The following is a 56,003-nucleotide window of genomic DNA, read 5'->3' on the forward strand; positions in this document are numbered from 1 at the left end:
GCTCGGCGAGGGGCTTGCCCGGCAGCGGCTTGCCGAGCACTGCCAGGGGCACCAAGAAGGTGACCTGGCCGATCGCCATCGTCAGCGTGGCCAGCGCCTTGTCGTCGTAGTGCGTCGCCACCCGGGCGTAGAGCTCGTCGGAGACTCGCTCTCCGTGCGTCGAGGGCTGCAGCACGGCCTCCACCAGCGCGAGCGCCGCGCGCTCGGGCTCGGTGAAGTACGGCGCGTCCGGCCAGGTCGCGACGGCGGTGATCCGCTCCTCGGGCTCCCCGGTCCTGCGCAGGGTGCCGGTGTGCAGCACGGTCAGGTGGGTGTTGCCGACGATCTGACCCGCGCGCAGCTGCATCAGCGCGATTGTGGCCCGCGGCACCGAGCCGTTGCCGGTGACCTTGAACAACGCCGCCGTCAGCTCCCGCAGTTCGGGGATCAGGTCCAGCGGGTTGGGCAGCCGTGATTGCATGTTCTCCTCCATCACTTCGTGTTTCCCGGTGTCCGGAGCGATGACGGACCGCGGCACGGCGATGTGACCGCGACAATCGGCGCGCTGGTGGGACGCCGCGAACAGGCGAGCTTCAGCTGCTCCTGCTTCGTGCGAGCCGGAAAGCCGACCACGCCCGGGAACTTGCCGCCGGCACGGGCATCGAGCGACGCGAGCGCGCGCGACCAGTCGCGGTCGTGGTCGTCCTCAGTGGACTGAACCGCGGCCGGCCCGGTCGCGCACCGTGTCGCTCACCGCGACCGCCAGTACCACCAGCATGATCACGAACGACAGCACGAGCTGGGTCGCCACCAGGGAAGCCGGCACCAGTACAGCCAGCCCGCACAGGCCGGCGAGCCGCGAGACCACCCAGCGTCCCGAGACCGTCCGCTGGAAGAACAGGTGACCGGCGAGGAACAATCCCGGGCCCAGCAGGGAAACGGCCGCCGTGACGGGCGTGAGGTGGCGGTGCGGCTCGGCGATCGTCAGCTCGTCCGCGACCGCCGTGACGATGATGCCCGCGACCATCGGGATGTGCAGGTACGTGTACGCCGTGCGCCCGATTCACGCGGGGTCCGCGGACGCGGCGATCGCCTCCGCGCCGAAGTGGGCTGAGCGGTCGAAGTACGTCCACCACAGCGCCACGCACGTCAGGAAAGCGACGATCAGCGCCGCCACCGCGGACGCCGAGAAGCGCTGAGAGGCGAATGCCGTCCCGGTGACCACCACGGACTCGCCAGCGCAATGATCACGAACAGGTGGCAGCGTTCGGCCATGTGCGAACCGGTGATCACGCGGTCGGCCGTGCCGGACTTGCCGAGCCCCGGCACGTGGAATCCCGTGAGCGGCCCGACGTTGTCCACGATCACCGCGGCGAGCCACCGGAGGTCGCGCGCCGGACCGTCCACAGTGGCGCCCGCGAGCCACAGGGCACCGGAGGCGCAGAGCCACACGGTGATGCGCTGGAACGTCCGCCGCAGCGTCGCGTCGCGCCGGCTGCGCCACAGCGCGGCGAGCGTGCGGCCGATCTGCATCAGCACGTAGCCGCCCGCGAACCAGAACCCGCGATCGCCGAACGCGCCGGGCACGCCCGCGGCTGCGACGAGGCTGACGAGCATCGTGGCGATCAGCACGGCGCGCACCGGCAGGACTTCGGGGTCCAACCAGTTCGTCAGCCACGTCGAGTACATCCACGCCTGCCACACCGCGAGCAGCACGAGCGCCGCGTGGAACGCGCCGCGCCCGCTCAGGTCGCCCAGCAGCAGGTGGGAGATCTGCGTGACGGCGTAGACGTAGACGAGGTCGAAGAACAGCTCGACGAACGTGACCTCGGTGGCGTCCTCGGCCCGTGCCCGCAGGTAGCGAGAGGTGATCACGAGCGCGGCGCCGTGATGCGGCGGACGGCTTCCAGCAGCGCGGCCCGGTGCCGGCCCAGCCCGTCGCGGCCGAACGCGGTGATCAGCGCGGGTGGTGCGTCGAGCCAGCTCTCGGTGATCCGCAGGACCATCGCGAACAGGTCGGCCGCCGGCAGCCGGTCGTCCAGCCGTCCTTCGCGTTGCGCGCCCGCGACGGCCTCGATCGCTTCGCGGTAGCTGGTGATCTCGGCGCCGCTGTGGTGGATCCGCTCGAAGCGGCGCCACGCGGCCAGCCGCGCCGTCTCGGGATGGCTGCGCATGAAGTCGAACCGGGCAGCCTCGTACGCCTCGAGATCGCCGTCGACCAGCGGCGTCTCCTCGTGCAGCAGCCCGATCTGCCGCTGCAGCACGGCTTCGAACAGCTGGTCCTTGTCGCCGAAGTAGACGTACAGCAGCCGCTTGTTCGCGCCGGCCCGCTCGGCGATCCGGTCGATGCGTGCGCCGGCCAGGCCGTGGTCGGCGAACTCCGCCGTCGCCGCGGCCAGGAGCAGCTCTTTCGTGGCGCGGGAGTCGCGCGGTCGCTGGGGCACGCAGACCACGGCAGCCGAAGTAACCAACTTTTGATTTACATCTCCCGCTGCCCGAACGGGTAGTCATCCGCCACCCGCGCGGCCGCGAACTTCTGCCGACGCGGCGAGCGCCCTGGCTGTTTGACTGCAGCCACCTCGATGACGAGACGGGAGACAGTGGTGGCACCTGAACGAATGTCGCACACGCTGCCCGGGCTGACGGCGCCGGCCGAGATCGTGGTCGACCGCTGGGGCGTGCCCCACATCTACGCGGCGAGCACGTACGACGCCTTCCGCGTGCAGGGCTTCAACGCCGCTCGCGACCGGTTGTGGCAGATCGATTTCTGGCGCCGGCGCGGGCTGGGCCGGCTGGCCGAGGTCTTCGGCGCCGAACACGCCGAGCGCGACCGCGCGGCGCGGTTGTTCCTCTACCGCGGCGACATGCACCGCGAGTGGCTGGCGTACGGTTCGGACACGAAACGCGCGACGACGGCGTTCGTCGAAGGCGTCAACGCGTTCGTGGAGCTCACGCGCGGCAACCCCGAGCTGCTGCCCGCGGAGTTCCGGGAGCTGGGCTACGCGCCGGCGTTGTGGGACCCCGAAGACGTGGCGCGCATCCGCAGCCACGGCCTGTTCTACAACCTCCGCGAGGAGGTCGCCCGCGCCCGGACGCTGCGCGACCTGCCCGGGGACGTCGAAGAGCTGCGGCGCCGGCGTGAGCCGTGGCGGCCGGTCGAGGTCCCGGACGGCCTCGACCTCGCCGCGATCCCCGACGACGTGCTGCGCGTGTACGACCTGGCCACGACCGCGCCGGTGTTCGCGCCGGCGGCGCCGGACGATCCGCAGGGCGAGGTGCTGCCCGAAGGCAGCAACAACTGGGTCCTCGCCGGTTCGCGCACCCGCTCGGGCCGGCCGCTGCTGGCCAACGACCCGCACCGCGCGGCCGCCGCGTTGCCCGGCCTGCGCTACATCGCGCACCTCAACGCGCCGGGCCTCGACGTGATCGGCGGCGGTGAGCCGGCGTTGCCGGGCATCTCCATCGGCCACAACGGGCAGATCGCGTTCGGGCTCACGATCTTCGCGATCGACCAGGAAGACCTCTACGTCTACGAAACCGCTCCCGGCGATCCCACGAGCTACCGCTACGACGGCCGCTGGGAGCCGATGCGGCGCGTCACGGAGACGATCGCGGTGCGCGAGGGCGACCCGGTCGAGGTCGAGCTGCTCTTCACCCGCCACGGCCCGGTCGTGTACCAGGATCCGGACAAGCACACGGCGTACGCGGTGCGCGCGGCCTGGCTCGAGGCCGGCATGGCGCCCTACCTCGGCAGCATGGACTACATGCGCGCCCGCAACTGGGACGAGTTCTCGGCCGCGATGAACCGCTGGGGCGCGCCGCCGGAGAACCAGGTCTACGCCGACCCCTCGGGCCGCATCGCCTGGCAGACCGGTGGCCTCACCCCGATCCGGCCCAACTGGGACGGCACCCTGCCCGTCCCCGGCGACGGCCGCTACGAATGGGCCGGCTTCTACGACACCGACCAGCTGCCCGGCGCCCTCGACCCGGAAGCGGGATTCCTGGCCACGGCCAACGAGATGAACCTGCCGCCGGACTACCCGCCCGACCGGCACATCACCTACGACTGGTACGCGCCCTACCGCAAGCACCGCATCGACGAGATCCTCGCGCAAACCACCGACGCCACCCCGGCGAGCATGCTCGCCCTGCAGAGCGACTTCCTGTCCCTGCCCGCGCGCCGGATCGTCGCGCGGCTGCGCGAGCTGAGCGTGACCGTGGACGGGCTCGACCTGCTGACCGGCTGGGACGCCGTGCTCGCCCCCGACAGCGCGGCCGCCGCGCTGTTCGAGGTCTGGTACCGCCGGCACCTGCGGCCCGAGCTGCTGGCCCGGGCGCTGGAACCGCTGGTCGGCGGGGAGGCCGCCGCGACGGCCGCCCGTATCTCACCGGCCGAGGACCTCCTGGCCGACGCGCGCATCGACGTCGAACTGGTGGAGAACTCCGACGCCTTGGCCGAGATCGTCGCCAAGACCCTGCCCGCCGCCGTCGCCGAGCTGGAAGAGCTGCTGGGCGCCGACCGGCGCGCGTGGGAGTGGGGCCGGCTGCACGTGGCCCGCGCGCAGCACCCGCTCAAGGCGCTGCTGGGCAATCTCCCCGCGGACCGGCTCGCGACGGAACCGCTTCCGCGCGGCGGCAGCGGCGACACCGTCGGGAACACCGCCTACGGCCCGAACTTCGTGCAGACGGCCGGCGCGACGTTCCGGATCGTCGTCGACGTCGGCGAGTGGGACTCATCACTCGCCATGAACGCACCAGGCCAGTCCGGCCGGCTCGACGACCCGCACCTGACCGACCTGTTCGCCCCCTGGACCCGCGGCGAAGCCTTCCCCCTGCTCTACAGCCGCGAGCGGATCGACGCCGAGGCCGAAACCGTCATCGAGCTCAACCCGCCCGCCTGAACACCTGCTTTTCCCAGAACAGAGCCAAATAACACGAGGAGGACCCATGGGTCACCTGCAACTCCCACCCGGCAAGAAGATCGCCGTGAACCTCGGCACCGACTTCGACGCCCAGTCGCTGTGGCTGGGCGGTTTCAACCGGCCCAGCCCGTCGTTCATGTCGCGCGGTCAGTTCGGCGCCGAGGTCGGCGTGCCGCGGCTGCTGGAGCTCTACAAGCGCTTCGACATCACCACGACCTGGTTCACCCCGGGGCACTCCGTGGACACGTTCCCCGAGCAGTGCAAGGCGGTGCTGGAGGCGGGCCACGAGTTCGGCCACCACGGCTACTACCACGAGATCCCGCCGGGCATCGAACGCGACACCGAACGGCGGCTCGTGGACCTCGCGTTCGCCACATACAAGAACGTGCTCGGCATCCGCCCCACCGGCTACCGCTCGCCGTACTGGGACTACAGCGAGCACACCCTCGACATCATCGAGGAGTCCGGCTTCCGCTACGACACGAGCCTGATGGCGCGCGATCTCGTGCCCTACCACCCGCAGCGCTGGCAGATCAACTGGGAGAAGGGCAACGTCGCGGGCCCGGCCAGCTCCGTGCTGGAGATCCCGGTGAACTGGTACCTCGACGACTTCCCACCGCTCGCCTACACCGGGACGTCCACCGGCATGCAGGACACGGAGACGATCTTCCGCCGCTGGCGCGACATCTTCGACTACGCCTACGAACGCGTGCCGAACCCGGTGTTCGCCTCGTGCGTCCACCCGCAGATCATCGGCCAGGCGCACAACATGCTCTGGTACGAGAAGCTCATCGAGCACATCGTCTCCCGCGACGGCGTCTGGTTCGCCACCTGCGACGAGATCGCCCGCGCGTGGGTCGACGACGAGGAGGACGAACGCCTCATGGCCCTGCCCGAGGTCCGCGGCGTGGAGCCGGCTCCCGCCGACTCGAGCTGGGCGCGGCAGGCCTGACCCCTGCCTCCCGAAGCGTCGGCCCGGACCGGTCAAACCGCCGGTCCGGGCCGTCTCGCCGCCGCCGGAGCCGTGACGGTTCGCGGTTCGTGTGGGACGCTGGCGGGCGCGCAGAGAGGACGAACGCTCGTGGACTACCTCGTCGACGGTGGTGGTTTGCAGGCGATCGACGACGCCCTGCGCCCGATCCTCGACGAGATCCGGGAGCTGCTCGCGGCCGACGTCGGCCTCGTCGTGTACGAACCGCGCCGCAGCGGGCCGCCGCACGTCGTGCTGTCAGGCACCACCGGCTGGAGCGAGCGGTTCCTGCCGCACGAACCCGTGGTCGCCAACCAGCCGCTGCCGCGGCGTGAGCCGGGTTCGCTGGTGGAGCTGGAGATCCGGTCGAAGCTGCGCAACCACGCTGTACGGCTCGCGGCGTGCGTCGTGGTGCCGTGGCGCGACGCCCACGGCACGGGCGCGGTGGTCGTCGGCACGCTCGGCGCGCCCGTGTGCGATCCGGCGCAGCTGGCCGACGACGCGCTGCGCAACCACTACCGCACGACGATCGCGCGCGCTCTGCGCCAGGCGCGCCGTTCGGGCGCGCTGCAGCTGGGCCGTCAGCTGCGGGGTGCGGCGCGGCTGGTGGCCGAGGCCGCGGTGGACGGCCCGGACGTGCCGACCGTGCTGTCGGCGGTGCTGACGTCCGCGCGCGACCTGATGCGGTCGGAGGTCGCGTACCTGGCCGTGCCGGACGGCGGGCCGGGGACGTTCGTGTTCGACCAGGTACTGGGGATCCGGACGCCGGCGTTCCGGAGCCTGCGCGTGCAGCTGGGACAAGGCCTCGGCGGGCTCGCGCGCGAGCTGGGCCGGCCGATCCGGTCGGCCGACTATGCGGCCGACGCGCGGCTGCAGGCCGCGCCCGTGAGCGAGACGCGGGGCGAGGGCATCATCTCGGCGATGGCCGTGCCGGTGCTGGTGGGCCGGGAGATCGCCGCCGTGCTCTACGTCGGCGACCGGCGGATGCGCGCGTTCACGCCCGTCGACGAGGACCTGCTGGAGGAGTTCGCCGGACACGCCTCGCTGGGTCTGCGGCGGCGGCTGAGCGAAAGCCGCCGGCTGGCGACGGTGGAGCGGTCCGTGCGGGAACAGGTCGCGTACGACTTGCACGACTCCGTGGTCCGGGGGCTCGTCACGATCGGTTTCGAGGCCGAGCAGGCGGGGTTTTCCGCCACGGATCCCGAAACCGCGTCGCGGCTGGCGACGATCGCGCGGGCCGCCGAGGCGTGCATGGCGCGGCTGCGCGGGGAGCTGGGCACGCTCGTCGTCGGGTCGCACCCGGGCGTGGTGCGGGCTTCGGAGGTGCTGGAACGCATCGACGGTCTGCCGGACCGCGGTGTGCCGCGGGTGGTGGAGCTCGAGGGGGAAGACGTGCCGCTGGTGCGGGAAGTGGCCGACGCGCTGGTGCGCGTGGGCCGGGAAGCTGTGGCGAATGCCGAGCAGCACTCGGGTGGCTCCCGGCTGGCGGTGCGCGTGGCGACGACCACCGCGCGGGTGGTGAGCCTGCAGGTCACGGACAACGGCACGTTCGACGCCGCCGCGCTCACGCCGTCTTCGGGCCACTTCGGGATGCGCGCGATGCGTTCGGCCGTCGAGGAACTGGGCGGGCAGCTGACCGTGGCGGCCGCGCCGGGCCACGGCACCGTGGTCCACACGACGATCCCCGTGTGGCCCGCGCCCAGGACGGTGCCGTCGTGATCCGCTTCTGCGTCATCGACGACCACGAGGTCGTCCACGACGGCCTGCGCGCCATGGCCGACCGCGAACCGGATCTCGAGTTCCTCGGCGGCGCCACGACCGTCCCGGACGGCGAGCACCTCGTCGAGCGGGTCCACCCCGCCGTCGCCATCCTCGACCTCCGCATCGGCGAGCGCGACGGCGGCAACGGGATCGACCTGTGCCGCACGTTGCACTCGCGCTACCCGTCGATGTCAGTGGTGCTGTTCAGCGCGTACGGCAACGGGGAACTGCTCGCACAGGCCATCGCCGCGGGCGCTGCGGGCTACATGCTCAAGGAGACGTCCGTCGGCCGCGTGCCGGGCATCCTGCGGGAGATCACGACGAGCGGGAGCTGGTTCGAACCGCGCATTGCCAGCGAACTCCTGCAACGGCGCGCGGGCGGCTCCGCGCCGGGCGCCTTCAGCGCTCAGGAACTGGAGATCGTGCGCGGTATCAGCCGGGGTGAGAACAACCACGAGATCGGTGAACAGCTGCACATCAGCCCGCACACGGTGAAGTACCACATCGCGTCGATGCTGCGCCGCCACGAGGTGCACCGCCGGGCGGAACTGGTGCGGCTGGCTTCGGACCTGCATTTGCTGGAGTGAAACCGGATCGCTCGTGACGCAGCGGAGTTTGCCGGTGGTTTGCCTTGCCCGGCCGGGTTTCCCACGGCTGCAGATGGGTCGCGGCAGCGGATTCGTTCGCAGGCCAACCTTGCCGGCACGGAAACCGGCCCGGCGGGCTCCGGCGCTCACGCCGCCGCGCAGTTCATCTCCGCTGAGTCAAGCTCCGCGGAACGGCACCGCTTCGGACCAGGTAGCGGTGTTCTTCGCGAACTGGCAGGCAAGTGCCTGCGTCGGGCACCAACCCGTGATCCGGAACCGGTTCAGCCCAGCTCAGTGCCCTTGGACTGGACCTTCCCCTCAAGCCCGACCGGAAACCCTGTGTGGGCGAACCCCATCGAGGGTTTTCCGTACTCAGGAAGCCGCGGCCAAGCGCACCCGGCGGGTGCGCGCGTACGACACCAGCTCACGCACTTCGTCGGTCGTGATGATGCGCACGGCGTCGTCCAGGAGTTCGGCGGTGGCGACCTGCAGGGGCCAGCCCACCAGCCCCGGGGCGGGTTCGTGCCAGAACCACTGGCCCTGCGTCAGGTCCTCGGCAAAGACGGTGTCCTCGGCGAAGACGGTGATTTCGTCGGAAGTCATGCGCGAAGCCTATCGGCGCCCAGCGACAAAAAACGGTCCACCGTGGACCACCGCCGTGACCGGCGTTTTTTGCGAGCGGGCGCCCGCTGGCCTAGGCTGCGCCGAATCACCGGGAGTACCGCGGACCACCGCCGGCCCGGAAGGAGAACCGGAAGAACAGGAACAGGCGCCATGCCCCTGCTTGACTCCGGGTCGTACCGTGACGTCGACCTGCCGACGATCGTCCGCATGGAGCGGAGGCTGCCCTGGTTCGGGTGGCCGCACCTGCCGCTCGGCCTGCTGGTCTGCGTCGCCGCGATCCTGGCCGCCTACCGCGTGCCCGTGTCGTACCACACCACCACCGCGCTGGTCGCCGGCGGCGGCGTGCTCGGGGGCTTCTGCGGCTACGGCTGCGGCCTCGTGATGGTGAGCACACCCGACCTCGTCAAGACGGGCCGCCTGCGCTGGCGCCGCACGCGCGTGCTGCGCGGCCTGCTGCTCGCATTCGCCGCGTTGTCGGCGGCGTCGCTGGTCCTCGTCGCGGTGTGCCACCTCGTGCTGCTGGCCGGGGCGTCGGGCCTGCACCCGTTCACGCTTTCGCTGCAGGCCGCGATCTACCTCGTGCTGGCCGCGGTGAACACCGCGCTCGCGGTGCTCGAAACGCTGCAGCTGACGAAGGTCCTCAATGGAGTGTCCGTTGTGGACGACAAAGTCACCGGCGCCGCAGCAGGACTTCCTGCGTGACGGAAGCCACGAGCCGCCCGTCGGTGGTGTAGAACTCGCCGTGGGTGAGGCCGCGTTCGCTCGAGAAGCTGCGGCTCTCCATGTCGAACAGCAGCCACTCGTCGGCGCGGAACGGGCGGTGGAACCACACCGCGTGGTCGAGGGAAGTCAGGTGCGGCTTGCCCGGCTCGCCGCGGTGCGGCAGCGCGGCCGTGCCGGCCAAGCGGATGTCGGAGATGTAGGTGAGCGCGCACACGTGCGCCAGCGGGTTGTCGGGCAGCCGGCCCTTCGCGCGCACCCAGATGCGCTGGCGCGGCCCCGCGCCGAGGTCCGGCAGCCCGGCGGCCGGGTCGCTGATGAACCGCGCTTCGATCACCGACAGCATGATCGGCAGCTCGTCCTCGTCGCGCACCTCGACGTCGTCGGGCTGCGGCACCTCCGGCATGCGTGCCTGGTGCTCGCTGCTCTCGGCGGGCCGCTGGAACGAAGCCGACAGGCTGAAGATCGTCTCGCCGTTCTGGATCGCCGCCACGCGCCGCGTGGTGAAGGAGCCGCCGTCGCGCGTGCGCTCGACCTCGTAGACGATCGGCAGGTCCGTGCGGCCGCCGCGGATGAAGTAGCCGTGCAGCGAATGCACGCCGCGGTCCTCGGGCACGGTCGCGCCCGCCGCAGTGAGGGCCTGCGCCGCGACCTGGCCGCCGAACGCCCGCTGCGGTGAGCCCTCGTGGCTCGAACCGCGGAAGAGGTTGCGTTCGAGCGGTTCCAGCTTGAGGAGCTGGTCGATGCCGGGGTGCACGGGGTCGCTGATCACGCCGTCATCGTAAGTGACCGCTCAGCCGTCACGCTCGGTGAGCTTCGTCAACAACGGCAGCAGCGCGGCAGGGTCCTCGACGTGTGCGTTGTGCCCGAGTGCGGGCAACGTCACGGCGCCGGCCGCCAGTGCTCGCAGCTGTTCGGGCCGCGACATCGGGTCGTTCTCCCCGGCTGCCAGCACGACGGGACATCGGGCTTGCGCGAGCAGGCTCCGCACGTCCGGCGCACCCACGCCGAACGCCGCCGCGTCGAGCGAAAGCCGCCAGCCGTCCGGAGTTTCGACGACGCCGGCCGGATCCGCGGGCGCGATCCCCGTGAGGCCGGACACCTTCAGGTACGCGACTTCCGCGTCCTCGCGCGCCGGGAACAGCCGCGGCGCCCGGGCGGCCATCGCCGCGGCCCGGTCCAGCTCGGCTTCGCTCCACACCACCTTCACGCCGAGTGCCAGCACACCCGCGACGGCGAGCCCGTGCCGCCCGCTCGCCAGCTCCAGCGCGAGCACCCCACCCAGCGAATGCCCGACGACGACCACCGGCCCGGACTCGGCCAACCCGGCGGCCACCGCGGCCGCCATCGCCGGGAACGAGTACGCCGGCAGCGGCGCGGAACCACCGTGCCCGGGCAGGTCGGGGACCAGCAGCCGGTGGTCCAGCAGCTCGGCCAGGCCGTGCCACACCGCACCGGTCGCGCCGAGGCCGTGCAGCAGCAGCACGGCCGGTTCACCACGGCCGCCGGTGCGCAGCTTCAGGGTTTCCACCGGACGGATCCTCCCGCAGCCGGGGCTCGCGGGGCTAGGGTCGGGACCGTGTCGAGTGCCGTGATCGCCGATCCGGAGACCTACGTCGAGGGCGTGCCGTACGACCTGCTCGCGCGGCTGCGCCGCGAGACGCCGGTGACGCGCGTCGGCGACTTCTGGGCCGTGCTGCGCCACGCCGACGTGCGCCACGTGCTGCGCAACCCGGCCACGTTCTCGTCGCAGCTCGGCGGCACGCAGATCCGCGACCCGGCGACCCCCGAAGACCTGCGTTACGTGCGGCGGATGATGCTCAACATGGACCCGCCGGAGCACGGGCGCCTGCGCGGTCTGCTCACGAAGGCGTTCACCCCGCGCGCGGTCGGCCGGCTCACCGAGCGCATCGAGAACTGGGCCCACGACCTGGTCGCGGCCGTCGCCGGCCGCGGCGAATGCGACTTCGCCAAGGACGTGGCCGCCGACCTGCCGCTGCTCACGCTCGCCGAGGTGTTCGGCGTGCCGGAGCAGGACCGGCGGCTGATGTTCGACTGGAGCAACCGCGTGATCGGCTACCAGGACCCCGAATACGCGGTGAGCGCGACCGTCCGGCCCGAGGACGTCACGGACCTCGCCCGTGAAGCGCTGGCCGTCCGGCCGGAACCGGCCCCCGGCGGCGCGATGCCGGACCCGCGCACGCGCGCGGGCATGCCGGACCTCTACGCGTACGCGAACGCGCTCGGCGAGTACAAGCGCAGCCACCCCGGCGACGACGTGATGAGCAACCTCATGCGGCACGTCGACGACGACGGCGGCCGGGTGTCGATCGAGGAGTTCGAGAACCTCTTCTGGCTGTTTTCCGTGGCGGGCAACGAAACCCTGCGCAACGGCCTGCCCGGGGGGCTCGCGGCGCTCATCGCGCACCCGGACCAGTACCGCAAGCTCCTCGACGACCGGACCCTGCTGCCCGGCGCCGTGGAGGAGATGCTGCGCTGGTGGACGCCGGTCATGCACTTCCGCCGCACCGCCACCGAGGACACCCGGCTGTCCGATGTGGACATCAAAGCCGGTGACAAGGTCGTGGTCTGGTTCTCCTCCGCCAACCGCGACGAGACCGTGTTCGCCGACCCCGACGCCTTCGACGTCACGCGGGCGCCGAGCGAGCACCTGACGTTCGGCCACGGCCCGCACTTCTGCCTCGGCTCGCACCTCGCGCGCGTGCAGCTGCGGGCGCTCTTCGGGGCCGTCCTGGACCAGCTCGGCGAAGTCCGCCTCGCGGGCGAACCGCGGCGGCTGCGGTCGAACTTCCAGAACGGCCTCAAGAGCCTCCCCATCCGGTGGGGCTAGGGCGTGTCTGACAAAGGTTGTTGCTGGTGGCTGGGATGCTGCTGGTGTGTAGCGGTTTCAGTTGCTTTCGGATGAGCAGTGGGTGTTGATCGAGGACTTGCTTCCGGTGCGGACAGGTAAGCAGGGGCGGCCGTTTTCTGATGCGCGGGCGATGGTCGAGGGGATCATCTATCGGTATCGGCGATCCGTGAGTTTCTGCGCGCCCGCCGGATCACCGCCGTGATCCCCGAACCTGCCGACCAGATCGGGCACCGCAAGCGCCGTGGTTCCCGCGGTGGACAGCCACCGGCATTCGACTCGGCCGGCTACCGCGGCCGCAACGTCGTCGAACGCCACTTCAACCTGCTCAAACACTGGCGCGGCCTGGCCACCTGACCGCCACCGGTCCTGTTCTGGGTGTTCGCACCGCAAGTCCCTTCATCCGTGGTCGGCTCGCCACCCGAGTCTCGGGCCCAGCCGCTGGGTGGTCATTGTGTCGATCGTGCTGTGCCCGGCGGTCTTGCGCCTCCTGCGCGGGTCCGAAGTGCCTCGGCCGTGAGGCTGACCTCGGCTGTGGGCGAACTGCCGCCCAGCCCGCCGGCCGTACCGAGCCCGGGTGCCGCGAGCACGCCGCCCCGGCCGCGCCGGAGCTCCGGCCGACCCGTGTGATCGCGCGGCCTCAACTTCAGCCGAAGCTGACGAGCGACAGCCACCGGTCGAGGAAGTCCGTGTCGCCGGTGCGCTTCGCGGTGCCGGCAGGAGCGCGGCCGTAGACGATCAGCAGCAGGTCGGTCAGCGGGGCTACGACGGTGACCGCCGGGTGGTCGACGGGCCCGGGCCGCCAGGCGGGCAGCTCGCCGGTGAGGTCGACCGTCCACGAAGCCGCGTGGTCGGTCGGGGCGAGGTGGATCGTGTGGCCCGGACTCTGGAGTGAGCGGCGCTCGGGGAAGTATTCCAACATCACCGCCAGCGAGCCGAGTTCGAGCCACTCGTCCATCGTGTCGCGGGCGGTTTCGGCGTCGAGCTCGAACGGCTGCCCGAGGGCGAGCGCGACGTCGGCCCGGTGCATCGCCGTCTCGTGCAGGAAGCGCCGCGCGAAGAACGCGGCCCTCGGCGGCCCCGCGGGCACCGGGGTCCACACCACGGCGTCGGGGCCGGCGGTCCGCAGCGTCGCCGCCAGGTGCGCGGCGCCCGCGGTCAGCCACTCACCCGGCCGCACCTCGTGGCCGGGGTTGCGCAAGTAGTCGTCCGACGGCGGTTCGGGCTCGCCGCCGCGCACGATCTGCTCCGCGTAGCGGTGTCCCGCGCCGACGTGGTTGAGCAGCTGCCCGAGACTCCAGTCGGGGCACGCCGCGATCCGCGTGGCCAGGTCCGCGCCCTGTGCGGTGGACCGCAGCAGCTCGGTCTGCTCCACGATCCCGGCGACGCGACGTTCGAAATCCATGACGTGTCCTACCTTCTTTGTTGGGTCTGAACTGGTCATTCGTAGGATCGGTGGGCCCTGGGGCTCCGGGTATGGCTTGCATGGCGTCGCCGTTGGCAAGGCTGAAAGGACTTGGCCGCCCGGTCCCTCGCGACGACTCGACCGCTAATTGGGATACGCGTTGATCGCTGTGTAGGACATCGTCGGCGTGGTCGTCTGTGGGTGAACTGTTCTGGTGAGTGATGGAGGTGGTCGTGCCCCGAATCTGGGCCGGCGTGGACATCGGCAAGGAACACCACCACTGCGTGGTGATCAACGACGACGGAGAACGGCTGTTGTCCCGGCGAGTCCAGAACGACGAAACTGAACTGCTGAACCTGATCGCCGACGTCGCGGCCGTCGACACCGACGTGCTGTGGGCAATCGACCTGAACACCGGCGGTGCCGCGCTGCTGATCGGCCTGCTGGTCAACCACGGTCAAGAACTGGTCTACATCACCGGGTTGAAGGTCCACCGCGCCGCCGGAACCTACCGAGGCGAGGGCAAGACCGACGAGAAAGACGCGTTCGTCATCGCCGATCAGGCCCGCGTCCGCCGCGACCTCGGCCCGCTGCGGGCCGGGGACGAACTCGCGGTTGACCTGCGGACCCTGACCAACCGGCGCACCGACCTGGTCTGCGACCGCACCCGGGCGATCAACCGTATCCGCCACCAGCTGCTGGAGTACTTCCCCGCGCTGGAACGCAGCCTCGAGTTGTCCCGCAAAGGACACCTGGTGCTGCTGACCGGCTACCAAACCCCGGACGCGATCCGGCGTCTGGGCGAGCAACGCCTGATCCACTGGCTGCACAACCGCAAGGTCCGCAAAGCCGACACGGTCGCCCACGCGGCGATCGAAGCCGCCGCCGCGCAACAAACCACGCTGCCCGGGCAGAAACTCGCTGCCGCGATGGTCGAACGGCTGGCCAAGGGGGTGATCGCCCTCAACACGGAAATCGCCGAGCTCGACGCGATGATCGAGGAGCGATGTCGCCGGCACCGCTACGCCGACGTGATCCTCACCCTGCCCGGGTTCGGCCCGACCCTCGCCGCGGAATTCCTCGCCGCTACCGGCGGGGACATCGCCGCGTTCGGCTCGGTCGACCGTCTCGCCGGCTACGCCGGGCTGGCTCCGGTTCCCCGCGACTCCGGCCGGATCCGCGGCAACCTCAGGCGGCCTCGCCGCTACCACCGCGGTTTGCTGCGGGCCTGTTACCTCGCCGCCTCGGCCAGCCTGCCCGGCTGCCCGATTTCCAAGGCCTACTACCGGCGCAAACGCGCCGAAGGCAAACGACATGAACAAGCGCTGCTCTGCCTCGCCCGCCGACGCCTGAACGTCCTGTGGGCCATGCTCCGCGACAACGCCAACTACCACGCCTCACCCCCGATCCCAGCAGCAGCGTGACTTGACAATCCCCATTGGGAAGTCCTTTCCCGTTCGGTTCACGAGGGAGTCGGAACCGCACCGGCGGACCGGACACGGGACGTCAAGAACGTTCCGGAACCGGGTCGAACGCGATCGACCGGGGCCAGGCCCACGAGGGCTCGACCCCCGCGGGCCGTTCGCGAAGCGCCGTCGAACGCGTCCGCACCCAGGGACAGCCGCCGCGGCGGGTCAGCGGACGACGTTGTACGTCAGGTGCGTCATCGTCGGTGTGGCCACCACGTCGGTGCGCTCCAGCGCGATGTGGCGTTCGGCCAGGTCGCCGAACAGCCGCACGCCCGCGCCGAACACCAGGGGCACCAGGTGGATGCGCAGTTCGTCGACGACGCCGAGCTGCAGGCACTGGTCGATCGGCGAACCGCTCATCAGCACGACGTCGAGGTCGCCCGCGGCCGCTTTCGCTTGCGCCAGCGCACTTTCCGGGCCGTCGGTGACGAACGTGAACGTGGTCTTGCCCTGCACCCGCGGTTCGGCCGCGCGGTGGGTGAGCACGAACGACGGCCGCTCGAACGCTCCGTCCGGGCCCCATATGTCGATGCCCATGTCGAACGTCGTGCGCCCGAGCACGAACGCCCCGGTACCGGTGAAAAACCCGGCCATCACCTGGTGGTCGACTTCGTTGCCGTGGGCCATCCACGTGTGGAGCAGATCGCCGTCGCGCCCGAGCCGGTGCTCGGTGTTGGTGCCGGGCCCGGCGACGACGCCGTCGAGCGACATGCTGATCTCCGCGATGACCTTCCCCATCGGCCTGCTCCTTCGTGGTTCAGCTGCCGGCCTGCTCTGTCGTGGTCCAAGGGTCGCCCCACGAAGCGTCGCGGGCCGCGCGGTAGCGGGGACCGTGGCGTTTGGACACCGTGACCCCCGGCGCGAGGCCCTCCACGGTACACAAATCCAGCTGTACGAAGCCCTTGTGTTTGCGGGGGTGCCGCAGGATTCGCGCGGCGGGCCGGTCGAGCGCGGTGCCCAGCGGCGCCGTCGCGACGTACGAGAACTTCTCGTCCTCGAACCCGAGCGTGCCCGACTTGATGCGCCGGTGGACCCCGGAACGCGGCAGCCGTGCCGAGAAGTGGCACCAGTCGTCGCCGGGGACGATCGGGCACTCGCCGTCGTGCGGGCACGGCGCGACCACCGCGTGGCCCAGCTCCCGCAGCACGTCGCGGGCGGCGCGGATGCTCGCGAAGCCGGCGGGCGTGCCCGGCTCGATCAGCGCGACCACGCCGGCCGACGCGGCCAGCCAGCGCACCACGCCGGCGCGCTTGGCTTCCGGCAGCTCACCCAGCACGTACGACAGCGTGACCAGATCCGTTGCCGGCAACGGCACCGATGGGTCGATCAGCCCGCGCTGCCACGTGGCACCGCGCACCGCCGGCTCCTCGGCGGTCGCCGCCAGCTTGCGGCCCAGCGTCACCGCGCCCGCGACTTGTTCGACGACCGTGCACTTCTCCAGCGCCGGCCACACGCCGGCCGCGGCCCAGACCGCCGCGCCCGTGCCGCCGCCCACGTCGAGCTGCGTGCGGGGCGCGAACGAAGGAGCGGCCGCGGCGACCTCGCCGAGCACGGAGCTGACCGCCGCGTACGTCGCCGGCATCCGGTAACCCGCGTAAGCGGCGACGTCGAGCTCCGAGGCGAGGATCGGCGCAGTCGCGGAGTCGCCCGAGCGGTAGCGCGAGCTGAGCTTGTCGACCGCCTGGGCGAGCCGGGATTCGGGGAACCGGCCCAGCTCGTCGTCGAGGGCGGTCCGCAGGTCGTCGGGGAGGTGTGCCACGACCACAAATTCTCTCACGCCCGATTTGTCCCCGAGCTGACGCCTGACCTGCTAGTTTCGGCGCCTGGAAAAAAGTTCGGGCGCCTTGTCGATCCAGTGGCCGCCCGTTCGACGCAGGGGTGAAGACAAGCCGAACACAGAGAGAGGATCTCCGAAATGCGGTTCATGGTGATCATGAAGGCCAGCGAAGAGTCCGAGTCCGGCCAGCTGCCCAGCACCGAGATGCTCGCCGAGATGGGCAAGTTCAACGAGGAGCTCGTGAAGGCCGGCGTGATGCTCGCCGGTGAGGGCCTGACCTCGAGCGCGGACGGCGCGCGGGTGCGCTTCTCGGGCAAGTCCGAGCCGACGGTGATCGACGGACCGTTCGCCGAGACCAAGGAGCTCGTGGCCGGCTTCTGGATCCTGCAGGTCCGCTCGAAGGAAGAGGTCATCGAGTGGGTCAAGCGCGTGCCGAACACCGACGGTGCGCACCACGAGATCGAGATCCGGCGCATCGCCGAGGCCGAGGACTTCGGCGACAACCTGACCCCGGAGCTGCGCGAAGCCGAGGAGCGGCTGCGTGAGCAGGCGGCGAAGAACGCCTGATGCGTTTCCTGGTGATGATCAAGGCCAGCGCGGACTCCGAAGCCGGGGTCCCGCCGAGCCGCGAGCTCGTCGAACAGATGGGGAAGTTCAACGACGAGCTCGCGGCCTCGGGCTACCTCGTGGCGGCCGAAGGACTCACCCCGAGCTCGGCAGGCGCGCGATTGGTCTACTTCGACGGCGATCCCGAGCCCCAGGTGGTCGACGGGCCGTTCGCGGAGACGAAGGAGCTCGTGGCCGGGGTGTGGATCCTGCAGGGGGAGTCGCTCGCGGAGATCGTGGAGCTGCTCAAGCGCGCGCCCAACCCCGAACTGCGGCCGGGCACCGTCGAGGTCCGGCCGCTGTCCGAACCGCTCTGACCCGTGGCTCGCCCGAGGCTTGCCCTCGGGCGAGCCAGCCTGTCTGATGGGCTCGTGGACACGCACGGTGCCGTGGAGGCGGTCTGGCGGATCGAGTCCGCGCGAGTCATCGCTGGTCTCGCGCGGATGGTGCGCGACGTCGGGCTCGCGGAGGAGCTCGCGCAGGACGCGTTGGTCGCCGCTCTCGAGCAGTGGCCGGAGACCGGTGTGCCGCGCAACCCCGGTGCGTGGCTGATGACCACGGCCAAGCGCCGTGCGATCGACCAGTTCCGCCGCAACGAAACCTTCGGCCGCAAGCTCGAGGAGATCGGGCGCGACCAGCAGCTCGGCGAGGGTGTGCTGCCGGACTTCGACGCCGTGCTCGACGAGGAGCACATCGAAGACGACATCCTGCGGCTCGTGTTCACGGCGTGCCACCCGGTGCTGGCGACGCCGGCGCGGGTCGCGTTGACGCTGCGCATGCTCGGTGGTCTGACCACCGACGAGATCGCCCGTGCGTTCCTCGTCAAGGAGTCGACGGTCGCGCAGCGGATCGTGCGCGCGAAGAAGTCGCTGGCCGACGCGAAGGTGCCTTTCGAGGTGCCCGTCGGCGAAGAGCGGCGGGCGCGGCTTTCCTCCGTGCTGGAAGTGATCTACCTGATTTTCAACGAGGGCTACTCCGCCACCCGCGGCGACGACTGGATGCGCCCCGCCCTGTGCGAAGACGCGCTGCGGCTCGCCCGCGTGCTCAGCGGGCTGATGCCCGACGAGCCGGAGGTGCACGGCCTCGCCGCGCTGCTCGAGATCCAGGCGTCGCGTTCGGCCGCGCGCACCGGCCCGGGCGGCGAGCCGGTTCTGCTGCTGGAGCAGGACCGCGGCCGGTGGGACCAGCTGCTGATCCGCCGCGGGCTCACCGCGCTGACGCGCTCGGAAGAACTCGCGGACGGCGCGTACGGGCCGTATTCGGCGCAGGCCGCGATCGCCGCGTGCCACGCTCGCGCCCGCACCCCGGAAGAGACGGACTGGACGCGCATCGCCGCGCTGTACTCCGGCCTCGCCCAGCTCACGCCGTCGCCGGTGATCGAACTGAACCGCGCGGTCGCCGTCTCGATGGCCGACGGCCCGGAAGCCGGCCTGCAACTCGTGGACAAGCTCTTGGACGAACCAGCGCTCAAGAACTACCACCTCCTGCCGAGCGTCCGCGGCGATTTCCTGGTGAAACTGGGCCGTCTGAGCGAAGCCAAGGCGGAATTCGAGCGCGCCGCGGACATGACCGGCAACGAACGCGAACGCACCCTGCTCCTCAACCGCGCGGCGGCTTGCTGATCGGGCGTCTGTGTGGCGGTGTGCGGTGTTCGGTGTCCTGTACGGGGTTGGCGGGCCGTTGTCCGGGTGCCGGGCGGTCGCCGTTGCGCTGGTGGCGGCAGCTCGGCGAGCTGGAAGCTGCCCGGCGGTTTGCTGATCGGGTTTTGCCGCTGTGTGGCGGCATTCTCCGTTGCGCGCGCGGCTGACAGGCCGTTGTCCGGGGAGCAGGCGACCTGCCTTGCGCCGGTGGCGGCAGGCCGGTGAGCGGGAAGCTGCCCGGCGGTTTGCTGATCGGGTTATGCCGCTGCGTGGCGGTGTTCGGTGTCGTGTACGGGGTTGGCGGGCCGTTGTCCGGGATGCCGAGCGGTCTTCGTTGCGCCGGTGGCGCCAGGCCGGTGAGCGGGAAGCTGCCCGGCGGTTTGCTGATCGAGTCTGCCGCTGTGCGGCGGCATTCTCCGTTGTGCGCGGGGTTGGCGGGCCGTTGTCCGGGATGCCGAGCGGTCTTCGTTGCGCCGGTGGCGGCAGGTCGGCGAGCTGGAAGCTGCCCGGCGGTTTGCTGATCGGGTTATGCCGCTGCGTGGCGGTGTTCGATGTTGTGCGCGGGGTTGGCGGGCCGTTGTCCGGGATGCCGAGCGGTCTTCGTTGCGCCGGTGGCGCCAGGCCAGGGAGCGGAAAGCTGCCCGGCGGTTTGCTGATCGAGTCTGCCGCTGTGTGGCGGTGTTCTCCGTTGTGCGCGGGGTTGGCGGGCCGTTGTCGGGGTGCCGGGCGGTCTTCGTTGCGCCGGTGGCGGCAGGCCAGGGAGCAGGCAGCCGCCCGGCGGCTTCCTGATGGGGCGTCTGTGCTGCGGTGCTCGGTGTTGTGCGCGGAGTTGGCAGGCCGCTGTCCAGGGAACCGACGACCTGCCTCGCGCGGACGGCGGCAGACCAGGGAACAGGAAAGCCGCTCGCCGGCTCGGGATCTGTTACCGGGGTACGAAACGCTGCTTGTGGCGCCAACCGTACTGGTGATTCCGAGGCCTTTCCGGCCCTGGACAACCGATTCCCTATCGCCGGCCGGGCCCGACCCCGGGAACCTCACCCGACAGGATCCCGGCCACCGTCTGCCGGGACATAACCGCGACCGAACGCACCCAAACTCGGCCGAACGACCCCGCAAGACCTCCAACCGGGATACTCCGAAGGCCTCACACAGTTGCTCACCATGGACCAGCAGCAGCGGTCATAACCCCATTCCACCAACTGCCGGCCCATCCCGGCCGGGAGAAAAGTCCCCCGCCCTCCCAAGGGGGCGTCCCACGTCCATTCTATCCGCCACCCCCGACAAATCCGGCCGCGAGTCGAGATGGCCACGAGTTGTCCACAACTCGCCCGCCCTGTGGACAACTGCTCACGCTTCGACGAAAACGATGCGTTCCGGTGGCACAATGAGTTTCACGGTCTGGCGCTTGACTTCGACGAGCGTGGCGAGTTCCGTTGACTGTCCATCCGGGACGGTGAACAGGCGGTCGTCGCGGGTGTCGAGGAAGTGTGCGAAGCCGGCGAGGGACACGCCGCCCGTCTCGTCGAGCGCGAGGTAGTCGGCGAGGCGGCGGAAGAGCTTGGGCAGCAGCACGAGTTCGTCTTCCAGTTGCGCGCGGGAACGCAGCCGGAAGCCCGCCGTCGTCACGTCCGAGGCCCACACGCCGCTGCCCGAGGCGCGTGCGGCTTCGGCTGCCTCGGCGAGCGATTGGCGCAGATCGACGTACAGCAACGAGTAGAAGGTGGGGTAGGTGAGGCCTTCGGAGACGAGCTGGTAGTTCACAGAGTTCTTCAGCGCTTTGACGTCGAGGAACACCTCGCTGCCGTCGACGGAGCGGCCGGGCCGCTGGCCCGGGAAGGCGAACGCGACCGCGCGACCGTACTTGTCGGCGAACCTCGTGAGGATGTGCCCGGCGACCTTCTCCGGTTTCGCGGACGTGACCGCACCGCTGTCGTCACGGGTCACGGAGGTGAAGCCGAGGAGTGCGACGAGCCGATCCGCCGCTGCGCCGCCGAGCGAGGCGGGCTGGTGCAGCATGTCACCACTGCGGGGGCGGTAGTGCGTCTCCAGCGCGTCGATTGCGTCGAGGCGCAGCTGCATGCCGCCGCGGGAGTTGAGCCGCACGCGGAGGCCGGCCTTCTTCGTCGCGTCGGGGTCGTCGGGGTAGAACCGCACGGAGTCGCCGTCCGGTGCGGCACCGAGGAGCTGGAACGTGCCTTTGATCAGCGTCAGTGGCATGTGTTCCACGGTAGGTCGCGCGGCGGCGGAGGTGCCCGGTTTTCATCCGGACAGCCCAGCAACCGCCCACAGTGGACGGTTACTGGCTGACCGGAAACGCGGGAAAGCCGTCAAGGGATCATGAACTCGAGCACGGTGGCCTGCAGCAGCGAGATCACGCCGACCACGGCGGTGCGGGCGAGCGACCACAGGAAGGTCTGGCGCAGCAGTGATCCTTCCTTTCCGCTCTGCCCGATCGCCGTCGCGCGATCGACAGGTTCTGCGGTGAGATCATCTTGCCCATCACGCCGCCGGAAGTGTTGGTGGTGCCCGCCAGCACGGGGTCGAGGTGCAGCTGCTGCGCCGAGATCACCTGCATGGGCCCGAAGAGGCTGTTGGTCGACGCGTCGGAACCCGTGAGGAACACGCCGAGCCAGCCGATGTACGCGGAGAAGATCGGGAACAGGACACCGGTGGTCGCGAGCGCGAGGCCGAGCGTCTGCGTGGCGCCGGAGTAGTTCATGACGAACGCGATCGCGAGGATCATGAAGATCGTCGCCAGGGCCCAGCGCATCTGGTGCAGCGTGTCGCGGTACGTCCGGAGCAGTTGCTTCGGCCGGGCGCCCATGGCGAATCCCGCGATCACCGTGGCGATCAGGGCGACCGTGCCGGGGAGAAGAGGAAGTCGACGGTGAACGTGGCCGCGTAGGGCGTGTTCTTCGGCGTGATCGGCCCGTGCTGGATCACCTGGTTGTGCAGACCTGGACAGGCGAAGACCCAGTCGGCCTTGTGGAGGAGCTTCGTGAGGTCCAACCACACGGGCAAGTGCGTGAAGATCGTGCCGATGCGGGAGAGGAAGATCGCGATGATCAGGATGATGTAGGGGCCGCGGGTGGGCCGGGCCGGAGTTGGGGTTGGTGGCGGTGGTGGGTCGGGGTGGGAGTCGATGCGGTGTCGGCGCGGCAGCCGGTCAGGAGCTGGGTGGGTCCTGGCGGCTGCGAGATGCGCGGGTCGGGCTCGGATTGGTTGCCGATTTGCGGCGGGTTGCGAACAGAGTGAGCTGGGACTGCGGGCTGCGGCGTACCGGAGGCAGGCGGGGTCGGGCTTGTGGGTGGGCCGGGCCGGAGTCGGGTTGGGGTCTGCCGGTCGCGGCGGGTGCTGGCCGAGATGGGTTGGTGTCGGTGGCGGTGGTGGGTCGGCGTGGGAGTCGATGCGGTGTCGCCGCGGCGGGCGATCAGGAGCTCGGTGGGTCCTGGTGGCTGCGGGATGCGCCGGTCGGACGCGGATCGGTCTGCCGGTTTTGCCGCGAGTCCCAAACGGAGTGAGCTGGGACTGACGGCTGCGGGGTACCGGAAACCAAGACGGGCCGGGCTTGCCGGCGTGGTGGGCCGGGCCGGGTGGGTTGACGTTGCCGGTCGCTGGTGGGTGAGCGGGGCGGATCTGGTTTGGTCGGTGGTGTGAAAGGGGACGGGTCAGGTGCGGTCGGTGGTGGGTGAGCGGGCGATCGGGTGGTCGATGGGCGCCGCCACAGCGGTGCGCGCCTGTGGTAAAGGGCTGCCAGTCCCGGAGCGCGAGCCGAGCCGGCTGTCGGTGGGGGTAGGGCTGTGGCGGGCCGGGCTGTCTGCCGCGGAAGAGCCGGGGCGAGCCGCCGGCCGTGGGGTGCTGGGCCGGAGGAGTGCCGTTGCCGGTCGCGGGATGGCTTGGCCGGCCGCGGGGTCGCCGGGCCGGGCAGGCAAAAGCCAATAGCCAAAAGGCAAAAGCAACCAGGCAAGCAGCCAACCAGGTACGCGGGCTAGCGGCTGCGGACGTACCCGAGCCGCAGCGACAGGGCAGCTGCCGCGCCCGCGACCGTGGCGCCGAGTTCTTCGACGCGGCGCAGGACGCGCGGCGCGGGGCCGGCGACGCTGATGGCGGCGATCGGGCGCCCGGAGTGGTCGCGGACGGCCGCGGCGACGCAGCCGACGTCGGGTTCGTTTTCGACGTCGTCGACGGCCCAGCCGCGGCGGTGGGTGCGGGCGAGTTCGTCGAGCAGGCGGCTGGGGTCGTTGATGGTCTTGAGGGTGAGGCTGTCGAGCTTCATGCGGCGGACGCGCTCGACCCGGTCGTGCTCGGGCAGCGCCGCCAGCCAGGCCTTGCCGAGCGACGTGGCGTGCTGGGGGCGGCGCGTGCCGAGCCGGCAGGCCAGGGTCACGGCGCTGGCGCTGCGCTCGGTCGCGACGTAGACCATCGTGTCGTTGTCCGGCACGGCGAGGTACGTCGTCTCGCCCGAGCGCTCGGCGAGCGACGCGAGGTAGCGCGGCGCGCACCGGTGCAGGTCGGTGGCGGCCATCGCGCGCGCCCCGAGCTCGACGAGCCGGGTGCCGAGCCGCACGCGACCCGTGACGCTGTCGGCCTCCAGGTACTCCAGCCGTTTCAGCGTGCCGACGATCCGGTACGCCGCGCTGCGCGAAAGACCCAGTTGCCTCGCGATCGCATTGGTGGAAATCTCCTGGTGCTGCCCGACGTGTTCGAGCACCGCGAGCCCGCGCTCGAGGGTGCCGCTCTGGTCCAGTGTCCGTTCCGCCACGTCGTCCGCCCCTTCACCCGGTTCCCGCTCATCGGCACGTGTTTCCGGTAAGCGGGGTTGGACGCTAACAGCTCCGATCTAAGTGCGAAAGATCTTCACCTACTTTCGTATTGCTCCTGGTCAAGGACTCCCCGAATGGTTCAACCTCCGATCGATAGGACAGCTAACAAACTATTTTCGCGACGCCGACCATGCTCTCAGGGAAATCACAGCGCCACCCGGGCACGGTTTCGCCGATGGTCCCACTGAACCGAAACCGGCAGCCGCTCGGTGACAGTGGATTCACATCGAGCTCGTTACGTTGCGTACGTGAAACTGCTCGCTGTGACCGGCGTCCGGATGCGGACCACGGCCGTCGCGGTGCTGGCGCTCGCGCTGGCCATCGCCGCGGCCTGCGTGGTCGTGGTCCTGCTGCTCGACGAGTCGCTCGACCGCGGCGTGACGGAGAGTGCACGCAGCACCGCCCGCCAGGTCGCCATCCAGCTCGTGCGCGAGGGTTCGAAAGACCTCTCCTCCAGCGACGTCGCCAGCACCGGCGACACCGAGGCCGTCACGCAGGTGCTCGACCGGCGCGGCACGCCCATCGCCGGCGATCCCGCCATCGTCGGGCACCCGCCGCTCACCGGAGCGCACCCGGCGCCCGGCCGCGAAAGCGTGCAAACCCTCCCGCTCGGGCTCAACGGCGACGGCGACGACTACCGCGTCGTCTCCCAAGGCGTGAGCGGTCCCGGTGGTCCCTACACCGTCATCTCGGCCCGCTCGCTCGAACCCGTCACCGAAGCGTCCACCCGCCTCACGCTCCTGCTCGGCCTGATTTCCCTGCCGTTGCTGGCCATCGCGGGCTTCGCCGTCTACCGCTCGGTCGGCGCCGCGCTGCGGCCGGTCGAACGGATGCGCCGCACCGTCGCCGAAATCTCGACTCGCGACCTCGCTGCGCGCGTGCCGCTGCCGCCCGGCCGGGACGAGGTGCACCGCCTCGCCGTCACCCTCAACGAAATGCTCGCCCGGCTCGCCTCCACCCAAGCCGCGCAACGGAGGTTCGTCGCCGACGCCAGCCACGAGCTGCGCTCCCCGCTCTCGACCATCAGCACCGCGCTCGACGTCTCCGGCCGTCATCCCGAGACGACCGGTGAGCTCGTCCCCGTGATCACCCGCGAAACCGCGCGGCTGCGCGAACTCGTCGACGACCTCCTGATGCTCGCCCGCACCGACGACACCACCGACCGCCCCGCGAGCACCGAAGTGGACCTCGACGACATCGTCCGCGCGGAGGCCGAACGCGTGCGCGCCGAAGGCCCCGTCGAGATCGAAGTCCGCGCCGGCCCCGCGAAAGTCCGGGGCAGCGAAGCGCAACTGCGCCGGGCCGTGCGCAACCTCGTCGACAACGCGCGCGGCCACGCCCGCGAGCGCGTCCGCATCGCCAGCTGGGTCCACCACGGAGCCGCGGTCGTCGAGGTCAGCGACGACGGCCCCGGCGTGCCCGCGCAAGATCGGGAACGGGTCTTCGAACGGTTCGTCCGCCTCGACTCGTCGCGCCAGCGCGACCACGGCGGCACTGGGCTCGGCCTGCCCATCGTCGCGGGGATCGCCGCGCGGCACGGCGGACGCGCCCACTACGCGGACGTGACCGACCCCAGCTACCCCGGCGCGCACTTCCGCATCGAGCTCCCGCGAATCGAGGAGGACCGCTGACATGCGCCTGCTGATCGTCGAAGACGAACGCGAGCTCGCCGAAACCGTCCGGCGTGGACTCGTCGCCGAGGGTTTCACCGTCGACGTCGTCCACACCGGACGCGACGGCCTGTGGTCGGCGACCGAGCACGACTACGACGCCGTCGTGCTCGACATCATGCTGCCCGAACTGTCGGGCTACGAAGTCCTCAAACAGCTGCGCGCGGCCGAGAACTGGACGCCGGTCCTCATGCTCACCGCCAAGGACGGCGAATACGACGAAGCCGATGCCTTCGACCTCGGCGCCGACGACTACCTGTCCAAGCCGTTCTCCTTCGTCGTCCTCGTCGCGCGCCTGCGCGCCCTGCTTCGCCGCGGCGCGCCCGCGCGCCCGGCCGTGCTCTCCGCCGGCGACCTGCGGCTCGACCCGGCCGCGCGGACCGTCCACAGGGGAGAGACGCGCATCGGACTGACGGCCCGTGAGTTCGGCCTGCTCGAGTTCCTGCTGCGCCGCCAGGGCGATGCGCTCTCCAAGAACGAGATCCTCGGCCACGTCTGGGACGCCCACTACGAGGGTGACGAGAACGTCGTCGAGGTCTACGTGGGATACCTGCGGCGCAAGATCGACGCTCCGTTCGGCACGCACACGATCGAAACCGTGCGGGGGGTCGGCTACCGGCTCGTCACCTGGAAGAACTCTCCCTGAACACCCGTTCCCCGTGCTTCCTGCTACACCCGTGCCAGTGGATGCTGGGCCCGTGGCAACGGGCACCTTGGTCGGCAGCGCAGCCTCCGTGGAACAGGGCGAGCCGATCACCTTCACCTACACGACCCCGCAGTTCTCGGTGGCCCCGGAGAACTGGGTCGGTCTCTTCCCCGACCCCGTTAACGGTCCCGGCGCCCAGACCTACGCCGGCCCGCCGACGCTGCGGGAGTACACCCCGCTCGCGAGCGGTGCGGTCTCGTTCGCCACCGGCTCGCTGCCGCCCGGGAACTACCTCGCGTTCTCCCTCGCGAACGACGGGTACACCTGGCTCGCCGAGCCCGTGCGGTTCACCGTCCGGGCCGTCCCGCGGATCCCGCCGCCTCCCTACCAGGGTGCGTTCGGGCGCAGTGGCCGTGGCCCCGCGCAGTTCAGCAGTCCGGCGGGCCTCACGGTCGACGAGCGCGGCCAGATCTGGGTCGCCGACACCGGTAACGACCGCGTGCAGGCGTTCACCCGCGACGGCCGGCTCGTGCGCGTGCTCGCCGGCCGGTTCAAGTAGCCGCAGGCGGTGGCCGTGGACCACGCGGGCAACGTCTATGTCGCCGACACCGGCAACAACCGCGTCGTCCGGTACTCGTGGTGGGGCGGGTTCTCGCGCGAGTACGGCGCGGACGAGCTGGAAAACCCGCGTGGCGTCGCCATCGACACCGCGGGCCGGCTGCTGGTCTCCGACACCGGGCACCGGCGCGTCGCGCGCTTCGACACGTTCACCGGCAAGGCGCTCACCGACATCACGGAGAAGGTCAGCTCGCCACAGGCCATCGTGAGCGACGGCAGCGGTGGCGTGTGGATCGTCCACAACGGACGCGCTGCGAGCGGGCACGTCGCCGTGGTGCACTACGACGCCGACGGCAAGGCACTCGGCTCGATCGGCGACGGCCGCAACAGCGAACTCGGCGGGCCGGCCAACCCGGCCGGAGTCGCGCTGAACGCCGGCGGCGACGCGTTCGTCACCCTCCCCGGCCACGGCTGGGTGGCGCAGTTCCGCACCACCGGCCCCTACCGCACGGAATTCGGTACCGACGGTCCGGGTGCGCTGAGCTTGCCGCTCGGCGTGGCCGTCGACGCGCAGGGCCGCATCTTCGTCGCGGACACAGGAAACGACCGCGTGGTCCACTTTGGAGTAGGAGTGTGAGCGAGCAGACCCGGCGTCAGGTTCTGCGGGCCGCCGGATCGCCCGTGCCGCGATCCTCCTGCACACGACGTGGGACACGCTCTGGATCGAGCCCAAGACCACGGGCGCCGTGACGTCGGCCCGCCGCTTCGACCGCCGGCCCACGCACTACCCGAGTGGCGACGAGGCCGTGCGCGGCGACGGCGACGGCGCCGGCAGCCGAAGGCCACGCGGGCGGCGTAAGCCGTCAAGCGCCGCCGGGATCAGTTCTTGCTGATCGCGGCGACGGCGCGGACGACGGCGGTGCAACGGTCCTCGACGTACTCCAGCCCGCCGTCTTCGGCGATGCGGCGGGCTTCGGCCGAGACGATGCCCTGCTGCAGCCACAGCGCCTTGGCGCCGATCGCCACGGCGTCGGCCGCGATGGCCGGGGCCTCGGCGGCCGGGCGGAAGACGTCGACGAGGTCCACCGGCTCCGGGATGTCCTTGAGGGAGCGGTAGACCTTCTCGCCGAGCAGCTCGGTCGCCGACGGGTGCACGGGGATGATGCGGAAGCCGTGCGCCTGCAGCGCGGCGGGCACCCCGTGCGCAGCCTTCGCCGGATCGCGGCTCAGGCCGACCACCGCGATCGTCGTGGCGTTCGCGAGGATGTCTTCAGCTTGCATACGTGCGACAACGTCCGCGGCGAAGAGAGGATTCCTCCTCAGCCGATCTTCGAGCCGTACATCTCACCGAGGTCGTCGGCGATGAGCTCGATGCGGGCGCCGTCCGGGTCGGCCAGGTAGATCGACGTGCCGCTCTCCTCCTGGTACTTCACGCCCGCCGCGTCCAGGCGCGAGCGCGCGGCCGCCCAGTTCTCCGGGGTGAGCGACAGCGCCAGGTGGTGCAAGCCACCGAGCACCTCCGCGTACTGGCCCAGGTCGAGGCCGGGCAGGTCGAAGAACGCGACAGCGTTGCCGTTGCCGACGTCGAAGAAGAAGTGGCTGGAGCCCGGGTAGTCGCGGTTCTCGATGAGCTCCGTGAGCGGAAAACCGAGCACGTCCTGGTAGAAGGTGATCGTGCGCTCGACGTCGCTGGAGATCAGCGCAGTGTGGTGGATGCCGCGGCCGGCGGTCGTGGCCCGGTCGGCGGCGGGGTGCAGGTGCTTCGTCCGCAGCTCATCACGTGCTTCGGCGAGCTTCGCGACTTCGGTCTCGGTGGGAGCCATCGGGATCACGTCCTTTCTGGGGCTGATGTCGTAGAACGCTACTCCCCACATCTCTCGCGCGCAAGATATTTCTTCGCGAGATAACTTTGCGTGCCGTTCAGTGGAACGGGCTGATTGCTGAAAGCCCAGCCGACCAGGCAATGTGCTCCGTCGTGGACGCTACTGAACTGCAGAGCCTGGCGACCGTCGCGACGACCGGGTTGCCCGGGATCACCGGGACGCGCGGGTCATCGAGCCAGGCAGCACGACGTGGCCCGGCTCCAGCGTCACGCCCAACGGCCCGACCGTGTTGGCCCGCCAGACGAGCGCGGTGAGCGGTGAGCCGAGCGCCGCGCCGCCGGCGCCGGTCGCGGCCGTTCATGCCGGAACAGCCCGACGGGGATCGGGTGGTGTTTGAGGTGGAACATCGACATGGTGAGGTGCCCGTAGCCCGGTTGGCCGAAGCCCATCCGGCGCTGCATCGCCGCCGAGGCGGGCTCGACCTCGTGCCCGCGCACGGCGCCGCCGGCGGCGACCAGAGGCGCGAGGAGCTCCGGCTGGATCCGGTACGCGTGCTGCTGGAAGCCGACGGCCAGATCGTCGACACCGCGACCGGCGCCGCGCTGGGGCAGCCGGCCCACGCGCTGGCGAACACCGGCGGAGCGGGCCGGGTGTTCGCGGCGGACGGGTTGACGCCACGCGTCGTGCGCCGAGACGGCCGAGCTGGTCGTGGCTCAGAGGCGTCGCTGAGGCGGTGAAGGCGGATCTGTCCCTTGAGGATGATGCGCGCTCGATGGTCGACGCCGCCGTCGCGGCGTACGGCCGGCTCGGCGGCGCGTTCACCAACGCCGGCATCGACGGTGCGTTCGAGTCCGTCGCCGATTCGACGCGCGAGAACTGGAACCGCGTGATGGCGGTGAACCTGGACGGCGTGTGGCTGTGCCTGCGGTCCGAGATCCGCGCGATGCTCGCGACCGGCGGCGGGGCCGTGGTGAACACCTCGTCGATCGGCGGCCTGGTCGGGATGGGCCTCGGCCTGTCGGCCTACGCCGCGGCCAAGCACGGCGTCGTCGGGCTCACCCGCGCCGCGGCGCTCGAATACGCGACACAGGAGATCCGGGTGTCCGGCACCGCCCGGACCGGGAGGTACGGACAGGTCGGGGCGACCGGGGTCGTCACCGAGCAGGAGATCGCGGCCGTGCAGCCGATCAACCGGTCGGCCTGGCCCGAGGAGATCGCCGAATCGGTGGCGTGGCTGCTGTCGGACCGCGCGTCGTTCGTGACCGGGCAGGCGCCGGCCGTGGACGGGGGCCCGGTGGTGCAGTGAGCTAAGGCCGGCGGCCGGCCACGCGCTCGATGCCGGCGAGCACGCGCGGCCAGACGTCCTCCGGCAGGTCGTGGCCCATGCCGGGCACGACGTCGAGGTCGGCCCTCAGCGCACGGGCCGTGGCCCGGCCACCCGAGACGTGGACGAGCGGGTCACGCGCGCCGTGGACCACGAGCGAGGGCACGTTGAGCCGGCGCAGCGCGGCTGTGCGGTCGCGCGTCGAGAGGATGGCGGCGAGCTGGCGCGCCGCGCCGGCCGGGTTGACACCGCGGTCGAAGGTGCGTTCGGCGCGTTCCCGCATGCGCTTCTCGTCGAACGGGTAGCCGGGCGAGCCGATGAGGCGGAACGTTTTGACCAGCAGCTCCACGTACTCGGCGCGGCTGCGCGGCTGGGGCGCGAGCATCGACGCGGCCGCGCGCGGGCTCGGGTGGCCGAGCAGGCGGCTGCCGGTGGTGGACATGATCGACGTCAGCGACCGGACCCGCGCGGGGTGCCGGATCGCGAGCGCCTGCGCGATCATGCCGCCCATCGACGCGCCGACGACGTGGGCGCGTTCGACGTCGAGCGCGCCGAGCAGCCCCGCCGCGTCGTCGGCCATGTCGGCGATCGAGTACGGCGCGCTCCGCAGCAGGTAGGCGCGGGCGAGGTCGGTGCGCCCGGACATGCGCTGCGACCGGCCGACGTCGCGGTTGTCGAACCGGATCACGCGGAACCCGCGACCGGCGAGCTGCTCGCAGAAGTCGTCGTCCCACCACGTCATGGGCGCGGCCAGCCCCATGACCAGCAGCAGTGGCGGGTCCGCCGGGTCGCCGAACTCCTCGTGGCACAGGGTGATGCCGTTGGCCTCGATCGTCGACTCGGTCATGGCCCCTTTCTACTGGGTACGCGTGTACCGGGCGCGCAGGAACGGGGTGAATTCGGCCGCGTCGACCATCCGGACGTCGATCTCGTGGGTGAGCTCGTCGTCGTGCGGGGTGAGCCGGTGCCGCGCGACGCCACGCGCGGTGTGCTTTTCGAGGTGAAGGGTCCCCTCGCGCCAACCTCCGCGTGCCGGCTCGCCGGGCGGGAAGCCGTAGCTGTCGAAGCCGTACCAGAGCGTCTCCTGCGTCGCGGGGTCGACCGTGAAGACGTTGTGGCCCAACAGGTGCCCGCCGTCCTCGCGCGTCTGCGCGTACTCCTGCACGACGGCGAACCCGGCCAGCGCCTCCCGGTAGCTCGCGGTCGCCTTCGCGCTCGTCTGCGGCGCCCACGCCGACGCGGCGAGTTCCTCGGTCCCCGCCCACTCCCCGACGAGGGCGCTCAGCGCTTCGTGCGCTTCGGTTTTCGTGGGCATCTCCACGGTGGACTCCTTTCGACAGGCACCTGTCAATATGGGAGGCTAGCACGCATGACCGCCCGGGCCGAACGCGTTACGCAGCTGGTCAACGACGTCATCGTGACCAACGGAGCACTGCTTTCGGCGGGAGACGCGTTGACCGCGCCTTCCGGCCTGACGGCCGCGCAGTGGCTCGTGCTGGGTTTTCTCGAAGACGGCCCCGCTTCGGCGGCGGAGCTCGCCCGCCGCCGCGGCTTGCGCCGGCAGAGTGTGCAGGAGACGGTGAACCGGTTGCTGCGCAACGGAATGCTGACCCGCGCCGCAAACCCGGCCGACGCGCGGGCGCCGCTGCTCGACGTGACCCCGAAGGCTCGCGCGGCCCTCCGCGCGCTGAGCGATCGCCGGGACCGGTGGGCGGACGCCGTGGCGGCGGGGCTGGCGCCGGAGGACCTCGAGGTGACGCTGCGGACGCTGGCTTCTCTGCGCACCCTGCTGGCCGAAGCGCCAACGAACTGACGGCGTCGCGTCGGGCAGCTGCCGGCTTCCCGCCATGGCATCGCTTTTCAAAAAACCGGCTATTCCGAAACTCGGCACCGGCTCGGCTTGGTCTGACAGCTGATCGGCGCTACTCTCTCGCTAGAGCGATCTATCAAATCGCAAGGGGTGAACCGCATGGACGTTCTGCAGGGGAAAGGACTGACCAGCCTCCGCGTGATCCTCGGTTTCACGCTGCTTACGACCACGTTGCACTACGCGCACAACATCATCCGCGCACAGGACTATCCGCAGATCCCGGGCATCGCGGTGCTCGCGGCGCAGATCACCGTCGCGTTCGGGTGGGTGTTGTTCACGGCGTTCGGGTTCTTCGGTTACCGCTATTACGTGCGGGAGCGGTACTGGCGGGCGCTCGGCTTCCTGGTGGTCTACTCGCTGGCCGGCCTGGTCAGCGCGGGCCACTTCCTGGTGGGTGTGCCGCAGATCCCGGCGTTCTGGTTCTCGACGATCTTCACCGACACCGCGGCGGCGATCGCGTTGTGGTTGTTCGTGTCGTGGGCCGCGGCGAAACTCAACCGGGTGAGCGTGCCGGATCAAGCGTCTACACAACATTGACGCTAGTCGCCAATATGTAGACAATCAGGGAGTGACCACCACCACGACGGTGACGTTCGAGCGCCACCCGGACACCTACCGGCACTGGAAGCTCAGCGTCGACGGCGAGGTCGCCTGGCTCGAGATGGACGTCGACGAGCAGGGCGGCCTCGTGCCGGGCTACGAGCTGAAGCTGAACTCCTACGACCTCGGCGTGGACATCGAGTTCTACGACGCCACGCAGCGGTTGAGGTTCGAGCACCCCGAAGTGCGCGCCGTGATCGTGACGAGCGCCAAGGACAAGGTGTTCTGCGCGGGCGCCAACATCCGGATGCTCGCGTCGTCGCCGCACGAGTGGAAGGTGAACTTCTGCAAGTTCACCAACGAAACCCGCAACGGCCTGGAGGACGCCACCGAGTTCTCCGGTCAGCGGTACCTGGCCGCGGTGAACGGGAGCTGTGCGGGCGGCGGCTACGAGATCGCGCTCGCCTGCGAGAAGATCCTGCTCGTGGACGACAACTCGTCGACGGTCGCGCTGCCGGAGGTGCCGCTGCTCGGGGTGCTGCCCGGCACCGGCGGCCTCACCCGCGTGGTGGACAAGCGCCGCGTGCGCCGCGATCTCGCCGACGTGTTCGCGACGCGTTCCGACGGCGTGAAGGGCAAGACTGCCGTCGAGTGGCGGCTCGTCGACGAGCTCGTGCCGCGCCAGGAGTTCCGCGAGTCCGTGCTGGCGCGGGCGCGCGAGCTGGCCGCCGAGTCCGAGCGGCTGCCCGGCGACCAGGGCGTCGCCCTCACGCCGCTCGACCCCGAGATCACGGAAGACGGCATAGCGTACCGGTACGTGGACCTCGCCTACGACCGGCCGGCCGCGCTGGCCACCATCACCGTCCGCGGGCCCGAGGGTGACCCCGGCGACCTGCACGCCGAGGGCGCCGACAGCTGGCTGCTGCGCCTCACCCGAGAGCTCGACGATACGATCCTCCGCTTGCGCACCAACGAAACCGAGCTGGGCACGTGGGTCCTGCGCACCGAGGGCGACCCGGCGAAGGTGCTCGCGCACGAACACGCCGTGCTCGGCGCGAAGGATTGGCTGGGCAACGAGATCCTGCACTACTACAAGCGCACGCTGAAGCGCCTCGACGTCACGAGCCGCACGCTCGTCGCGCTCATCGAGCCGGGCAGTTGCTTCGCGGGCGTGCTGCTGGAGCTCGCGCTCGCCGCCGACCGCCAGTACATCCTGGACGGTCCGCCGCTCGACGACGAAGATTCCGAAGAGCGCGCGTCGATCACGTTGTCGGAAGCCAATTTCGGCCCGTTCCCCATGGGCAACGGCCTCACCCGCCTGCAGTCGCGCTTCTACGGCGACGACGACCACCTCGCGTGGCTGCTGCGCGAGCGCGACCGGGCGCTGTCGCCGGCGGAGGCCGTGGAGCTGGGCTTGGTCACCGACGCGCCGGACGACCTCGACTGGGAGGACGAGATCCGGATCGCGCTCGAGAGCCGTGCTTCGCTGAGCCCCGACGCGCTCACCGGGATGGAGGCGAACCACCGGTTCGTCGGCCCGGAGACGATCGAGACGAAGATCTTCGGCCGCCTCACGGCGTGGCAGAATTGGATCTTCACCCGACCTAACGCCTCTGGTCCCGAGGGCGCGCTGCGGCGCTACGGTACGGGCCAGAAGGCGATCTTCGACAGGAAGCGGGTCTGAACCGATGCCCGAGCGGATCGACTACGACGCCAAGATCCCGAACAACGTCAACCTGCGCGACGACCGGCGGTTGCAGCGGGCGTTGGAGGGCTGGCAGCCCAAGTTCATGAACTGGTGGGGCGAGATGGGCCCCACGCTCGAGACCCACGGCGTGTACCTGCGCACGGCCGTGAGCGTCGGCCGGGAGGGCTGGGCGCACTTCGACCACGTGAACGTGCCGGACTATCGGTGGGGCATCTTCCTCGCCGAACGCGACCGCGACCGGCGCATCGCCTTCGGCGAGCACGCGGGCGAGCCCGTGTGGCAGCAGGTGCCCGGTGAGTACCGGGCGGACCTGCAGCGCTTGATCGTGATCCAGGGCGACACGGAACCGGCCTCGGTGGAGCAGCAGCGGCTGCTCGGCCTGACCGCGCCGAGCCTGTACGACCTGCGGAACTTGTTCCAGGTCAACGTCGAAGAGGGCCGCCACCTCTGGGCCATGGTGTACCTGCTGCACGCGTACTTCGGCCGGGAAGGCCGCGAGGAGGCCGAGGGCCTGCTGCTGCGCAACTCCGGCAGCCCCGACGCGCCGCGCATCCTCGGCGCGTTCAACGAGGAGACGGCCGACTGGCTGGCCTTCTACATGTTCACCTACTTCACCGACCGCGACGGCAAGTACCAGCTCGGCACGCTGAAGGAGAGCTCGTTCGATCCGCTCTCGCGCACCTGCGAGTTCATGCTCAAGGAAGAGGCGCACCACATGTTCGTCGGCACCACGGGTGTCGACCGCGTGGTGCAGCGTTCGGCCGAGCTGATCCGTGAGCACGACACGATGGAGATCGGCTCGCACGGCGGCATCCCGCTCGACGTCATGCAGCGGTACCTCAACTTCCACTACACCGTGTCGCTCGACCTGTTCGGCAGTGAGACTTCCACGAACGCGGCGAACTACTACACCGCGGGTCTCAAGGGCCGCTGGCAGGAGACACGGCGCAAGGACGACCACAAGCTCACCGAGGACGCCCGTGAGCTCGACCGGCCCAACGAGGACGGCACGTGGTCGAGCGACGAAATGCAGGCGATCCTCCTGCTGAACCTCGACCTGCGCGGCGAGTACACCGCCGACTGCCAGACCGGCGTCAACCGCTGGAACAAGATCCTCGCGGACGCGGAGATCGACTTCCGCTTCAAGCTGCCGCACCCTGGTTTCAACCGCGAGGTCGGCATAAACTCCGGCCACCACATCACTCCCGACGGCAACATCGTCGACGAGGCGACGTGGGAGGCGAACCGGCACCGCTGGTTGCCGACGGCCGAGGACCTGACCTTCGTCCGCTCGCTCATGCAGCCCGTGTACGAGCGGGGGAAGATCGCGAGCTGGGTCGCGCCGCCCCGGCAGGGCATCAACGGCAAACCGTTCGACTACGAGTACGTGCACCTCACCTAGAGGGGGCCCCATGAGCGGGTTCAACGCGGCCGAGTACCTGTTGGCCCAGGGGCGTCCCGACGCACCCGCCGTCGTCTCCGCGCGGCGGACCCTGAACTACGCCGAGCTGACCCACGAGGTCCACCGGGTCGCGTCGGGACTGCGTTCCCTGGGCGTGCGCCCCGAGGAACGCGTGATGTTCTGCATGGTCGACGACGTCGAGCTGCTCACCGGCATCCTCGGCGCGATGCTCGCGGGTGCCGTCGCCGTGCCGGTGTCCACGATGGTCACCGGCCTCGAGCTGGGCAAGGTGCTCGCCGACTCGCGGGCACGCGTGCTGTGCGTGTCGGGTGAGTTCGCCGGGCAGGCGGTGGCGGCGCTGGCGGCCGCGCCGGAGGTCACCGACGTACTGCTCGACCGAGCGGACGCGGCGGAGTTCCCGCCGGGGGTCGCGACCCACGCGTGGCCGGCAGTGGCCACTGTGGACGGCCAGGACCTCGAACCCGCTCGCACGTGGGAGGATTCGCCCGCGCTGTGGCTGTACACGTCGGGCACGACGGGTCAGCCCAAGGGTGCGATGCACCGGCACGCGAGCATCCGCGCGGTGTGCGAAACCTACGCGCGCGAGATCCTGGCGACGACACCGGCCGACCGGTTCCTGTCCGTGCCGAAGCTGTTCTTCGCCTACGGGCTCGGGAACTCCGCGTTTTTCCCGCTCGCCGCCGGCGGCACGACGCTGCTGGAGCCGGCACGCCCGACGCCCGCGCTGTTCGCCGCCCGGGCGCGGGCCGCCAAGCCGACGTTGTTCTTCGGCGTGCCGACGTTCTTCGCCGCGGTGCTGGCCAGCGATGTGCCGGACGATTCGTTCGAGTCGGTGCGCTACGGCGTGTCGGCCGGGGAACCGTTGCCGGCTTCGATCTTCACCCGGTTCCGCGACCGGTTCGGTGTCGAGATCCTCGACGGCATCGGGTCCACGGAAGCGTTGCACATCTTCCTGACCAACCGGCCGGGCGCGATCCGGCCGGGCAGCACGGGCACGGCCGTGCCCGGCTACGCCGTGGAGATCCGCGACGAACACGGCGCGCTGATCGAGGGTTCCGGGCAGCCCGGTGAGCTGTTCGTGTCGGGCCCGTCGACGGCGATGGGTTACTGGGCCCGGTACGAGACCACCAAGCGCGTGTTCCAAGGGGAATGGCTGCGCACCGGCGACAGCTACGTGCGCAACGACGACGGCACCTTCACCTGTCTCGGCCGCTTCGGCGACATGCTGAAGGCGGGCGGGATCTGGGTGTCACCGTCCGAAGTGGAGGAACGACTGCTGCGGCACCCGGCCGTCGCGGAGGTCGCCGTGGTGGCCGCGCCGGACGCCGACGGACTGGACAAGCCGGTGGCGTGCGTCGTCGCGGCGCCCGGGTTCGCCGTGGAGCCGGACGAGCTGATCGAGTTCTGCCGGGCGGGGCTTGCCGCGTTCAAACGCCCGCGTGGCGTGGTGGAGCTGCTGGAACTGCCGAAGACGGCGACGGGCAAGATCCGCCGCAACGTGATTCGCGACCTGGTGCGCGAGTCGCTGCTGCCGGTTCCGGCGAAACCGTGATCGACTGATCGGCATGATCGACGGCCGTTTCGTGGTGGACGCCCACGTCCACACCCCCCGGATCCCCACCGTGAAGCAGGCGTGGAAGGACTGGGCCCGCGACTTCGCCGGCGCCTACCCGTGGCGCACGGTGTACGACGACGCCGGTTCGGTGATCCCCGCCGCGATGGACGAGCTGATGGAGGCCGAGGGCGTCGACCGCGTCCTGCTGTTCTGCGAGTACAGCCCACGCGCCACCGGCATCCAGCCGATCGAGGACAACCTGCCGCTGGTCGCGTACAACCCCACGCGGTTCCGCTTGGTGGCCAACGTGAACCCGCACCTGCACCACCCGCTGCGCGACGAGGTCCGGCGGCAGCTCGACCTGGGCGCGGTGGCCTTGAAGATCCACCCCGTCCACGGCTGCTTTTCGCCCGCGGACAAGGAGCTGTACCCGGTGTACGAGCTGTGCGCCTCCCTCGGCGTGCCGGTCATCCTGCACTCCGGCTGGTCCGTGTTCCCCGGCTCCCGCGCCAGCTTTGGCGACCCGGCCCTGCTCTCCGACGTCGTCGAAGACTTCCCGTCGGTGAACTTCGTCTTCGCCCACGGCGGCCGCGGCTGGTGGTACGACATCGCGGCCTTCATGGCCCAAGCGCGCCCCAACGTCTGGCTCGACCTCGCCGGCCTGCCCCCCAAGAAACTCCCGGACTACTACGCCCGCTTCGACCTCCCGCGCCTGGCCCGCAAGTGGATCTTCGGCACGGACTGGCCGGGCGTGCCGGGGACCGCCACCAACGTCCGCTCGATCGCCGGGCTGGGCCTCCCGGAGGAGACGCTGGGGGACGTCCTGGCGGGCAACGCGCTGAAGCTGATGCCGGGCCTGAAGTAGGTCCTCCCCGTCACCTCGAGAGCGACGCCTGCAGCTTTGTGGCGATCAACGGCCCGGGTTCGGCTACCTGAACACGGTGCTCGACCGTGGCGCCCGGAGACGTTGCCCGGCTCAGCATCGGTGTCGCTGTGCGCATTGCCCGGTTGTGGCTGAGGACGTACAACCGGTCTGTCGGATCCGAGGGTGGATCGGCGACGGGTGCGCCGAGTGACCTTGCCGAAGAGCTCGGCTGAAGGCAGCGGATCACCAGACGCGTGGCGCGTTCTCCGGGGTCCAGTCCGCGAAGATCTCCCGCCCGCGACCCCGGTCGGTGGCCAGGTCGAGCGCGACGAACAGATCGCGGACCGTCGGCAAATTCTGCTCGTCGATCGACTGGGCGTTGCGGAACGCGGTCATGACGGCAGACACCGAACTTACCGACCGTTCCAGTTCTCGCGCCGACGTTCGGACGGGTGCCGGCTGCTTTGGTGCGAGGAGCAAGGCCGACGCGACCTCGAGGGCCACGTTGCCGTTGAAGGTGTCTCTGTCGGGCGGGTGGTTCGCGCGGCCGGCCGGACCGGCACTTCGACCAGGACTCCGGTCCCGGCCAGGCGGAGGTGACCACGAAGGTCCAACCAGCCCCAACCCCGGTTGCGGAGAACGTCCCTTGATTTGCGGCTCAGACCACCCGGCATCGCCGTCGACGCGGTCGTCACTTCGACGTGCGGGGACACTCCGCGCACCTCGACCGCGAGATCCGCGATGTCGCCGCGGTCGGCCGACCGCGGCCGGGCTTCGAACCCAACTTGTCCCAAGGCGTCGACGAGCTTGGCGAGCGCGTCGGCGTACGACAGGGGCGTTCGGTGTTCGGTCACTAGCGAACACCGAACACTTCACCCGGTGCAGCTCGTCTGCCTGCGGATACATGTTTTCGCCCGATTCGGCGGTCGGTGTGGGCCGTGGGATCCGGTGGGGGTGTTCGCGTCGTCTGCGTTGCGGACGAAAGGACGTGGGCATGGGCATGGCCGACAACGGGGAGCTGAGGCGGCTTTCGGAGCTGGTCGTGCGGGTGGTGGCCGCCGATCCGGGGCTGCGTGGTGAGGCGGAGGACGCGTGCCAGTCGGCTTGGCTGGAGTTCCTCAGGCGACCCGTCGGGGTGCGCGAGGAGTCCCGGCTCGGCGCCTGGTTGTCGACGGTCGCGCGGCGGCACGCGATCCGGTCGGTGGGGCGGCGGGCGCGAGGCGCCGAGGCAGCCCTGGCGCCGGACAACTCTGCCGAGTCGCCGGAAGCGGTCGCGGTGCGGGGCGACTTGGCCGCCGCGTTGTGGCGCACGGTCGAAGGACTGCCGGATCGGCACCGGCGGTTGATGTGGTTGCTGGCGCACCGGCCGGAACTTTCGGCTCGGGAGGTGGCGGCCGAGCTGGGCGTGTCGCCGAGCAGCCTGGGCAAGTTGCGGAGCCGGTGCCTGGCCGTGCTCAGGTACCGGCTCACCGCGCAGGGCTACAGCTACCCCTGACCGGCGGACGAGGCCGGCGAGCCGGTCGGCAACCGCTGCGGGTCAGTGGGATCCCGCCGGGTCAGCAGAACGCAGGCAGCGGAACCCGCCGGCCAGCAGGAAGCGGGCCGGGGAACCCGCCAAAGAAGCGGTTCAGCGGAACCCGCCAGGCCAGCAGAAATCCGCCCGTCAGCCCGTGATCTCGTGGAGGCAGAGCACGTTGCCCTCCGAATCCGAGAACCACGCCGCCCGTTCTTTTCCCACCTGGGCGATGTGGTCGACGGTCTTCAGACCCTCCATGTCGATGTCCTGGAACTCCACGCCGCGGTTCTCCAGGGCCGACAGCTCGGCCGGGAGGTCGGACACTTCGAAGCTCAGGGCCGTGTTGGGGCTCTGCGAGCCCGGCGGCATGGGACGCAGGCCGATGGTGCCGGCGCCGGCCGCGAAGTACTGGGTGCCGTCCTCCCCAGTGGCGACGGGGGCGAGACCGAGGGCGTCCGAGTAGAAGTGGGCGGCGCGGGAGGCGTCGCTCACCGGGAGCATGATCGTGATGGTCGAGTCGGTGAGCATGTCAAAAGCATGCGCCGACCAGGCAAAACGCCGGTAGTGCCCGTTTTTCAGCCGTTGACCGAACGCAGGGTCCGCATGGCCGACGCCAGCGAAGCCGCCTCGTCGCCCAAGGGCGCCAGGACGATGCGGCGCAGGATCTCCGCACCCGCGGACCGGGCCTTCAGCGCGACGTCGAGGCCGTGCTCGGTCAGCGACGCGAACGTGACGCGCCGGTCGTCCGGGCTCGGGACGCGGCAGATGAGGTCCGCCGCGACGAGCCGGTCGGCCACTTTCGTGAAACCGCCGCTGGACAGCGCAGCCTCGGTGGCCAGGCGGGTCATCGGCATGCGGTGGTCGGGCGACCGCACGAGCCTCAGCAGGATGTCGAACGACGCGGGTGCCAGGCCGAAGCGGTCGGCGATCTCGCCCATCAGCTTGTCCTGGGTGGCCAGGTAGCCTTCGATGACGAGGCCCCACCAGGTCACGATCTCGTCGTCGTCCGTGCGCGGGTCAGGTGTCACGGGCCACAGGTTACCCCACAGTCTCACCGGAATATATCTTGCGCGCGAGAGGTTTTGCGGGTTAGCGTTGAGCAACAGCACCCGAGGAGACCCGATGTCCATCAAGACCAGCGGGCTGCACCACGTCACCGCCATCGGCGGCCACCCGCAGCGCAACGTCGACTTCTACTCCCGGACCCTGGGGCTGCGGCTGGTGAAGACCACCGTCAACTTCGACGACCCGGGCACCTACCACCTCTACTACGGCGACCAGTCGGGCAAACCCGGCTCGCTCATGACCTTCTTCCCGTGGCCCGACGCGCCCAGCGGCCGCCTCGGCACCGGGCAGGCGACTACCACGGCGTTCTCCGTCCCGGAATCCTCGCTCGGCTGGTGGCAGCAGCACCTCAAGGAACAGGGCGTCGAAACCAGCAAGATCCGCAACGCGGACAACGAAGAGACGCTCACCTTCCGCGACCCCGACGGCCTGCAGATCGCCCTCGTCGCGCACCCGCAGGGAGACCCGCGCGACCCGTGGGACACGAAGCTCGTCCCGGCGGAGAACGCCATCCGCGGCCTGCACTCGGTCACGCTCTCGGTGTCCGAAGAGGACGCGACGGCCGGCATGTTCACCGACGGGCTCGGACTTTCCTTCCACAGCCAGGAGGCAAACCGCTTCCGCTTCGAGGCGGGCGCGGGCGGCCCCGGTGCGTACGTCGACGTCCTGGTGACGCCGGAAGTCCCGCGTGGACTCGTCGCCACCGGCACCGTGCACCACGTCGCCTGGCGCGCGCCCGACGAGCCGACACAGGCCGCGTGGCGGGAAGAGCTGGTGGACAAGGGCGTGCGTGTGACGTCCATCCTGGACCGGCAGTACTTCCGCTCCATCTACTTCCGCGAACCCGGCGGCACGCTGCTCGAGGTGGCCACCGACGCACCCGGCTTCGCCGTCGACGAGCCGTTGCTCGAACTCGGCCGCGCGCTGAAGCTGCCGCCGTGGCTCGAACCGCGCCGCGACGAGATCCAGCACATGCTGCCGAAGCTCAACCTCCCCACCGAGAACAACCCGGAGCTGGCATGAGCGCGCTCGAGCACAAGTACGTCGAAGGTGACCCGGCGAAGCCGGTGCTGCTCCTGCTGCACGGCACCGGCGGCGGTCCCGACGACCTCCTCGGCCTGGCGCGCGAGCTGAGCCCCGGCTCGGCGACGCTCGCCCCGGCCGGGCCGGTGTCGGAATTCGGTGCCGCGCGGTGGTTCCGCCGGCTCGCCGAGGGCGTGTTCGACCACGAGGACGTGGTGCGGCGCGCCAACGAGCTCGCCGACTTCGTCACGTGGGCCCGCGAGGAGTACGGCCTGGGTGATCGACGGCTGGTGGCCGTCGGTTTCTCCAACGGTGCCAACATCGCCGCCGCGGTCACGCTGCTGCGGCCCGAAGTCCTGAGGGAAGCCGCCCTGTTCTCCGGCATGTCCCCGGTTCCGCAGCCGCCCGAGTTCGACCTGTCGGGCTCGCGCGTGTTCCTCTCCAACGGCGAGCAGGACCCGATGGCGCCGCTGTCCTCGACGGAGGAGTACATCCGGTTGCTGGAGGAGCGGCACGCGGACGTGACGGTCCACCGTCAGCCCGGCGGGCACCAGATCACGCTCGACGGCGTCCGCGCGGCCCGGGAGTGGCTCGCTCGCTAGGGTCGACCCCATGACTTCCGGGGCACTCGAGCGCGCGACGAACCTGCTGAGCAAGACGATCCTGTCCGACGGTCACAACGATCTCCCGTGGGAGCTGCGGAAGCAGGGTGGACCCGACCCCGCTGCCGCGGCCGCGGCGCTCGACCTGACCATGCGCCAGCCGTCGCTGCACACCGATTTCCCCAAGCTGGCGGACGGAAAGCTCGGCATGCAGTTCTGGTCGGTCTACGTGCCGTGCCAGTTCGAAGGCGACAGCGCGGTCACGGCCGTGCTGGAGCAGATCGAGGTCGTGTACCAGCTCGCCCAGCGCTACCCCGACCGCCTGCGCATCGTGACCACGGCCGACGAAGCCGAAGCCGCGTTCGCCGACGGCCGGATCGCGTCGCTGCTCGGCGCCGAAGGCGGCCACAGCATCGCCGAATCCCTGGGCGTGCTGCGGATCCTGCGCCGCCTCGGCGTGCGGTACCTGACGCTGACGCACAACTTCAACACCACGTGGGCCGACTCCGGCACCGACGAACCCGCGCACGGCGGGCTCACCGACTTCGGCCGCGAGGTCGTGCGCACGATGAACGAGATCGGCATGCTGGTCGACCTCTCGCACGTCGCGCCGAGCACCATGCGCGCCGCGCTCGAGGTCTCCAGCGCGCCGGTGATCTTCAGCCACTCGTCGTGCATCGCGGTCAACGACCACCCGCGCAACATCCCCGACGACGTTCTCGCGCAGCTGCCCGGCAACGGCGGCGTCGCGATGATGACGTTCGTGCCCGCCTTCATCTCGCCGGCCGTCTCCGCGTGGGACGAGGAGCTCAAGGCCGCGATGACGGCCGCGGGCCAGGAGTTCCGCAACCTCGGCCGGCGTACCCGCTTCGCCGAGACCTGGGACGGGCCGCCGAAGCCCAAGGCGACGGTCGCCGACGTCGTCGCGCACGTCGAGCACGCGCGTGAGGTCGCCGGCGTCGACCACATCGGCCTCGGCGGCGATTACGACGGCGTCGCTTCGCTGCCGGAGGGCCTGGAGGACGTGTCGAAGTACCCGGTGCTGTTCGCCGCGCTGATGGAGCGCGGCTGGAGCGACGAGGATTGCGCGAAGCTCGCCGGCCGCAACGCGCTGCGGGTGCTGCGGGACGTCGACCTCGAGCGCTGAAACACCGGTACTCACCCGTTAGGGTTCCAGAACCGGCGTTCGCGCGGGTCGGGGCGGACAATCAGGGCATGTCCCACGCACGAAGTGACCACACCACCGGAGCCACGGGCTCCGGGACCCCCGAGGCGCCGGGTGTCGAGGTGCCCGGGACCGAACCGATTCCGACTCAGCCGGGTGGCACGTCCACACCGACCAAGCCCGGGAAGAAGCGCCCGACGCGCGTCAGCGGTGCTTGGATCGCGGCGGTCGTGGCCATCGTGCTGCTGGCGTTCCTGCTGGTGTTCATCCTGCAGAACCTGGACAGCGTGACGGTGCACTTCCTCGGCATGTCGGGCAGCCTGCCGCTCGGCATCGCGATGCTGCTGGCGGCACTCGGCGGCATGATCGTGATCGCCCTGGTCGGGGGAGCCCGGATCTACCAGCTGAAGAAGCAGTCCAAGCGCCTGCAGAAGTGACGGGGTCCGGCCCGGTGGACGTCGCGCGCCGAAACCGGCGGTGCGACATCCACCGGGGACACGTGTGCCCGGCCGGGTGAGCTCCGCCGCCGCAAACGCCCGCGGGCCGCCAAACGCCGCCGTCAGACGATGATCGACACCATCTCCAGCGCCGCCGCGCAAACGCTTTCGTCGCCCTTCGCGGAGATGCGATCCGCCACGTCCGCGGGCTGGACCATGCGCACGCACAGCCGCCAGAACGTGTCAGCGTCCGTCGTCACCGACGCGAGCGGCGCGCGCGACGACGGCGCCCCGCAGTCGAGCGTCCAGCCACCGGACGTGGCGCGAGCGGTCCACCGGCCACCGCTTCGGCCCGTGACGGTGTAGCCGACCTGCCGGCCGCTGCGTGCCGTGACGTCGCGCAAGGTGTGCGGCAGTGCGCGCATGAAGGTGTCCACCACCGGCGCGCGGAACTCCGGGCCGTCGAGCAGCGGCGCGCCCACGGCTTCGCGGATCTGCTGCTGGTGCACCCACAGCTCCGTGTACTCGCGCGCCACGTCGAGCCACCGCGGTGCCGGCGCCGGGCCCGCCCACGTGACGGGCCCGCCGAGCTCGTCGAGGTCGTGGCGCTTCCACATCTCGGTGAGCTGCGCGGTGCTGTCCACGACCATGGCGAACAGCACCTCCGGCGACAGCCGCCGGCACGCGCGCACCCACTCGTCGTTGCTGCGGTGGATGAACGCGGGGAAGGCCTCGCCCGGCGCGGGCGAGACCGCTTCGTAGCCGTCGCGGTCGCGGGAGAGCCGGCCGAGCTTGTCGCCCAGCACGTGGGCGACGAGGTCGTGAACGCTCCAGCCGGGGCACGCCGTCGGCGCCGCCCACTGGTCCGCGTCGAGGTCGGTGAGCACGCTGACCAGGGCTTGTTCCTCGCGGGCGAACAGCGGGAGGACGTCGATCGGCAGTCCCCAGTGCGTCGCGGTCATGGGCGTCATCCAACACCACGCCGGATTGGCTACCCGCAGGTAGCATCAGCGCGGAGCACGAGGAGGACAGGCCTGTGGACAGTCAGCGACCGAACGGCCGCGTCTCGGCCGGGGACGTGGCCGACGTGGCCCGCCGCGCCGGGCAGCTGGCCGGCTGGGCCGCGCGCGCCGGGTTCGGGCTCACGCGCAAGCTGCCTGTGCTCGACTCCGCCGAGCGCGGGATCCGGCAGGTCGAGCGCACGCTGCTGAGCGAGCTGCGCCGCCGCCTCGACGAGGTCGACGACCCGTACCACGCGGCGCTCACCGCGGCGTCGGCGATGCACCGCGGCGAAACCAACGGCCGCGTGGCCGAGCCGGCCGTGACCCTCGTGCCGGGCCGTCAGCACGAAGAGCCGCTGCGCGCCGCGATGGCCGAGCTGCTCAACCACTCCATCGGCTTCGGCCGCGACCGGGCCCGCGAGTACTTCTACGCGATCATCCTGCGCCAGCTCACCCCCGACGAGGCGCGCATCCTCGCCGCGCTGGCCGACGGTTCGCCGTTCCCGACGGTCGACATCGCCGAGCGCACGAGCCTCGGCGCCGCCGGGCGGATCGTGCTGCGCAACGCGTCGACGGTCGGCAAAGCGGCCGGGGTGTCGCTGCCCGACCAGGTGCCCGGTTACGTCACGCGACTGATCGGTCTCGGCCTCGCCGACCTCGACGAAGAGGTGCCCGCGCTCGAAACCCAGTACGAAATCCTGCTGACCGACGAGACCGTGCGCGAGGTGGAGAAGCAGGTGAAGCGGGTGAAGGTGATCCGCCGGACCGTGCACATCTCCCGGCTCGGTGCTCAGTTCTGGCAGGCCTGCGACCCGAGCCTGGGCTAGCGTGGGCGCCTTCCTCGCCGGCCTCGTCGACGACTTCGCCCGCCATTGGCCGCTCTACGTCTCGATCCCCGTCGTCGCCGCGCTCATCGGGTACGGCACGAAGCTCGTCGCGATCCGGATGATGTTCCAGCCCGTGGAGTTCCTGGGGATCAAGCCGTTCCTCGGCTGGCAGGGCATCGTGCCCAAGCGCGCCGCGCGGATGGCGAGCATCGCGTGCGACACCATGACGGAGCAGCTGATCAAGCCGGCCGAGATCGTCGCGCGGCTCGACGCCGAGCGGATCGCGCGCGAGATCGAGAAACCGTTGCAGGCGGCGGTCGAAGACATCGTGCGCGAGGTCGCGGGCCACTACCGGCCGGGACTGTGGGAGTCGCTGCCGGTGGGCGTGCAGCGGCTGCTGATCCAGCGCGTGCAGACCGAGTCGCCGCACATGGTCAAGGCCGTGCTGGAGCTCATCAAGTCCGATGTGGACAGCGTGTTCGACCTCAAGGGCATGGTCGTCACGAGCCTGGTGAAGGACAAGCGCCTGCTCAACCGGATCTTCCAGGAGGCGGGTGCGCGGGAGTTCACGTTCATCGCCCGGTCGGGCCTGGTGTTCGGCGGCCTGATCGGCGTGATCCAGATGATCGCCTGGGTGCTGTTCAAGTTCCCGCCGATCATGCCGGTCTTCGGTCTCTTCACCGGCTGGTTCACCGACTGGCTCGCGCTGCGCATGATCTTCTACCCGCTGGAGCCGAAGCGGTACTTCGGCGTGCAGTGGCAGGGCCTGTTCCTCAAGCGGCGCGCGGAGGTGGCCGAGTCGTACGGCGCGTTGATCGCCAAGGAGATCATCACACCGCACAACGTCATCGAGGCCATCCTGCGCGGCCCGCTGTCCGACCGCGTGCTCGGGCTGATCCAGCGCCAGCTCGACGTGGAGATCGGCCGCGCCGCGAACGTCGCGAAGCCGCTGCTGGTGTTCGCCATCGGCAGCCGTCGCTACCAGGACGTGAAGTTCACGATCTCCGAGCAGATCATGGCACGCCTGCCCGAGACGATGCGCTACATCGAGGATTACGCCACCGACGCAATGGACATCCGCAACGTGCTGGTCACCAAGATGAAAGAACTCCCGCCCGAGGAGTTCGAGCAGTTGCTGCGCCCGGCGTTCCAGCAGGACGAGTGGATCCTCATCGCGACGGGCGCCGTACTCGGGTTTTTGGTAGGAGAGGGCCAAGTTCTGCTGCTGGAGCACCTCGCCTCTTGATCACAGCGCTACTGTGCTGCCGTCGGGACAGGGGCGTCGAGGGGTGTGGCATGAGTGAGGGAGCGGCCCCGTGGCCGCAGGAGATCCGGCTCGCCATGACGATGGTCGGGAGCGCGAGCCTGGCCGTCTGGATGAGCGGGGTGGCCACGGAGACGTCGGCACTGCTGCACGCGTCGCGCACGCCGGGCGACGGCAGCGGCTACCGCAAGCTGCTCGACCTGCTGCGCGCGACCGTCCGGCTGGACGTGCTCACGGGCACGAGCGCGGGCGGCATCGGCGCGGCGGGGCTCGGACTCGCGGAAGCGTTCAAGTCGTCGCCGGGGCCGCTGCGCGACACGCTCCTCACCGCCGGCTCGCTGGAGAACCTCATCCGCGACCCGAACGAGAAGCAGCCGCGCTCGCTGCTTGACGGTGACCGGTTCCTGGGCGACCTCGAAGGCGCGTTGCGCACGATCGCCGCCGGCGGCACCACGCCCGCCGACGCGCCGGACATGACGCTGCTGCTGCCGGGCACGATGATCGACGGCGAGACCTGCGCTACGACGACGCACTCGGCAACCTGGTGCGCGACACCGAACACCGCATGCTGTTCCGCTTCGCCGGTCCACTGTGGAACAGCCGGGTCATCGCGCCGCTCGCGCTCGCCGCGCGGTCCACGGCCTCGTCGCCCGGCGCGTTCGAGCTCTCGCGGCTGCCGCTCGGGCCGGCGGACGCCGACCGGCTGCACCCGGACATGACCGATTACACCGAGCTGACCCGGTCGCACTGGCTCACCGACGGCGGGGTGCTGGTCAACAAGCCGCTGCGCCCGGCGCTGCGGGAGATCTTCGAGCGCCCGTCGTCGTCGGACGTGCGGCGGCTGCTGCTGTACGTGGTGCCGGCCATCGAACCGGAAGCCGCCGCGGTGCCGGTCGATCCGGCGAACCCGCCACTGCTCGGGACGGCGCTGGCGAAGGTCGCGTCGACGGTCATGAACCAGACGATCAGCGCCGACATCGAGGAGCTGACCGAGCACAACGACGCTGTCGTCGCCACGCGCGACACGCGTGTTTCCCTGGCGGCGCTGGGCCTTCGCGGCGGCGAGCTGGTGGACCGGCGCGTGATGGCGGCCTACCTCGAGCGGCGCGTGGCCGACGACGCGGCCGAGCTCGTGCGCACGGCCACGAGGTACTACGCCTTGTCCACTATGGACTCTCCGGTCGAGGACGAGTGGGCGATGGGCAGGTCGACCCAGCTGCGTGCGGTCGCGGCCGACGGGCTCCGCAACGGCATGCCAGCGAACGCACCGGGACCGGCCTGCCGCGTCGAAGACCTCGCGATGTTTCGGACGACAGCGCTCGACGACTCCGTGGCGACGGGCCTGCAGCTCGTGAACGCCGCGTTCCACCTGTGCCCGGACCAGAAACACGCCGACACGCTCAACGACGTACGCGCGCGGCTGCACGCGGCTCGGAGCAAGGCGGCGCGCGGCATCCGCATGTCGCCGTGGATCGCGCGGCACGAACCGCCGCCGGCGGGGACCTCCCTGTCGGACTGGGTCGGGCAGCTGGCGCACGAATGGGCGCAGCTGGGCAAGTCGGACGCGCTGCGCGAGGCGTGGCCGCTCGTCACGTCGGCGCTGCGGGACGCGGCACCGGTGCTGCAGGAACTCGCGGCGGAACCGCCGGCGAAATCCGCGCTGACCGAGGCGGGCGGATCGGGGCCGGCGGTGGAGACCAGCGGGATCGAGCTGGAGGCCGACGTTGCCCGGCTGATCGCCGACGCCGTCGACACCGTGACGACGTTGCTCGGCTGGTTCGGCCTGACCGGCGGGGACGGGTCCGACCACACCGACCACACCCTGATGTCGCGGTTGCTCCTGCTGCACATCGCGACCCGCGGCCTGCTCGCGCAGCCACCGTCGGTGGACCAGCGCGTGGATCTCGTGCAGGTCAGCGCCGACTCGCGCACGCTGCTGGACCTCGGCCGGCAGCGCGGCTGGACCAAGCTGACGGGCCTGCAGGCGAACTCCTTCGGCGCGTTCTACAAGGCTTCGTGGCGCGCGAACGACTGGCTCTGGGGCCGGGTCGACGGTGCCGGCTGGCTCGTGCAGTGCCTGCTGGATCCGCACCGGCTGCGGGTGCTGCGCAATGTGCTCGGTCCCGAGGCGTTCCGCGCCGAGGTGCGGGAGGCGTTCAAGGCCGTCGGCTGGCAGCTGCCGAGTGTCGCGGACAACGGGCCGGCCGGGGCTGTCGAAGCGCTGGTGGCCCAGGTGGGGGAGGAGCTCGCTTTCCTGGGCTTGGACGCTCAGCTGGGCGACGTCGCGTTCACCGACGAGCTGCCGGCCAGCCTGCCGGTGACGTCGATGGTGCTCGCGCGGGGCCGCCAGGTGGAAATCGCGCGGGAGGAACTGCCGGTCGTCGCGGAGCAGGCCGCGGCCGACGCAGCTCTGGGCAACGGCAAACCGTCCGAGGCGTTCCGCAAGGTGATGGCCACGCCGCCCGCGGACGCCGCCGCGACGCAACGCGCGTTCCAGGCCTGCCAGGTCTCGGCCGAACGCTTCGACGGCGAACGGGACACGATGCTGCTGACCAAGACGCTGGTGAAAGCCGGTGCGACGGGCATCAACGCCGCGGCGAGCGCCACTCGCGTGCCGACGTCGCTCCAACCGGGTGCCAAGCTCGCGCAAGCCGTCGGCCGCAGCGCCTGGTGGGTCACCCAGGGCGCGACCCGGCTGGGCCGCCCGTGGAACCTCGTCGCCGCCGCCGTGACCGCCGTCGCCGGCCTCGTCCTCGGCGGCAACGGCGGCCAGGTCCTGCAGTGGGTCGGCCCGCCGGTCGCCGCGGGCGCGGTCGTGTTCCTCGTGGTGAGCCTGCTGACGCTGAAGCGCACGTGGCGGATGGTGCTCATGCTGCTGTGCGTGCTGGTGGTACTGGCGTTGCTCTTCGCCGCGTTCCTGCCCGTGCTGGCGGTGCCGCTCTTCGGCTGGCTGGGCACGCTCGTCGCCGGCTGGCAGCACGGCGAGGCGCCGGTGTGGTGGCTGCTGGTGGTGCTGTTGCTGGTGTTGCCCGCGGTGTGGTCCCCCTTCGCCGCGCTCCGGCGCCGGAACCGCTCCCGGAGGCCGGCCGCGCGGCGGTCCTCTGTGGCCGGCCGGCGCCCGCCGGGCGCTGACCGAGCGTCAATTGTGGTCGGCGGGGCGCCCGGTGAAAAGTTGGTACCGACCGGAATCGACCGACGCGGCCGACCGGGCTGCCGCTGAGCAGCGCACCCCCGGAAATCCGCTGGTCCCCGCCTGTGCCCGCAACAGCCGTGCTGATCACCCAGCGGGTTCGGCACATCACGGTGGAAGTCGAAGTCCCAGGTCAGGACGCGCCACCTGGCCTCGGGAACGAGGCGCCCGCGTTGCGAGGAACCGCGTGAGGCGTCATCGTCGGAAGGGCGAACCTCTCCGGAGGCCGCTCACCGCGGTGAGCGGTCCAGGCGCGCGTATGCCCCGTGTGGCCGCTGGTGAAACGTGTTTGTGGGCCTGCTCACCGGACAGTTCGCGTTGCCGCAGGTGAGGGAGGTGAGCGTGGTCCGCGTCGCTGGCGGTGGGAAAATTCTCTGTTACGTTTCCTGAGTATGTCCGGAAAGCACTTGATCGAATCCCCGACCAAGGCCGATGGCGCCGCCCTCTGGCGAATCGCGCGTGATTCGCAGAAGCTCGATCTCAACTCTCCGTACGCGTACCTGCTGTGGTGCCGCGATTTCGCGGAGAGTTCGGTGGTCGCCCGAGTCGACGGTGCGGCGGTGGGGTTCGTGATCGCCTACCGGAGGCCGACCGAGCCCGACGTCGCGCTCGTGTGGCAAGTCGCCGTCGACGCTTCACAGCGCGGGAAAGGCCTGGCCGGGCAGCTGCTCGACGCCCTGTATTCCCGCTTGGTCGACAATGGGGTGCGGTACCTCGAAACAACGATCACCCCGGACAACGAGGCTTCGATCCGCCTGTTCGCATCGTTCGCGAAGCGGTGGAACGCTTCGTTGGACAGCAGCAGACTGTTCGAAGCCGGAGATTTCCCGGAAGACGGCGAAGGCGGGCACGAGCCGGAAGACCTTTACCGCATCGGGCCGTTGGTCCGTCAATAACGCGTCAATTTCGGGGCGAGTAGGAGCAGAGAAACGTCATGAGCATCTTCGAAGAGCTCGAATCGGAAGTCCGCAGTTACAGCCGGGGCTGGCCGGTCGTGTTCGATCGCGCTCAGGGGAGCCGGCTGTACAGCGAGGACGGCAAGCCTTACCTCGATTTCTTCGCCGGTGCCGGTGCGCTGAACTACGGCCACAACAACCCGAAGCTCAAAGCCGCGCTGATCGACTACATCCAGCGCGACGGCGTCACGCACGCGCTCGACATGTTCACCGTCGCCAAGCGTGACTTCCTGGAGACCTTCAAGCAGAAGATCCTCGGGCCCCGCGAGCTCGACTACAAGATCGTCTTTCCCGGCCCCGGCGGCGCCAACGCGGTGGAAGCCGCGCTCAAGCTGGCCCGCAAGGTGACCGGCAAGGAGGCGGTCATCAACTTCACCAACGCGTTCCACGGCATGACGCTGGGCGCGCTGTCGGTCACCGGCAACTCGATGAAGCGCGGCGGGGCGGGCATCCCGCTCGTGCACGCGACGCCGATGCCGTACGACCGCTACTTCGACGGCACCATCCCCGACTTCCTGTACTTCGAGAAGCTCCTCGAAGACTCCGGCAGCGGCCTCAACGAGCCGGCCGCCGTGATCGTCGAGGGCGTGCAGGGCGAGGGCGGCATCAACGCCGCGCGCCTCGACTGGCTCAGGGGCCTGTCGGACCTGTGCCAGAGCCACGGCATCCTGCTCATCCTCGACGACGTGCAGATGGGCTGTGGCCGCACCGGCCCCTTCTTCAGCTTCGAGGAAGCGGGCATCAAGCCCGACATCATCTGCCTGTCGAAGTCCATCAGCGGTTACGGCATCCCGATGGCGCTCACGCTGATCAAGCCGGAGCTCGACGTGTGGGAGCCCGGTGAGCACAACGGCACGTTCCGCGGCATCAGCCCCGCGTTCGTCACCGCCACCGAGGCGATCAACGTCTACTGGAGCGACGACGAGCTCGAAAAGTCCACGAAGGCCAAGGGCGAGCGCATCGCCGCCGCTTTCAACGACATCGTCGAGGCCTACCCCGAAGCGAACCTGCTCGCCAAGGGCCGCGGCCTGGCGCGGGGCATCGAGTTCGCGACCGGCGACCTCGCGGGCGCCGTGTGCAAGGCCGCGTTCGAGCGCGGCCTGCTGATGGAGACCTCGGGGCCGGACGGCGAAGTCATGAAACTGCTGCCGCCGCTGACCCTCACCGACGACGAGCTCACGCAGGGCCTGTCGATCATCGACGACTCCATCGCCGCTGTCCTGAAGTAGCCACTTCGGACACGAACCGGCCGGAAGTTCACCGCCGGTCCCGAAAAGGCTGGGCTGAAAAAGTTCTGTCCTGAGAAGACTCCTCCCCCGAGAAGACTCCTCCCCCGAGAAGACTCCTCCCCCGAGAAGACTCCTCCCCCGAGAAGACAAGGAGCGACCTTTGCTGGTCCGTACGCTCGACGAAGTCACCGACACCGACGCTGACATCAAGACGCCCAACTGGCGCAGCAAGCGCATCATCCTCGCCAAAGAGGGCGTAGGCTTTTCGGTGCACGAAACCACGCTGTACGCGGGCACGGTGAACGACTTCTGGTACGCCAACCACATCGAGGCCGTTTTCATCACCTCCGGTGAGGGCGAGGTGGAGGACCTGGCGACGGGCGAGGTGTACCCGCTCAAGCCAGGAACGCTCTACCTGCTGAACAATCACGACAAGCACCAGGTACGGCCCAAGACCGAGATCAAATGCGTGTGCGTGTTCAACCCGCCGGTGACCGGCAGGGAAGTGCACGACGAGAACGGCGTGTACCCGCTCGTGACCGAAGAGACCGCCTGAGCCCTCCCGGCGACACCGCCCGCTGCCACCACCGCACCCCACGAGAAAGAACGTTTGAACCAGGAGGCGAGCCACTGTGACGCTCATGGACACTCGGGTCGGGGACAGTTACCCGACGCGGATCACCGGTACGCCGGAGCACCTTCCACGTGTGCACCCCACGGTGTGGGGCACCGAGGCAGACGGCCCCATCGACGCCGCCACGCTGGCCAACCACGAGGCTCGCGGGTACACGATCGACGAGGGTCTGCTCTCGCCCGGTGAGGTCCAGACGTACTGGCAGGAGCTCGTGCGGCTGTCCTCCGACCGGGAGCTGCGAGCCGACGAGCGCGTGATCACCGAGGCGAAGACCGGCGAGGTCCGGTCGATCTTCGACGTCCACGAGATCTCGGATCTCATCGCCGAGCTGGTCAAGGACCCCCGGATCCTCGACCGGGCCCAGCAGATCCTCGCGTCCGACGTGTACATCCACCAGAGCCGGGTGAACTACATGCCGGGCTTCAAGGGCACGGGGTTCTACTGGCACTCGGACTTCGAGACGTGGCACGCCGAGGACGGCATGCCGACGCCGCGGGCTGTCAGCTGCTCGATCGCGCTCACGGACAACTACGCGTTCAACGGCGGGCTGATGGTGATGCCGGGCTCTCAGCGCACGTTCGTGCAGTGCGTCGGCGAGACGCCGGACGACAACTACAAGAGCTCGCTGAAGGACCAGCGCGTCGGTGTCCCGACCGAGGACGACATCACGAAGATGGCGGCCGAGTACGGTATCGACCAGTTCACCGGCACGGCCGGTTCGGCGCTGTGGTTCGACTCGAACGTCATGCACGGCTCGTCGAACAACATCACGCCGTACCCGCGGTCGAACATCTTCCTGGTGTTCAACAGCGTCGAGAACGCGCTGGGCAAGCCGTTCGCCGCGAGCGAGCCGCGGCCGTCGTTCATCGCCGGCCGCGACAGCACCCCGGTGCGACGGTGACCAGCGTTACCACGTCGTCCGGGCGGGTCGCCCGTAGCGGAGGATGTGCGCCCTGTTACTTTGTCGCCACTCCGCCCGGACCCCTCGGGGCCGCCGCGGAGGAGCTGTCCGCGGCAGTCCGGGTTCTTCGCTCGGGGTGAGCCCACCCGTCCCGCCGGGACAGCAATGAAGTCGGGTGGACCGCGCCCCCTGGCGGCCCAGCCGACGTCACCGAGTCCGGCCCCGCACCATCAGATCGGGACTGATGGTGCGGGGCCGGATTCGTTGTGCCGGAGGGTGATCCCGCTACGACATCCGGGCTACGGGCGCTGCTCGGTGGAAAAACCGTGTGCACAACCGGTGAAACAGCGGCTTACGTGCTGGTGTCCGGCGGGTGGAGTTCACGAAAGAGTTGTGTCTGTCAGCTCTCGATCACGGTAAGTTGTGCCTTTCTGGCGGGGGAGATGCCGGGACGGGAGGTGCGCGCGAGCATGGCCGAATTCTCGGGCGCGCACGTGCAGCTGCTCGGCCCGGTGAAGCTGCTCGACGGGGCACGTGCGGTGTCCATCGGCGGCCCCGGCGTGAAGGGACTCCTCGCGCTGCTGGCGCTGCGCGTCGGGAAGGTCGTGCCGCTCGAGGAGATCATCGACGCGCTGTGGAGCCACGACCCGCCCGCCACGGCGCGGACGATCGTGCACGGCAACGTCTCCCACTTGCGCCGTGTGCTGCGCGACATGGGCGGTGCGACCGTGGCCGAGATCCTGACGAGCCCACCGGGCTACCAGCTGGCGGTCGATCCCGGCCGCATCGACGCGCACCGCGCCCGGGCGCTGCTCGACCGGGCCGTGCTGGAGGTGCCGGGGCGGGCGTCGGCGCTGCTGGGCGAGGCTCTGGCGCTGTGGCAGGGACCCGCGCTGGCCGGCGTGCCCGACTCCGTGCGCGCGCCCGAACTGGAGGACCTGCGCCTGGCGATCCACGGCGCGCGCGTGGACGCCGACCTGGAGCTGGGGCGCCACGCCGAGCTGATCGTGGAGCTGAGCCCGCTCGTGCGAGCCGACCCGCTGGCCGAGCGGACGGCTGGGCAGCTCATGCGCGCGCTGTACCACGCGGGCCGCCGTGGCGACGCGCTGGAGCTGTACCGCACGGTCTCGCGCGCGACGCTGCGGACGCTGGGCGTCGAGCCCGGTGGCGACCTGCGGTGGCTGCACGAGCGCGTGCTGAACGACGACCTGGGTGTCGTCGCGACAGGTCCGGACGAATCCAGGAAAGCGCCTTCCCAGCTGCCCGCCGCGGTGCCGTCGCTGGCCGGCCGGGAGGCCGAGCTGACGTGGCTCGACGAGCTGGCGGAGACCGGCGAGAGCACCGTCGCGGTCGTGTCGGGAACCGCGGGAGTCGGCAAGAGCGCGCTCGTGGTGTGGTGGGCCCACCGCGCGGCCGCGCGCTTCGCCGACGGCGTGTTGTTCGCTTCCCTGCGCGGCTTCGACCCGCGGCACGCGCCGCTGGAGCCGGTGGACCTGCTCACGCAGTTCCTGCTCGGCCTCGGCGTGCCGACGGGTGAGGTGCCCGACCGGCTGCACGAACGCGTCGCGCTGTACCGCTCGCTCATCGCCGAGCGCCGGCTGCTCGTGCTGCTCGACGACGCGCGCTCGGCCGAGCAGGTGCGGCCCTTGCTGCCGCCGAGCTCGCGGTCGATGACCGTGGTCACCAGCCGGTCGAAACTCGAGGGCCTGGCGGTGTCGAACGCGGCCCGGCTGCGCGTGCTCGGCACGCTCGCGCCCGCGGATGCCGTGCGGGTGATCGAGGAGCTGGCCGGGCCCGCGGACTTCGACCTCAACCACGCGCTGGCGCGACTGTGCGGGTACCTGCCGCTGGCGCTGCGGATCGCCGGCGCGCGCCTGTCAGCGAGTCCACAGTGGACCGTGCAGGACCTGGTGGACGAGCTGGGCAACGAACGCACCCGCCTGGCGGCACTGGAGGTCGACGGTGCCGACGGTGCCGACGGTGGCGTGCGCGCGGCGTTCGACGTGTCGTTCCGAGGGCTGGCGCGGCCGGCGGCCGATCTGCTGCTGCGACTGGGCGC

Annotated in this window: 55 protein-coding genes and 3 pseudogenes (2 of these 58 only partly in view); 37 read left to right on the forward strand and 21 right to left on the reverse strand. The window is 70.4% G+C overall.

Annotated elements, in window-relative coordinates; genetic code table 11:
- The 3 genes and pseudogenes from I6J71_RS00780 to I6J71_RS00800 all read right to left on the reverse strand — a co-directional run.
- Window positions 1–460, reverse strand: the 5' portion of a protein-coding gene (locus I6J71_RS00780; RefSeq protein WP_239154341.1) for a carboxymuconolactone decarboxylase family protein. The gene continues 23 nt to the left of window position 1, outside the view; 460 of the gene's 483 nt are visible here — the first part of the coding sequence; the start codon lies at window positions 458–460; its stop codon lies off the left edge, out of view.
- Between the two features lie 225 nt (window positions 461–685).
- Window positions 686–1,854 (reverse strand): annotated as a pseudogene (locus I6J71_RS47415) (low temperature requirement protein A).
- Window positions 1,851–2,423 (reverse strand): TetR family transcriptional regulator, encoded by a 573-nt coding sequence (locus tag I6J71_RS00800; RefSeq protein ID WP_204092953.1) that lies wholly within the window; start codon window positions 2,421–2,423, stop codon window positions 1,851–1,853. The pseudogene I6J71_RS47415 and the gene I6J71_RS00800 overlap by 4 nt, the downstream one beginning before the upstream one ends.
- Window positions 2,424–2,582: 159 nt before the next feature.
- Here I6J71_RS00800 and I6J71_RS00805 point away from each other — a divergent pair, with 159 nt between their 5' ends.
- The 4 genes from I6J71_RS00805 (at window position 2,583) to I6J71_RS00820 (ending at window position 8,219) form a co-directional block, all read left to right on the forward strand.
- On the forward strand, window positions 2,583–4,880 hold the full coding sequence (locus I6J71_RS00805) for a penicillin acylase family protein (RefSeq protein WP_239154342.1): 2,298 nt from the start codon (window positions 2,583–2,585) through the stop codon (window positions 4,878–4,880).
- Window positions 4,881–4,926: 46 nt separating this feature from the next.
- A complete protein-coding gene (locus I6J71_RS00810) occupies window positions 4,927–5,853 on the forward strand; it encodes a polysaccharide deacetylase (protein ID WP_204092955.1) in 927 nt (308 codons plus the stop codon).
- A 129-nt stretch (window positions 5,854–5,982) separates the two neighbouring features.
- Window positions 5,983–7,590, forward strand: coding sequence for a GAF domain-containing protein (locus I6J71_RS00815; protein WP_204092956.1), 1,608 nt, complete (start codon window positions 5,983–5,985; stop codon window positions 7,588–7,590).
- A complete protein-coding gene (locus I6J71_RS00820) occupies window positions 7,560–8,219 on the forward strand; it encodes a response regulator transcription factor (RefSeq protein ID WP_239154343.1) in 660 nt (219 codons plus the stop codon). Before I6J71_RS00815 ends, I6J71_RS00820 begins: the two co-directional genes overlap by 31 nt.
- Window positions 8,220–8,591: 372 nt before the next feature.
- Here I6J71_RS00820 and I6J71_RS00825 read toward each other — a convergent pair whose 3' ends face one another.
- Entirely contained in the window at window positions 8,592–8,822 is a 231-nt protein-coding gene (locus I6J71_RS00825; RefSeq protein ID WP_204092957.1) for a hypothetical protein, read from the reverse strand.
- Window positions 8,823–8,993: 171 nt separating this feature from the next.
- On the opposite strand from I6J71_RS00825, the gene I6J71_RS00830 reads away from it, so the two are divergent.
- A complete protein-coding gene (locus I6J71_RS00830; RefSeq protein WP_204092958.1) occupies window positions 8,994–9,545 on the forward strand; it encodes a hypothetical protein in 552 nt (183 codons plus the stop codon).
- On the opposite strand, the gene I6J71_RS00835 is transcribed toward I6J71_RS00830, so the two are convergent.
- Entirely contained in the window at window positions 9,514–10,335 is an 822-nt protein-coding gene (locus tag I6J71_RS00835; protein ID WP_204092959.1) for an acyl-CoA thioesterase II, read from the reverse strand. The genes I6J71_RS00830 and I6J71_RS00835 overlap by 32 nt on opposite strands.
- Window positions 10,336–10,356: 21 nt before the next feature.
- The gene (locus tag I6J71_RS00840; RefSeq protein ID WP_204092960.1) at window positions 10,357–11,094 is read right to left on the reverse strand and encodes an alpha/beta fold hydrolase; all 738 of its coding nucleotides are present in this window, start codon (window positions 11,092–11,094) and stop codon (window positions 10,357–10,359) included.
- A 48-nt stretch (window positions 11,095–11,142) separates the two neighbouring features.
- Between I6J71_RS00840 and I6J71_RS00845 the strand changes: the two genes are divergently transcribed.
- The 3 genes from I6J71_RS00845 to I6J71_RS00855 all read left to right on the forward strand — a co-directional run bounded on the left by I6J71_RS00845 (window position 11,143) and on the right by I6J71_RS00855 (window position 12,789).
- Window positions 11,143–12,414: a cytochrome P450 gene (locus I6J71_RS00845; protein WP_204092961.1), complete on the forward strand. Its 1,272-nt coding sequence runs from the start codon at window positions 11,143–11,145 to the stop codon at window positions 12,412–12,414.
- Between the two features lie 106 nt (window positions 12,415–12,520).
- A complete protein-coding gene (locus I6J71_RS50230; RefSeq protein ID WP_370542266.1) occupies window positions 12,521–12,637 on the forward strand; it encodes a hypothetical protein in 117 nt (38 codons plus the stop codon).
- Entirely contained in the window at window positions 12,634–12,789 is a 156-nt protein-coding gene (locus I6J71_RS00855) for a hypothetical protein (protein WP_239154344.1), read from the forward strand. The genes I6J71_RS50230 and I6J71_RS00855 overlap by 4 nt, the downstream gene beginning before the upstream one ends.
- A gap of 289 nt (window positions 12,790–13,078) precedes the next feature.
- On the opposite strand, the gene I6J71_RS00860 is transcribed toward I6J71_RS00855, so the two are convergent.
- A complete protein-coding gene (locus I6J71_RS00860) occupies window positions 13,079–13,837 on the reverse strand; it encodes a maleylpyruvate isomerase family mycothiol-dependent enzyme (RefSeq protein WP_204092963.1) in 759 nt (252 codons plus the stop codon).
- A gap of 221 nt (window positions 13,838–14,058) precedes the next feature.
- Here I6J71_RS00860 and I6J71_RS00865 point away from each other — a divergent pair, with 221 nt between their 5' ends.
- Window positions 14,059–15,261, forward strand: coding sequence for an IS110 family transposase (locus tag I6J71_RS00865; RefSeq protein ID WP_239154345.1), 1,203 nt, complete (start codon window positions 14,059–14,061; stop codon window positions 15,259–15,261).
- Between the two features lie 210 nt (window positions 15,262–15,471).
- On the opposite strand, the gene I6J71_RS00870 is transcribed toward I6J71_RS00865, so the two are convergent.
- Window positions 15,472–16,044 carry a dihydrofolate reductase family protein gene (locus I6J71_RS00870; RefSeq protein WP_204092964.1) on the reverse strand — a complete coding sequence of 191 codons (573 nt, stop codon included), beginning with the start codon at window positions 16,042–16,044 and terminating at the stop codon, window positions 15,472–15,474.
- A 19-nt stretch (window positions 16,045–16,063) separates the two neighbouring features.
- Window positions 16,064–17,065, reverse strand: coding sequence for a small ribosomal subunit Rsm22 family protein (locus I6J71_RS00875; protein ID WP_204092965.1), 1,002 nt, complete (start codon window positions 17,063–17,065; stop codon window positions 16,064–16,066).
- A gap of 156 nt (window positions 17,066–17,221) precedes the next feature.
- Between I6J71_RS00875 and I6J71_RS00880 the strand changes: the two genes are divergently transcribed.
- From I6J71_RS00880 to I6J71_RS00890, 3 genes are read left to right on the forward strand one after another with little or no spacing between them, the layout of a single operon-like run.
- Window positions 17,222–17,650 carry a YciI family protein gene (locus I6J71_RS00880; protein ID WP_204092966.1) on the forward strand — a complete coding sequence of 143 codons (429 nt, stop codon included), beginning with the start codon at window positions 17,222–17,224 and terminating at the stop codon, window positions 17,648–17,650.
- On the forward strand, window positions 17,650–18,006 hold the full coding sequence (locus I6J71_RS00885) for a YciI family protein (RefSeq protein WP_204092967.1): 357 nt from the start codon (window positions 17,650–17,652) through the stop codon (window positions 18,004–18,006). The genes I6J71_RS00880 and I6J71_RS00885 overlap by 1 nt, the downstream gene beginning before the upstream one ends.
- Window positions 18,007–18,060: 54 nt before the next feature.
- Complete coding sequence (locus I6J71_RS00890; RefSeq protein WP_204092968.1) at window positions 18,061–19,311, forward strand: RNA polymerase sigma factor; 1,251 nt, start codon at window positions 18,061–18,063, stop codon at window positions 19,309–19,311.
- Window positions 19,312–20,676: 1,365 nt separating this feature from the next.
- On the opposite strand, the gene I6J71_RS00895 is transcribed toward I6J71_RS00890, so the two are convergent.
- From I6J71_RS00895 to I6J71_RS00905, 3 genes and pseudogenes are all read right to left on the reverse strand, one after another.
- On the reverse strand, window positions 20,677–21,546 hold the full coding sequence (locus tag I6J71_RS00895) for a nuclease (RefSeq protein WP_204092969.1): 870 nt from the start codon (window positions 21,544–21,546) through the stop codon (window positions 20,677–20,679).
- 110 nt (window positions 21,547–21,656) lie between these two features.
- Window positions 21,657–22,410: pseudogene (locus I6J71_RS50235) on the reverse strand (L-lactate permease); the annotation flags it as partial.
- Between the two features lie 907 nt (window positions 22,411–23,317).
- On the reverse strand, window positions 23,318–24,040 hold the full coding sequence (locus tag I6J71_RS00905; protein ID WP_370542267.1) for an IclR family transcriptional regulator: 723 nt from the start codon (window positions 24,038–24,040) through the stop codon (window positions 23,318–23,320).
- Window positions 24,041–24,400: 360 nt separating this feature from the next.
- Between I6J71_RS00905 and I6J71_RS00910 the strand changes: the two genes are divergently transcribed.
- The 4 genes from I6J71_RS00910 to I6J71_RS00920 are packed head-to-tail and all read left to right on the forward strand — an operon-like array spanning window position 24,401 to window position 27,663.
- The gene (locus tag I6J71_RS00910; RefSeq protein WP_239154348.1) at window positions 24,401–25,783 is read left to right on the forward strand and encodes a cell wall metabolism sensor histidine kinase WalK; all 1,383 of its coding nucleotides are present in this window, start codon (window positions 24,401–24,403) and stop codon (window positions 25,781–25,783) included.
- A gap of 1 nt (window position 25,784) precedes the next feature.
- A complete protein-coding gene (locus tag I6J71_RS00915) occupies window positions 25,785–26,468 on the forward strand; it encodes a response regulator transcription factor (protein ID WP_204092971.1) in 684 nt (227 codons plus the stop codon).
- A gap of 52 nt (window positions 26,469–26,520) precedes the next feature.
- Window positions 26,521–27,027, forward strand: a complete 507-nt coding sequence (locus tag I6J71_RS47430) for a hypothetical protein (protein WP_239154349.1) — start codon at window positions 26,521–26,523, stop codon at window positions 27,025–27,027.
- A gap of 9 nt (window positions 27,028–27,036) precedes the next feature.
- The gene (locus tag I6J71_RS00920) at window positions 27,037–27,663 is read left to right on the forward strand and encodes an NHL repeat-containing protein (protein ID WP_239154350.1); all 627 of its coding nucleotides are present in this window, start codon (window positions 27,037–27,039) and stop codon (window positions 27,661–27,663) included.
- A gap of 242 nt (window positions 27,664–27,905) precedes the next feature.
- Here I6J71_RS00920 and I6J71_RS00925 read toward each other — a convergent pair whose 3' ends face one another.
- The 3 genes and pseudogenes from I6J71_RS00925 to I6J71_RS47435 all read right to left on the reverse strand — a co-directional run bounded on the left by I6J71_RS00925 (window position 27,906) and on the right by I6J71_RS47435 (window position 29,460).
- Complete coding sequence (locus I6J71_RS00925) at window positions 27,906–28,307, reverse strand: CoA-binding protein (RefSeq protein ID WP_204092972.1); 402 nt, start codon at window positions 28,305–28,307, stop codon at window positions 27,906–27,908.
- 38 nt (window positions 28,308–28,345) lie between these two features.
- Complete coding sequence (locus tag I6J71_RS00930) at window positions 28,346–28,849, reverse strand: VOC family protein (RefSeq protein ID WP_204092973.1); 504 nt, start codon at window positions 28,847–28,849, stop codon at window positions 28,346–28,348.
- 97 nt (window positions 28,850–28,946) lie between these two features.
- A pseudogene (locus I6J71_RS47435) lies at window positions 28,947–29,460 on the reverse strand (hypothetical protein).
- Between the two features lie 161 nt (window positions 29,461–29,621).
- Between I6J71_RS47435 and I6J71_RS00940 the strand changes: the two are divergent.
- Window positions 29,622–30,155: an SDR family oxidoreductase gene (locus I6J71_RS00940; protein ID WP_239154351.1), complete on the forward strand. Its 534-nt coding sequence runs from the start codon at window positions 29,622–29,624 to the stop codon at window positions 30,153–30,155.
- A gap of 1 nt (window position 30,156) precedes the next feature.
- Here the strand turns inward: I6J71_RS00940 and I6J71_RS00945 are convergent, their stop codons facing one another.
- Both I6J71_RS00945 and I6J71_RS00950 read right to left on the reverse strand, forming a co-directional pair.
- Window positions 30,157–31,020: an alpha/beta fold hydrolase gene (locus I6J71_RS00945; RefSeq protein WP_204092975.1), complete on the reverse strand. Its 864-nt coding sequence runs from the start codon at window positions 31,018–31,020 to the stop codon at window positions 30,157–30,159.
- A gap of 9 nt (window positions 31,021–31,029) precedes the next feature.
- Window positions 31,030–31,488: a DUF1579 family protein gene (locus tag I6J71_RS00950; protein ID WP_239155622.1), complete on the reverse strand. Its 459-nt coding sequence runs from the start codon at window positions 31,486–31,488 to the stop codon at window positions 31,030–31,032.
- A gap of 54 nt (window positions 31,489–31,542) precedes the next feature.
- On the opposite strand from I6J71_RS00950, the gene I6J71_RS00955 reads away from it, so the two are divergent.
- From I6J71_RS00955 to I6J71_RS00980, 6 genes are all read left to right on the forward strand, one after another.
- Window positions 31,543–31,986: a MarR family winged helix-turn-helix transcriptional regulator gene (locus I6J71_RS00955; protein WP_204092977.1), complete on the forward strand. Its 444-nt coding sequence runs from the start codon at window positions 31,543–31,545 to the stop codon at window positions 31,984–31,986.
- Window positions 31,987–32,142: 156 nt separating this feature from the next.
- A complete protein-coding gene (locus tag I6J71_RS00960; RefSeq protein ID WP_204092978.1) occupies window positions 32,143–32,580 on the forward strand; it encodes a hypothetical protein in 438 nt (145 codons plus the stop codon).
- A 31-nt stretch (window positions 32,581–32,611) separates the two neighbouring features.
- Window positions 32,612–34,267 (forward strand): 2,3-epoxybenzoyl-CoA dihydrolase, encoded by a 1,656-nt coding sequence (boxC, locus tag I6J71_RS00965; RefSeq protein ID WP_204092979.1) that lies wholly within the window; start codon window positions 32,612–32,614, stop codon window positions 34,265–34,267.
- 4 nt (window positions 34,268–34,271) lie between these two features.
- Window positions 34,272–35,693: a benzoyl-CoA 2,3-epoxidase subunit BoxB gene (gene boxB / locus I6J71_RS00970; RefSeq protein ID WP_204092980.1), complete on the forward strand. Its 1,422-nt coding sequence runs from the start codon at window positions 34,272–34,274 to the stop codon at window positions 35,691–35,693.
- Between the two features lie 10 nt (window positions 35,694–35,703).
- Window positions 35,704–37,266, forward strand: coding sequence for a benzoate-CoA ligase family protein (locus tag I6J71_RS00975; protein ID WP_204092981.1), 1,563 nt, complete (start codon window positions 35,704–35,706; stop codon window positions 37,264–37,266).
- Window positions 37,267–37,279: 13 nt separating this feature from the next.
- Window positions 37,280–38,134, forward strand: a complete 855-nt coding sequence (locus I6J71_RS00980) for an amidohydrolase family protein (protein ID WP_204092982.1) — start codon at window positions 37,280–37,282, stop codon at window positions 38,132–38,134.
- A gap of 243 nt (window positions 38,135–38,377) precedes the next feature.
- Here I6J71_RS00980 and I6J71_RS00985 read toward each other — a convergent pair whose 3' ends face one another.
- Window positions 38,378–38,530 (reverse strand): hypothetical protein, encoded by a 153-nt coding sequence (locus I6J71_RS00985; RefSeq protein ID WP_204092983.1) that lies wholly within the window; start codon window positions 38,528–38,530, stop codon window positions 38,378–38,380.
- Window positions 38,531–39,128: 598 nt separating this feature from the next.
- On the opposite strand from I6J71_RS00985, the gene I6J71_RS00990 reads away from it, so the two are divergent.
- Complete coding sequence (locus tag I6J71_RS00990) at window positions 39,129–39,629, forward strand: RNA polymerase sigma factor (RefSeq protein ID WP_239154352.1); 501 nt, start codon at window positions 39,129–39,131, stop codon at window positions 39,627–39,629.
- A 168-nt stretch (window positions 39,630–39,797) separates the two neighbouring features.
- On the opposite strand, the gene I6J71_RS00995 is transcribed toward I6J71_RS00990, so the two are convergent.
- Both I6J71_RS00995 and I6J71_RS01000 read right to left on the reverse strand, forming a co-directional pair.
- Complete coding sequence (locus tag I6J71_RS00995; RefSeq protein ID WP_204092984.1) at window positions 39,798–40,178, reverse strand: VOC family protein; 381 nt, start codon at window positions 40,176–40,178, stop codon at window positions 39,798–39,800.
- Between the two features lie 47 nt (window positions 40,179–40,225).
- Window positions 40,226–40,678 (reverse strand): MarR family winged helix-turn-helix transcriptional regulator, encoded by a 453-nt coding sequence (locus I6J71_RS01000; RefSeq protein WP_204092985.1) that lies wholly within the window; start codon window positions 40,676–40,678, stop codon window positions 40,226–40,228.
- 94 nt (window positions 40,679–40,772) lie between these two features.
- On the opposite strand from I6J71_RS01000, the gene I6J71_RS01005 reads away from it, so the two are divergent.
- The 4 genes from I6J71_RS01005 (at window position 40,773) to I6J71_RS01020 (ending at window position 43,942) form a co-directional block, all read left to right on the forward strand.
- Entirely contained in the window at window positions 40,773–41,738 is a 966-nt protein-coding gene (locus I6J71_RS01005) for a ring-cleaving dioxygenase (RefSeq protein ID WP_204092986.1), read from the forward strand.
- Entirely contained in the window at window positions 41,735–42,340 is a 606-nt protein-coding gene (locus tag I6J71_RS01010; protein ID WP_204092987.1) for an alpha/beta hydrolase, read from the forward strand. Before I6J71_RS01005 ends, I6J71_RS01010 begins: the two co-directional genes overlap by 4 nt.
- Before the next feature lie 10 nt (window positions 42,341–42,350).
- Window positions 42,351–43,487 (forward strand): dipeptidase, encoded by a 1,137-nt coding sequence (locus tag I6J71_RS01015; RefSeq protein WP_204092988.1) that lies wholly within the window; start codon window positions 42,351–42,353, stop codon window positions 43,485–43,487.
- Between the two features lie 68 nt (window positions 43,488–43,555).
- Window positions 43,556–43,942 carry a lipopolysaccharide assembly LapA domain-containing protein gene (locus tag I6J71_RS01020; RefSeq protein ID WP_204092989.1) on the forward strand — a complete coding sequence of 129 codons (387 nt, stop codon included), beginning with the start codon at window positions 43,556–43,558 and terminating at the stop codon, window positions 43,940–43,942.
- A gap of 122 nt (window positions 43,943–44,064) precedes the next feature.
- On the opposite strand, the gene I6J71_RS01025 is transcribed toward I6J71_RS01020, so the two are convergent.
- Complete coding sequence (locus I6J71_RS01025) at window positions 44,065–44,913, reverse strand: maleylpyruvate isomerase family mycothiol-dependent enzyme (RefSeq protein ID WP_204092990.1); 849 nt, start codon at window positions 44,911–44,913, stop codon at window positions 44,065–44,067.
- Between the two features lie 65 nt (window positions 44,914–44,978).
- Between I6J71_RS01025 and I6J71_RS01030 the strand changes: the two genes are divergently transcribed.
- The 9 genes from I6J71_RS01030 to I6J71_RS01065 all read left to right on the forward strand — a co-directional run.
- Entirely contained in the window at window positions 44,979–45,770 is a 792-nt protein-coding gene (locus tag I6J71_RS01030) for an Abi-alpha family protein (protein WP_204092991.1), read from the forward strand.
- A 1-nt stretch (window position 45,771) separates the two neighbouring features.
- Window positions 45,772–47,016: a DUF445 domain-containing protein gene (locus I6J71_RS01035; protein WP_204092992.1), complete on the forward strand. Its 1,245-nt coding sequence runs from the start codon at window positions 45,772–45,774 to the stop codon at window positions 47,014–47,016.
- 50 nt (window positions 47,017–47,066) lie between these two features.
- Window positions 47,067–47,753 carry a hypothetical protein gene (locus I6J71_RS50240; RefSeq protein ID WP_370542068.1) on the forward strand — a complete coding sequence of 229 codons (687 nt, stop codon included), beginning with the start codon at window positions 47,067–47,069 and terminating at the stop codon, window positions 47,751–47,753.
- 1,106 nt (window positions 47,754–48,859) lie between these two features.
- The gene (locus I6J71_RS50245) at window positions 48,860–50,254 is read left to right on the forward strand and encodes a DUF3376 domain-containing protein (RefSeq protein ID WP_370542268.1); all 1,395 of its coding nucleotides are present in this window, start codon (window positions 48,860–48,862) and stop codon (window positions 50,252–50,254) included.
- Between the two features lie 362 nt (window positions 50,255–50,616).
- Window positions 50,617–51,120, forward strand: coding sequence for a diaminobutyrate acetyltransferase (ectA, locus tag I6J71_RS01045; protein WP_204096799.1), 504 nt, complete (start codon window positions 50,617–50,619; stop codon window positions 51,118–51,120).
- 38 nt (window positions 51,121–51,158) lie between these two features.
- Window positions 51,159–52,409: a diaminobutyrate--2-oxoglutarate transaminase gene (gene ectB / locus I6J71_RS01050; protein WP_204092993.1), complete on the forward strand. Its 1,251-nt coding sequence runs from the start codon at window positions 51,159–51,161 to the stop codon at window positions 52,407–52,409.
- A 160-nt stretch (window positions 52,410–52,569) separates the two neighbouring features.
- Window positions 52,570–52,965 carry an ectoine synthase gene (locus tag I6J71_RS01055; protein ID WP_204092994.1) on the forward strand — a complete coding sequence of 132 codons (396 nt, stop codon included), beginning with the start codon at window positions 52,570–52,572 and terminating at the stop codon, window positions 52,963–52,965.
- Window positions 52,966–53,041: 76 nt separating this feature from the next.
- Entirely contained in the window at window positions 53,042–53,944 is a 903-nt protein-coding gene (gene thpD, locus I6J71_RS01060; protein WP_204092995.1) for an ectoine hydroxylase, read from the forward strand.
- Between the two features lie 470 nt (window positions 53,945–54,414).
- Window positions 54,415–56,003, forward strand: partial view of a BTAD domain-containing putative transcriptional regulator gene (locus I6J71_RS01065; protein ID WP_204092996.1) — the 5' portion only. The gene runs 1,183 nt beyond the window's last position; 1,589 of the gene's 2,772 nt are visible here — the first part of the coding sequence; it begins with the start codon at window positions 54,415–54,417; its stop codon lies beyond the right edge, outside the window.

The organism is Amycolatopsis sp. FDAARGOS 1241 (genome assembly GCF_016889705.1).
Lineage (GTDB): Bacteria > Actinomycetota > Actinomycetes > Mycobacteriales > Pseudonocardiaceae > Amycolatopsis.

What these genes read in the sequence shown, in the direction of transcription:
- ectB (WP_204092993.1), top strand. Translation starts at nt 51,159, where the DNA reads ATGAGCATCTTCGAAGAGCTCGAATCGGAAGTCCGCAGTTACAGCCGG.
- I6J71_RS01025 (WP_204092990.1), bottom strand. Translation starts at nt 44,913, where the DNA reads ATGACGCCCATGACCGCGACGCACTGGGGACTGCCGATCGACGTCCTC.
- I6J71_RS00865 (WP_239154345.1), top strand. Translation starts at nt 14,059, where the DNA reads ATGGAGGTGGTCGTGCCCCGAATCTGGGCCGGCGTGGACATCGGCAAG.
- I6J71_RS01005 (WP_204092986.1), top strand. Translation starts at nt 40,773, where the DNA reads ATGTCCATCAAGACCAGCGGGCTGCACCACGTCACCGCCATCGGCGGC.
- I6J71_RS00995 (WP_204092984.1), bottom strand. Translation starts at nt 40,178, where the DNA reads ATGCTCACCGACTCGACCATCACGATCATGCTCCCGGTGAGCGACGCC.
- I6J71_RS00940 (WP_239154351.1), top strand. Translation starts at nt 29,622, where the DNA reads ATGGTCGACGCCGCCGTCGCGGCGTACGGCCGGCTCGGCGGCGCGTTC.
- I6J71_RS50240 (WP_370542068.1), top strand. Translation starts at nt 47,067, where the DNA reads ATGAGTGAGGGAGCGGCCCCGTGGCCGCAGGAGATCCGGCTCGCCATG.
- I6J71_RS01015 (WP_204092988.1), top strand. Translation starts at nt 42,351, where the DNA reads ATGACTTCCGGGGCACTCGAGCGCGCGACGAACCTGCTGAGCAAGACG.
- I6J71_RS00810 (WP_204092955.1), top strand. Translation starts at nt 4,927, where the DNA reads ATGGGTCACCTGCAACTCCCACCCGGCAAGAAGATCGCCGTGAACCTC.
- I6J71_RS00825 (WP_204092957.1), bottom strand. Translation starts at nt 8,822, where the DNA reads ATGACTTCCGACGAAATCACCGTCTTCGCCGAGGACACCGTCTTTGCC.
- I6J71_RS00985 (WP_204092983.1), bottom strand. Translation starts at nt 38,530, where the DNA reads ATGACCGCGTTCCGCAACGCCCAGTCGATCGACGAGCAGAATTTGCCG.
- I6J71_RS50245 (WP_370542268.1), top strand. Translation starts at nt 48,860, where the DNA reads ATGTCGCGGTTGCTCCTGCTGCACATCGCGACCCGCGGCCTGCTCGCG.
- I6J71_RS00960 (WP_204092978.1), top strand. Translation starts at nt 32,143, where the DNA reads ATGGACGTTCTGCAGGGGAAAGGACTGACCAGCCTCCGCGTGATCCTC.
- I6J71_RS00925 (WP_204092972.1), bottom strand. Translation starts at nt 28,307, where the DNA reads ATGCAAGCTGAAGACATCCTCGCGAACGCCACGACGATCGCGGTGGTC.
- I6J71_RS01010 (WP_204092987.1), top strand. Translation starts at nt 41,735, where the DNA reads ATGAGCGCGCTCGAGCACAAGTACGTCGAAGGTGACCCGGCGAAGCCG.
- I6J71_RS00955 (WP_204092977.1), top strand. Translation starts at nt 31,543, where the DNA reads ATGACCGCCCGGGCCGAACGCGTTACGCAGCTGGTCAACGACGTCATC.
- I6J71_RS00950 (WP_239155622.1), bottom strand. Translation starts at nt 31,488, where the DNA reads ATGCCCACGAAAACCGAAGCGCACGAAGCGCTGAGCGCCCTCGTCGGG.
- I6J71_RS00880 (WP_204092966.1), top strand. Translation starts at nt 17,222, where the DNA reads ATGCGGTTCATGGTGATCATGAAGGCCAGCGAAGAGTCCGAGTCCGGC.
- I6J71_RS01020 (WP_204092989.1), top strand. Translation starts at nt 43,556, where the DNA reads ATGTCCCACGCACGAAGTGACCACACCACCGGAGCCACGGGCTCCGGG.
- I6J71_RS00870 (WP_204092964.1), bottom strand. Translation starts at nt 16,044, where the DNA reads ATGGGGAAGGTCATCGCGGAGATCAGCATGTCGCTCGACGGCGTCGTC.
- boxB (WP_204092980.1), top strand. Translation starts at nt 34,272, where the DNA reads ATGCCCGAGCGGATCGACTACGACGCCAAGATCCCGAACAACGTCAAC.
- I6J71_RS00990 (WP_239154352.1), top strand. Translation starts at nt 39,129, where the DNA reads ATGGGCATGGCCGACAACGGGGAGCTGAGGCGGCTTTCGGAGCTGGTC.
- I6J71_RS00885 (WP_204092967.1), top strand. Translation starts at nt 17,650, where the DNA reads ATGCGTTTCCTGGTGATGATCAAGGCCAGCGCGGACTCCGAAGCCGGG.
- ectA (WP_204096799.1), top strand. Translation starts at nt 50,617, where the DNA reads ATGTCCGGAAAGCACTTGATCGAATCCCCGACCAAGGCCGATGGCGCC.
- I6J71_RS00895 (WP_204092969.1), bottom strand. Translation starts at nt 21,546, where the DNA reads ATGCCACTGACGCTGATCAAAGGCACGTTCCAGCTCCTCGGTGCCGCA.
- I6J71_RS00975 (WP_204092981.1), top strand. Translation starts at nt 35,704, where the DNA reads ATGAGCGGGTTCAACGCGGCCGAGTACCTGTTGGCCCAGGGGCGTCCC.
- I6J71_RS00930 (WP_204092973.1), bottom strand. Translation starts at nt 28,849, where the DNA reads ATGGCTCCCACCGAGACCGAAGTCGCGAAGCTCGCCGAAGCACGTGAT.
- I6J71_RS00915 (WP_204092971.1), top strand. Translation starts at nt 25,785, where the DNA reads ATGCGCCTGCTGATCGTCGAAGACGAACGCGAGCTCGCCGAAACCGTC.
- I6J71_RS00860 (WP_204092963.1), bottom strand. Translation starts at nt 13,837, where the DNA reads ATGGATTTCGAACGTCGCGTCGCCGGGATCGTGGAGCAGACCGAGCTG.
- I6J71_RS00945 (WP_204092975.1), bottom strand. Translation starts at nt 31,020, where the DNA reads ATGACCGAGTCGACGATCGAGGCCAACGGCATCACCCTGTGCCACGAG.
- I6J71_RS00980 (WP_204092982.1), top strand. Translation starts at nt 37,280, where the DNA reads ATGATCGACGGCCGTTTCGTGGTGGACGCCCACGTCCACACCCCCCGG.
- I6J71_RS00830 (WP_204092958.1), top strand. Translation starts at nt 8,994, where the DNA reads ATGCCCCTGCTTGACTCCGGGTCGTACCGTGACGTCGACCTGCCGACG.